This is a genomic window from uncultured Ramlibacter sp. (genome assembly GCF_936925435.1).
Classification (GTDB): domain Bacteria; phylum Pseudomonadota; class Gammaproteobacteria; order Burkholderiales; family Burkholderiaceae_C; genus Ramlibacter.
Map to the genome: position 1 here is coordinate 1 of NZ_CAKZHQ010000045.1, position 54194 is coordinate 54194.

Sequence of the window (54194 nt, forward strand, 5' to 3'; positions counted from 1 at the left end):
CCGGCTTCCCCCACGCGATGGGAGCGCCCCATGAACCAGGCCAGCCTTGCGGAAGAAACCTTTGGGCCCGCGTCGCGGCTGGCGCGCTTCTGGCAAAGCTTCTCGTCCAACCGCGGCGCCCTGGCGGGCCTGGGGCTGCTGGCGCTGGTGCTGTTGTGCGCGCTGACCGCCCCTTGGCTGGCCCCGCACGACCCCACCGAGCAGTTCCGCGAGGCCCTGCTCACCCCGCCGATGTGGGCCGAAGGCGGCAACCCGCTGTACCCGCTGGGCACCGACGACGTGGGTCGCTGCCTGCTGTCGCGCCTGCTGTTCGGCGCGCGGCTATCGCTGACCATCGGCGCTTTGGCGGTGGTGCTGGCCCTGCTGCCGGGCATCGCCCTGGGGCTGGTGGCGGCGTTCTTCCCGCGCGGCTGGGGCACCGCCATCCTGCGCCTGATGGACGTGATGCTGGCCCTGCCCAGCCTGCTGCTGGCCATCGTCATCGTCGCCATCCTGGGCCCGGGGCTGATGAACGCCATGCTGGCGGTGTCGGTGGTGGTGCTGCCGCATTACGTGCGCATCACCCGTGCCTCGGTGATCTCCGAGGTCTCCAAGGACTACGTCACGGCGGCCCGCGTCAGCGGCGCCGGCACGCTGCGCCTGATGTTCAGCGAGGTGCTGCCCAACTGCGCCGCGCCGCTGATCGTGCAGGCCTCGCTGGGCGTGTCCACCGCCATCCTCGATGCCGCCGCCCTGGGCTTCCTGGGCCTGGGCGCGCAGCCGCCCTCGCCCGAGTGGGGCACCATGCTGGCCGACGCGCGCGAGTTCGTGCTGCGCGCCTGGTGGGTCGTGACCTTCCCGGGCCTGGCCATCCTGGTGGCGGTGCTGGCTTTTAACCTGATGGGGGACGGCCTGCGCGACGCGCTGGACCCCAAGCTCAAACGTTGAGGAGCAAAAGCACCATGCCCTTGCTCGAAATCGAAGACCTGCACGTGGAGTTCCCCACGCAAGGCAGCGTCATGCATGCGGTCGAAGGCGTCAGCCTGACGCTGGAAGAAGGCGAAGTGCTGGGCATCGTCGGCGAGTCCGGCTCCGGCAAGAGCGTCACCATGATGGCCTTGATGGGCCTGATCGCCTATCCGGGCCGGGTGCGCGCCAAGACCTTGCGCTTTGCCGGCCACGACCTGCTGGGCATCTCCGACAAGGAGCGCCGGCGCCTGGTGGGCAAGGACATGGCGATGATCTTCCAGGATCCCACCACCAGCCTCAACCCCTGCTTCACCATCGGCTTCCAGCTGATGGAAACGCTGCGCCTGCATTCGCCGCTGGACAAGGCCAGCGCCAAACGCCACGCCATCGAGCTGCTCGAGCAGGTCGGCATCCCGGCCGCCCACACCCGCCTGAACGACTACCCGCACCAGATGTCGGGCGGCATGAACCAGCGGGTGATGATCGCGATGGCGATCTCCTGCAACCCGCGCCTGCTGATCGCCGACGAGCCGACCACGGCGCTGGACGTGACCATCCAGGCGCAGATCCTGGATCTGCTGCGCAACCTGCAGAAGGAGCGCGGCATGGCCCTCGTGCTGATCACCCACAACATGGGCGTGGTCAGCGAGATGGCCCAGCGTGTGGCTGTCATGTACGCCGGCCAGGTGGCCGAGCAGCAGGCCGCCGCCAGCCTGTTTGCCAATCCCCAGCATCCCTACACCGAAGCGCTGCTGGCCGCCTTGCCCGAACGCGGCCCGGCCGGCCACCGCCTGGCCACCATCCCCGGCGTGGTGCCGGGCGTCTTCGACCGACCCCATGGCTGCCTGTTTGCGCCGCGCTGCGCCTATGCCACCGCGCATTCGGCGGCCGTGCGGCCCGAGCTGCGCGACTGGCAGGGCGGCCAGGTGCGCTGCCACTATCCGCTGGGTGACCCGCAGCGCCAGGCCCGGATCGAACACGACCTGCCGCTCCAGACCGAGGTGGCGGCATGACGGTGGTGGTTGAAGCCAAAAACCTGCGCCAGGTCTACAAGATCCGGCGTGGCATGTTCCGCGAGCCGGCCCAGCTGCAGGCCGTGGGCGGCGTGTCGTTTTCCATCGAGGCGGGCAAGACCCTGGCCGTGGTCGGCGAGTCCGGCTGCGGCAAGTCGACCCTGGCACGCATGGTGGCGCTGATCGAAAAGCCCACCGAGGGCAGCCTGGTGCTCGACGGTACGGATGCGGTGCAGACGCCGGCGGCTGATCGCAGGCGCCTGCGCCAGGCGGTGCAGTTGGTGTTCCAGAATCCCTACGGATCGCTCAACCCGCGCAAGAAGATCAGCGCGGTGCTGGAAGACCCGTTGGCCATCAACACCGATCTGGCTGCGCCTGAAAGGGCGGAGCGCGCGCGCGCCATGCTCGCCCAGGTGGGCCTGCGTCCCGAGTACGCTGCCCGCTATCCCCACATGTTCTCCGGCGGCCAGCGCCAGCGCATCGCGATTGCCCGCGCGCTGATGCTCAATCCCAAGCTGCTGGTGGCCGACGAGCCGGTCTCGGCGCTGGACGTGTCGATCCAGGCCCAGGTGCTGAACCTGCTGGCCGACCTGCAGGCCCAGTTCCAGCTGGCCTTTTTGTTCATCTCGCACGACCTGGCCGTGGTGCGCCACATCGCGCACGACGTGCTGGTGATGTACCTGGGCCATGTGATGGAGCAGGGGCCCAAGGACAAGCTGTTTGCCCGGCCGCTCCATCCTTATACGAACGCCCTGCTGGCTTCCACGCCCGGCGTGGGCGCGCGCAGCGTCCAGCGCATCGTGCTCAAGGGCGAGCTGCCCTCGCCGCTGAACCCGCCCAGCGGCTGCGTCTTTTCCAGCCGCTGCCCCTACGCCCTTGCCCAGTGCAAGGCCGAGCGGCCGCTGCCCCGGCCGGTGGATGGCAGGCTTGTTGCATGCCACTTCGCCGAACAGTTCCTGGAATCGGGTTTTCCCGCATCGCCGGCTGTTGATAATGCAAGTCTTCCCGGCTGAGCCGGAAACCATTTACTTCACTCAAGGAGTGTGTCCATGAATCTGTCGACCTACAGTAAGCACTTCGCCATTGCGGCCCTGGCCCTGGCGGCCACGGCCGGCGCCGGTGCCAAGACCCTGGTGTACTGCTCCGAAGGCAGCCCGGAAAACTTCTATCCCGGCATCAACACCACCGGCACCTCGTTCGACGGCAACGAGCCGATCTACAACCGCGTCGTCGAATTCGAGCGCGGCGGCACCAAGGTCGTGCCCGGCCTGGCAGAAAAGTGGTCGATCTCGCCCGACGGCCTGGTCTACACCTTCAACCTGCGCAAGGGCGTGAAGTGGCACAGCAACAAGAATTTCAAGCCGTCGCGCGACTTCAACGCTGACGACATGATCTTCGCCTTCCACCGCCAGTGGCTGGACACCGACCCCTACTACAAGGTCACCAGCTCCAACCATGCGTACTTCAACGACATGGGCATGCCCAAGCTGCTCAAGTCGGTCGACAAGGTCGATGAGTACACGGTCAAGATCACGCTGAACAAGCCCGAAGCGCCCTTCCTGGCGAACATGGCCATGCCCTACGCGGCCATCCAGTCGCAGGAATACGCCATCGCCATGCTCAAGGCCGGCACGCCCGAGAAGCTCGACCAGGAGCCCATCGGCACCGGCCCCTTCACCCTGGTGCAGTACCAGAAAGACGCCGTCATCCGCTACAAGGCCTTCCCGCAGTACTGGGGCGGCAAGGCCAAGATCGACGATCTGGTGTACTCGATCACGCCGGACGCCTCGGTGCGCTGGGCCAAGCTGCAAAAGGGCGAGTGCCATGTCATGCCGTACCCCAATCCGGCCGACCTGGATGCCATCCGCAAGGACCCGAACATCAAGGTGATGGACCAGGCCGGCCTGAATGTCGGCTACCTGGCGTTCAACACACAGAAGAAGCCCTTCGACGACGTGCGCGTGCGCAAGGCCATCAGCATGGCCATCAACAAGAAGGCCATCATCGACGGCGTCTACCTGACCACCGGCGTGGCGGCGAAGAACCCGATCCCGCCGTCCATGTGGTCGTACAACGACGCGATCAAGGACGATGGCTACGATCCCGAAGGCGCCAAGAAGCTGCTGGCAGCCGCCGGTTTCCCCAACGGGCTTAGCACTGACCTGTGGGCCATGCCGGTGCAGCGCCCCTACAACCCGAACGCCAAGCGCATCGCCGAGCTGATGCAGGCCGACCTGGCCAAGATCGGCGTGAAGGCCGAGATCAAGACCTTCGAATGGGGTGAGTACCGCAAGCGCATGCAGGCTGGCGAGCACCAGATGGGCATGCTGGGCTGGACCGGCGACAACGGCGACCCGGACAACTTCCTGCACACCCTGCTGGGCTGCGATTCGGCCAAGACCAATGGCTCCAACGTGGCCAAGTTCTGCCACCAGCCGTATGAGGAGCTTGTGCTCAAGGCCAAGACGGTGTCCAAGCAGGCCGACCGCGACGCCCTGTACAAGAAGGCCCAGGTGATCTTCAAGGAACAGGCGCCCTGGTTCACCATCGCCCACGCCGTGCAGCTCAAGCCGATGAGCAACAAGGTCATCGACTTCAAGCTCAGCCCCTTCGGCCGCCATAACTTCTACGGCGTCGACATCAAGGAATAAGCGCACCGCGCCGATACTCAAGCCCTGGCGCTTCGCGGCGCCGGGGCTTTTTCTTTGCCCAGGACCTTCCATGACCATTGCCATCGTCTCTGCCATGCACCAGGAGCTTGCGGCTGTCCTGGACCTGATGCCGGACGAGCACAAGCAGGTGGTGGCCGGCCGCGAGTTCTGGCGCGGCCACCTGCACGGGCAGGAGGTGGTGTGCGTGCTGTCGCGCATCGGCAAGGTGGCGGCTGCGACCACGGCCACCGCCTTGATCGAGCGCTTCGGCGTGACGCGCATCGTCTTCACCGGCGTGGCCGGCGGCCTGGGTCCGGGCGTCCAGGTGGGCGACGTGGTGGTGGCTGGCAGCTTCGTGCAGCACGACATGGATGCCTCGCCGATTTTCCCGCGCTACGAGGTGCCGCTGTATGGCGCCAGCCGCTTCGCCACCGACGCGGCGCTGACGGCGGCGCTGGCTCAGGCGGTGCGGCGCGCCCTGCCAGGGACAAGCCTGCACCAGGGCCTGGTGGCCAGCGGCGACCGCTTTGTGGCGTCCAGTGCCGAAAGCCGGGCCCTGCAGGTGGCCTTGCCGGATGCGCTGGCGGTGGAGATGGAGGGCGCGGCCTTCGCCCAGGTCTGCCACGACTACGGCCTGCCCTTCGCCGCGGTGCGCACCATCTCCGACCGCGCCGACGACGCGGCGCACGGCGACTTCACGCGCTTCATCGAGGAGGTGGCCAGCCGCCACAGTGCCGCCATCATCGCCGCGTTGCTGCAGATGCTCTCGAATTCATAGCGCCCCAGGTCCATCTCTCGGGGGTTACAGCCCGATTTCCTTCGAAAATCGGGCTATTTCAGCCAGCCGCGCTTGCGGAAGTACCACATGGGCACCAGGGCAGAGGCCACCATCAGGCCCAGCGCGAAGGGGTAGCCGGCCTGCCAGTCCAGCTCGGGCATGAACTTGAAGTTCATGCCGTAGATGCTGGCGATCAGCGTGGGCGGCAGCAGCGCCACGCTGGCCACCGAGAAGATCTTGATGATCTTGTTCTGGTTGATGTTGATGAAACCGACGGTCGCATCCATCAGGAAGTTGATCTTGTCGAACAGGAAGGCCGTGTGGTTGTCCAGTGACTCGATGTCGCGCAGGATCTGCCGGGCTTCCTCGAACTGGTCGGCGTTGAGCATGCGGCTGCGCATCATGAAGCTGACGGCGCGGCGCGTGTCCATCATGTTGCGGCGGATGCGGCCGTTCAAGTCCTCATGGCGGGCGATGGCGCCCAGCACCTCGCCGGCCAGGGCGTCGGTCACGTCGCCGGCCAGCACCTGCTTGCTGACTTTCTCCAGCTCGTCGTAGATGCCTTCGAGCGTGTCGGCCGAGTACTCGGCGTCGGCGTCGAACAGCTTGAGCAGCACTTCCTTGGCGTCTTCGATCAGTCCGGGGGCGCGGCGCGCCCGCATGCGCAGCAGCCGGAACACCGGCACGTCCTCGTCGTGGATGGAGAACAGCACGCCCTTGCTGCGCAGCGACTCGTTCATCAGGTTCAGGATGAAGGCGACCCGCACTGTGCGCGGCTCGTCCTCGTCGGCGATCAGGAAGTCGCTGCGGATGTGCAGCTCGCCGTTGTCTTCCTCGTAGAAGCGCGCGGACTCCTCGATGTCCTCGTCCATCGCGTCTTCCGGGATCGACAGGCCGTAGTACTGCTTGATCCAGCGCTTTTCTTCCAGCGTGGGCGACTCCAGGTCGACCCAGATCGGCTGGAATTTCGAGAGCTCTTCCAGCGACTCGATCTCTTCCTGGAAGAGCCGGCCGTTGGCGAGCGAGAAAATGTTGAGCATGGGCCCGTCCCGTGTTGTTGTATTCGGTGTTGTGGCGAGGTGCGCTTTCAACCCCGTTCACGGGCGTTGAAAGCTACCGACTAGGGTAGGTTTCCAAGGAGGGTCTCCAGTGATTGCGACCGCGCGATTATGCCGCGCTGGTATTGAAGAAGACCAGCAGCTCGACGCTGCGGAGCCGGCCCGGCGCAGGACAAGTCCTACAAATTTGGCGCGAGCTGTCCGACACGGCTGCTCAGGCTGGGGCCGTAAATTGGAATCCTGTCGTCCAGCCATCCCGCAAGACTGCCCACAGGAGCCCCGCCATGATCCAGCTCGCCAGCCAAGCGAATGCCGCCCGCATGGGTGTGCACGCGGCAGCCAACGACGGCAAATCGCGCAATTTCGAGTTTCAGCGCGGCCGCAGCGGCCACGCTTGGCCCTTCATCAGCCGCCATGCGCAGCAGCCGGCAGCGCAAGACAGCCCCAAGGCCGCCGGCAGCAGCGCCGGCAGCTGAGCCCAGGAGAAACTATGTCCCTTGAATCCACCCGCCCTGACCGCCCATCCGAAGCCCCACGTGACAAGCCGCAGGTGGACCGGGGCGAGCATGCCAACCTGGAGCGCCCCGGCGCCCAGTTCCACCCCCGCGCCGCCGGCTGGCAAGCGCGCCACCCCATCTCGGCCTGGCCCTCGGCCCGGCCCTGAGCCCGCCCAAGGCGGTGAAGGCGGCCCCGGAGGGCCGCCTTTTTTCATTGGGGCGCCGAAAAGTCAGCCTGTGGTCAGTGGCCGGGACATAGGGGTACAGGGCTTGCCTTTTCACACGCTGCACTGGGGTGAAAGCGGTTGCTTTTCCCTGCCCAGCGGCGCATAGTGATTCGACCCTTTCGTTTCCCCGTTCGCCGTCCGCCTCGCCTTCCGGGAGGCGGCTTTCAACCCGAGCAACAGGAGGCTCTTTCATGAACTTGACGATCAGCGGTCACCATCTCGAAGTCACCCCGGCGCTGCGTAATTACGTAACAACAAAGCTGGACCGCATCACCAGGCATTTCGACCAGGTCGTTGACATCAAGGTGCTCCTCACCGTCGAGAATCAGAAGGAAAAGGAACGACGACAACGCGCCGAGTGCATGATCCACGTCAAGGGCAGCGACATGTTCGCCGAAAGTTCTCACGCGGATCTGTACGCGGCCCTGGACGAGTTGGTCGACAAGCTCGACCGCCAGGTTGGCAAGCACAAGGCCCGCCTGCAGGACCACCACCACGATGCCCCCAAAAGGTTGATGTGAAAACGTGAACAAAGGCGCCCTCGGGCGCTTTTTGCTTTCCGGGTGTCCACGGGCACGGTCTGTGACACGTTTGTTGCAGTGCACTGTCCGAAGTGCATAATCCATCCGCCCGACCATGAACCGCCTCGCGTCCATCCTGCCTGCCGCTCAAGTGCTCGTGAGCGTCGATGCCACAAGCAAGAAACGTGCTTTCGAAGAGGCGGGCTTGCTGTTCGAAAACCTGCATGGCCTGTCGCGGGCGCTGATCACCGACAGCCTGTTTGCCCGCGAACGGCTGGGCTCGACCGGCCTGGGCCACGGCGTGGCCATTCCGCACGGCCGGATCAAGGGCCTGAAGGCGCCGATGGCTGCGCTGTTCCAGCTGGTCCAGCCGATCGGGTTCGACGCGCCGGACGAGCAGCCGGTCAACCTGCTGATCTTCCTGCTGGTGCCCGAAGCGGCTACCCAGAAGCACCTGGAAATCCTGTCCGAAATCGCCGAGTTGCTCAGCGACGCGCCCTTGCGCGAAAAAATCAAGGCCAGCCCGGACGCGGCCGGGCTGCACAGCCTGATTGCCACCTGGCAGTCTGCCCAACCCGCGTGAAACCCACCGTCGTCAGCGCCGACGTCCTGTTCGAAGACCATCGGGCCCAGCTCAAGTGGGAGTGGGTGGCCGGACTGGGTGCTTCGGAGCGCCGTTTCGACGAAGAGGTGGTCAAGGCGGCCCGGTCGGGCGCCGACCTGGTGGGCTACCTCAACTACATCCATCCCTACCGGGTCCAGATCCTGGGCCAGCGCGAGATCGCCTACCTGACCAACGCCACGGCCGAGGATTGCGCCCGGCGCATCTCACGCATCGTGACGCTGGAACCGCCGGTGCTCATCCTGACAGACGGCCAAGCCGCGCCCGACGCCCTGCTGTCGATGTGCGAGCGGGCCCAGATCCCGATGTTTGCCACGACCGAGCCCTCGGCCTTTGTCATCGACGTGCTGCGCGCCTACCTGTCCAAGCACTTCGCCGAGCGCACCTCGATGCACGGCGTCTTCATGGACATCCTGGGCGTGGGCGTGATGATCACCGGCGAGTCGGGGCTGGGCAAGAGCGAGCTGGGGCTGGAGCTGATCTCGCGCGGCCACGGCCTGGTGGCCGATGACGCGGTCGACCTGTACCGCATCAACCAGACCACCATCGAGGGGCGCTGCCCGGAGCTGCTGCAGAACCTGCTGGAGGTGCGCGGCATCGGCCTGCTCGACATCAAGGCCATCTTTGGCGAGACCGCGGTGCGCCGCAAGATGCGCCTGAAGCTGATCGTCCACCTGGTGCGCCGCGAGACGCTGGAGCGCGAATACGAGCGCCTGCCGTATGAACCGTTGACCCAGGACGTGCTGGGTGTGCCGGTGCGCAAGGCCGTCATCCAGGTGGTGGCCGGCCGCAACATCGCCGTGCTGGTGGAGGCGGCGGTGCGCAACACCATCTTGCAGCTGCGCGGGGTGGACACCTACCAGGAATTCGTCGAGCGCCACCGCAAGGCGATGGAAAAGGGCTCCGGCTAGCGCGCCGGCGCTCTAGCGGCGCATCAGCGGCTTTGGGCGCAGTTGCCGCACAGGCCGTACAGCGACATCGCGTGGTCCTGCAGGACCCAGCCCTTGTCCTGCGACACCATCTGCTGGCGTTTCTCGATCTCGGCGTCGTAGAACTCCTCGACCCGGCCGCAGGAGGTGCAGATCAGGTGGTCGTGGTGCGTGCCTTCGTTGAGCTCGTAGACGGCCTTGCCGCTCTCGAAATGGCTGCGGCTGAGGATGCCGGCCTGCTCGAACTGGGTCAGCACGCGGTACACCGTGGCCAGGCCAATGTCCGAATGGTCCTGCAGCAAGACACGAAACACGTCTTCGGCCGTCATGTGGCGCTGCGCGCCCTTCTGGAAAACGTCCAGGATCTTCAGCCGCGGCAGGGTGGCCTTCAGGCCGGTGCTCTTGAGTTCGTCGATGTTGGCCATGGTCTTCCTGGCAGCGGGCGCCAGGGGGGCTGCCGCTACAATGGTTTGATCATATCGCCACCGGTAGACCCATGCCCGCTTTTCCTTCCAGCATGACCCGCTTGGGCCTGGCGTTGGCCTGTGCCGCAGCCGCCGGCTGCAGCTCGATCGACAGCGCGACGCAAAGCTTCGCCAGCTCCCTGGCGCCATACAAGATCCAGGTGGTGCAGGGCAACTTCGTGTCCAAGGAGCAGGTCGATGCCCTGCAGCCGGGCATGAGTCGCCAGCAGGTGCGTGACGTGCTGGGCACGCCACTGGTGGCCAGCGTGTTCCACAGCAACCGTTGGGACTACATCTTCACCCTGCGCCGCCAGGGCGTGGAGCCGCAGTCGCGCAAGCTCACCGTGTTCTTCAAGGGTGACCAGCTCGAGCGCTTCGAGGGTGACACCATGCCCAGCGAGGCGGACTTCGTGGCGACGCTGGACGTCAAGCGCCGCACCGGCAAGGTGCCGCCGCTCGAGGCCAGCGAAGAGAGCCTGGCCAAGTTCGGTGGCAAGCCGGCCGCGCAGCCCGTGGCCGCGCCCGAGCCCCCGCCGGCGGTGAGCTACCCGCCGCTGGAGCCGCGCTGAGATGGCCGCGCAGGAAGCAGAGCAACACAAGGTCGCCGTCGCCGTCGCCGGCGCCTCGGGCCGCATGGGCCAGATGCTGATCGAGGCCATCCGCGCCTCGGGCGACTGCCAGCTGGCCGGCGCCCTGGACATTGCCGCCAGCCCGGCCATCGGTAATGACGCTGCCGCCTTCCTGGGCGTGGCCAGCGGCGTGCCGGTATCGGCCGACCTGCGCTCGGGTCTGCAGGCGGCCAAGGTCCTGATCGATTTCACCCGGCCCGAGGGCACGCTGGCCCATCTCAAGGCCTGCCGCGAGCTGGGCGTCAACGCCGTCATCGGCACCACCGGTTTGAGCGATGCGGACAAGCGCCAGGTGGCGGACGCCGCGCGCGACATCGCCATCGTCATGGCGCCCAATATGAGCGTGGGCGTCAACGTCACGCTCAAGCTGCTGGAGATGGCCGCCAGATCGCTGTCCACCGGCTACGACATCGAGATCATCGAGGCCCACCACCGCCACAAGGTCGATGCGCCCTCGGGCACGGCCCTGAAGATGGGCGAAGTGATCGCCCAGGCCCTGGGCCGCGATCTGAAGGATTGCGCCGTCTACGCCCGCGAAGGTGTGACCGGCGAGCGCGATCCGTCGACCATCGGCTTTTCCGCCATCCGCGGCGGCGACATCATCGGCGACCACACCGTGCTGTTTGCCGGCACCGGCGAGCGCATCGAGATCAGCCACAAGGCGTCCAGCCGCGCTTCCTACGCCCAGGGCAGCTTGCACGCCGTGCGCTTCCTGGCCGGCAAGAAGACTGGCCTGTTCGACATGTTCGACGTGCTTGGGCTCAGATGAGCCTGCAGCAGCTGTTGAGCCAGGGTGACGCGCTCACCCAGGCCGTGGCAGCTGCGCTGCTGGCCATGTCGGTGGCCAGCTGGGTGCTGATTCTGTGGAAAGCCTGGCTGCTACGCCGCGCCGGCGCTGACCTGCCCCGCGCCACAGCGGCCTTCTGGCAATCCGACTCGATCGCCCAGGCGCTGCAAACAGTCGGCGCCTTCGACCGTGAGCGTCTCTTGTTGCCCTTGATCGCCGCCACCCAGGGGCCGGTCCCGGCCGGCCTGGCCGCCGCAGGCGACCGCTCGCAGCAGCTGACCCGGGTGCTGCGCGACGCCTTGCACCGGGTGCTCGACAAGCTGCAGTTTGGCCAGGTCCTGCTGGCCACGGTGGGTTCGACAGCGCCCTTTGTCGGCCTGCTGGGCACGGTCTGGGGCATTTACCACGCGCTCACCGCCATCGCCGCCAGCGGCCAGATCAGCGTCGACAAGATCGCCGGGCCGGTCGGCGAGGCCCTGGTCATGACGGCCGCCGGCCTGGCCGTGGCCATTCCTGCCGTGCTGGGCTACAACATCTTCGGCCGCTGGATCGGCCGCATCGAGGCCGACCTGGAAGGCTTCGCCCGCGACTTGCGCGAAATATTGACGCCCCCCCGAAGCGCCTTCGGCGAATCCGGAACCTGATATGGCGTTTGGCCGGCTGGAGCGCACCCAGGGGCCGCAGCCCATGAGCGAGATCAACGTCACGCCCCTGGTGGACGTGATGCTGGTGCTGGTGGTGATCTTCATCCTGACCGCCCCGCTGCTGGCCAGCTCGCTGCGCCTGGAGCTGCCGCGCACCGATGCGGCCAGCCCCGGCGACGCCCCGAAGTTCGTGAGCATCGCCCTGGACAAGGCCGGTCAGGCCTTCTTCAACGACCAGCCGGTCGGGCCGGCGCAACTGGCCGAGCGGCTGGCCGGCGCGGCCCGGGCCGACCCGCAGACCGAAGTCCAGCTGCGCGCCGATGCCGCCGTGCCCTATGGCCGGGTGGTCGAGGTCATGGGCGCCGCCCAGAAGGCCGGGCTCAACCGCATCGGCTTCGTCGCCGAGCCGCGCAATCCCTGAGTCCGGGCGGGTGCCCCGCACAGGGTGGGCATCTACAATTTGCCCATGCAAGACAAGTACAACCACATCGAGGTCGAAAAGGCCGCCCAGGCGCATTGGACCGCCCGCGACGCCTACCGCGTGACCGAGGACGCCAACAAGAAGAAGTTCTACGCCTGTTCCATGCTGCCTTATCCCAGCGGCAAGCTGCACATGGGTCACGTGCGCAACTACACCATCAACGACATGCTCACGCGCTACCTGCGCATGAACGGCTACAACGTGCTGATGCCGATGGGATGGGACGCCTTCGGCCTGCCGGCCGAGAACGCCGCGCTCAAGAACGGCGTGCCGCCGGCCAAGTGGACGTACGAGAACATCGCCTACATGAAGAAGCAGATGCAGGCGATGGGGCTGGCCGTCGACTGGTCGCGCGAGATCGCCACCTGCGACCCCAGCTACTACAAATGGAACCAGTGGCTGTTCCTGAAGATGCTGGAAAAAGGCATCGCCTACCGCAAGACCCAGGTCGTCAACTGGGACCCGGTCGACCAGACCGTGCTGGCCAACGAGCAGGTCATCGACGGCAAGGGCTGGCGCACCGGCGCGGTGGTGGAAAAGCGCGAGATCCCCGGCTACTACCTGAAGATCACCGACTACGCCGAAGAACTGCTGGACCATGTGCAGCACAAGCTGCCCGGCTGGCCCGAGCGGGTCAAGCTGATGCAGGAGAACTGGATCGGCAAGAGCGAGGGCCTGCGCTTTGCGTTCCCCCACGCCATCCGCGGCGCTGACGGTGCACTGATCGGCGACGGCCGCATGTATGTCTTCACCACCCGTGCTGACACCATCATGGGCGTGACCTTCTGCGCGGTGGCGCCCGAGCATCCGCTTGCCAGCCACGCGGCGGCAGGCAATCCGGCGCTGGCGGCCTTCATCGAAGAGTGCAAGAGCGGCGGCACGACCGAGGCCGAACTGGCGCTCAAGGACAAGGTCGGCATGGACACCGGCCTGGTGGTGACGCACCCGCTGACCGGCGATGATGTGCCGGTCTGGGTCGGCAACTACGTGCTCATGAGCTACGGCGACGGCGCGGTGATGGGCGTGCCCGGTCACGATGAGCGCGATTTCGCCTTCGCCATGAAGTACAAGCTGCCCATCATGCAGGTGGTGCACGTGGACGGCGAGCATTACGACTACACGCAGTGGCACGACTGGTACGGCGACAAGGTCAACGGCGTGACCATCAACTCCGACATCTACAGCGGCTTTGGCTACCAGGAGGCGGTCAACGCCGTGGCGCACACGCTGGAGCAAAAGGGCCTGGGTGGCAAGAAGACCACCTGGCGGCTGCGCGACTGGGGCGTCAGCCGCCAGCGCTACTGGGGCACGCCCATCCCCATCATCCACTGCGCCGAGCACGGCGCAGTGCCGGTGCCCGAAAAAGACCTGCCGGTGGTGCTGCCGCTGGACTGCGTGCCCGATGGCTCGGGCAACCCGCTGAACAAGCGCGAGGACTTCCTGGCTTGCCAGTGCCCGGTTTGCGGCAAGCCGGCCCGGCGCGAGACCGACACCATGGACACCTTTGTCGACTCGTCCTGGTATTTCATGCGCTACTGCGACCCGCAGAACAGCCAGGCCATGGTGGACCAGGGCGCGCACTACTGGGCGCCGATGGACCAGTACATCGGCGGCATCGAGCACGCCATCCTGCACCTGCTGTACGCGCGCTTCTGGACCAAGGTGATGCGCGACATGGGCCTGGTCAAGGTCGACGAGCCCTTCACCAAGCTGCTCACGCAGGGCATGGTGCTCAACGAGGCCTTCTCGCGCACCACCACCGGCAAGCAGTACTTCTGGGCCCATGAGCTGGACATCGTGCGCGACGAGCACGCCAAGGTGCTGTCGGCCACCGCCAAGGCGGACGGCCAGGCCGTCACCTACGAGGGCTGGACGACGATGTCCAAGTCCAAGAACAACGGTGTCGACCCGCAGGACCTGATCGAGAAGTACGGCGCCGACACCTCGCGCCTGTACACCATGTTCACCGCGCCGCCCGAGGCCACGCTGGAGTGGAACGACGCCGCGCTGGAGGGCTCGTACCGTTTCCTGCGCCGCGTCTGGAACTTCGGTCACAAGCTGTCTGCTATGGATTCGATAGCTACCCGCGGACAATCTGCGGGCTCTGGCACTGCATTTGGCAAACAGGCCAAGGCCTTGCGGCTGGAGATCCACAGCGTGTTCAAGCAGGTCGACTACGACTACCAGCGCATGCAGTACAACACCGTCGTCTCCGGCGCGATGAAGCTGCTCAATGCGTTGGAGGACTTCAAGGGCGCGGCCGACGCCGGCGGCCAGGAGGCGATGGCCGAGGGCTTTGCCATCCTGCTGCGCGTGCTCTACCCGGCCACGCCGCACATCGCACAGGCGCTTTGGCAGGACCTGGGCTGGGCCGCGGCGCGCGGCGAGCTGATCGACGCGCCCTGGCCGCAAGTGGATGCCGAAGCCCTCAAGCAGGACGAGATCGAGCTGATGCTCCAGGTCAACGGCAAGCTGCGCGGCGCGGTCACCGTGCCGGCCGGCGCCAGCAAGGAAGAGATCGAGAAGCTGGCCCTGGCCAGCGAGGCCTTTGCCCTGCATGCCGGCGGCGCCGCGCCCAAGAAGGTGATCGTGGTGCCTGGCCGCCTGGTCAACGTGGTGGTCTAGAAAGATGGCACCCACCAGCTTCCTGTCGCGCCGCCGCCTGCTGCTGCTGGCCGCACCCGCCGCCCTGGCGGCCTGCGGCTTCGAGCTGCGCAAAGCGCCCAACTTCGCTTTCAGCACCGTCTACGTCGGCGGCGCCGAGTCGCCCCTGCTGACCGAACTGCGGCGCAGCATTGCCGCCAGCGGCGCCGTGCAGGTGGTGCCGGTCGAACGGGCCCAGGTCATCCTGGACGTGCCGCTGGACCAGCGCGAGAAGGTGGTGGTGGCCCTGAACTCCACCGGCCAGGTGCGCGAGTTCCAACTGCGCACGCGCGTCAAGTTCCGCCTGCGCACGGCGCAGGGCAAGGAGCTCATCCCCGAAACCGAGCTGCTGCAGCAGCGCGACATCAGCTTCAACGAGTCGGCGGTGCTGGCCAAGGAAGGCGAAGAGAACCTGCTGTACCGCGACATGCAGACCGACATCGTGCAGCAGCTGATGCGCCGGCTGGCGGCGATCAAGGCCTTGTAGCCGCACCATGCAGCTTGCCGCCGGCCAACTCGCAGCGCACCTGCAAAAGGGGCTCAAATCCCTGTACACCCTGCACGGCGACGAGCCGCTGCTGGTGCAGGAGGCGGCCGACGCCATCCGGGCCGCGGCGCGCACCCAGGGCTACACCGAGCGCACAGTGCACACGGTCGCAGGTGCCCACTTCGACTGGAGCGAGGTGCTGGCCGCCGGCGGCTCGCTCAGCCTGTTTGCCGACAAGCAGATTGTCGAGATCCGCGTCCCCTCGGGCAAGCCCGGCAAGGAAGGCAGCCCGGCCCTGCAGCAGCTGGCCGAGGCCGCGCAGGGCAACGACACGACCCTGACCCTGGTGCTGCTGCCGCGCCTGGACAAGATGACGCGCAGCGGCGCCTGGTTCGGCGCGCTCGAGAGCTTCGGCGTGACGCTGCAGTTCGACCCGGTGGACCGCGCGGCGCTGCCGCAATGGATTGCCCAGCGGCTGGCGCGTCAGGGCCAGCGCGTGGCCTCCGGCGAGGAGGGGCAGCGCACGCTGCAGTTTTTTGCCGACCGGGTCGAGGGCAACCTGCTGGCGGCCCACCAGGAGATCCAGAAGCTGGCCCTGCTGCACCCTGAGGGCGAGCTGGGTTTCGACCAGGTCGAAGGCGCGGTGCTCAACGTGGCGCGCTACGACGTCTTCAAGCTGTCCGAGGCGGTGCTGGGCGGCCAGGCCGCGCGGGTGCAGCGCATGCTCGACGGCCTGCAGGCCGAGGGCGAGGCCGAGGTGCTGGTGCACTACACGCTGGCCGAGGACATTCGCGCGCTCAAGCGCGTCAAGGACGCCATGGCGGCCGGCCGGCCGCTGCCCATGGCGCTGCGCGAGCAGCGCGTCTGGGGCATCAAGGAGCGGCTGTTCGAGCGGGTGCTGCCGCGCCTGACGGCCACCGGCCTGGACAATCTGCTGCACTCGGCCCACCTGGTCGACGGCATCGTCAAGGGCCTGAAGGCGCCGGGCTGGCCCAGCGACGGCTGGCAGGCCCTGCACCGCCTGGCCCAGGGGCTTTGCCAGGAGTGCGCGCCGCAAAGCGCCCCCGTGCGAAAATAGGGCCATGAACGCTCTCAACGTCGCAGAGTACATCCAGACCCTGGGTTTGCAGGCAAAACAAGCCTCGGCCCCCATGGCGGCTGCCTCGAGCGCTACGAAAAATGTAGCGCTGAAGGCGCTGGCGCGGCTCCTGCGCGAGAACGCCCAGGCCTTGCAGGCCGACAACGGCAGGGACATCGAGCGGGCCACGGCCGCCGGCCTGAGCGCGCCCATGGTCGACCGGCTCAAGCTCACGCCCAAGGTGCTAGAGACCGTGGCCCAGGGCTGCGAGCAGCTGGCCGCGATGCCGGACATCATCGGCGAGATCATCGGCATGAAGCAGCAGCCCAGCGGCATCCGCGTGGGGCAAATGAGGGTGCCGATCGGCGTCTTCGGCATGGTCTTCGAGAGCCGGCCCAATGTCACCATCGAGGCGGCCAGCCTGTCGATCAAGAGCGGCAATGCCTGCATCCTGCGCGGCGGCTCCGAGGCCATCGAGTCCAACAAGGCCCTGGCCCGGCTGGTGCAGCAGGCGCTGGCCGAGGCCGGCCTGCCGGTCGAGGCGGTGCAGCTGGTGCAGACCACCGACCGTGAAGCTGTCGGCCAGCTGATCGCCATGCCGCAGTATGTGGACGTGATCATCCCGCGCGGCGGCAAGAGCCTGATCGAGCGCATCAGCCGCGAGGCCAAGGTGCCGGTGATCAAGCACCTGGACGGCAACTGCCACGTCTACGTCGACGATCCCTGCGACATCGCCATGGCGGTGGCCATCGCCGACAACGCCAAGACCCAGAAGTACAGCCCCTGCAACGCCAGCGAAGGCCTGCTGGTGGCGCGCGGCGCGGCGGCGCAGTTCCTGCCGCTGATCGGCGCCATCTATGCCGCCAAGGGCGTGGAGATGCGCTGCGACGCCCAGGCCCAGGCCATCCTGCAGGCTGTGCGCGGCGCCAATCTGAAAGAAGCGACCGAGCAGGACTGGTCCGAGGAATACCTGGCGCCCATCATCAGCGTCAAAGTGGTGGAGGGCGTCGACGAGGCCATCGCCCACATCAACCGCTATTCCAGCCACCACACGGATGCCATCGTCACGCGCGACCACGTCCATGCCCAGCGCTTCCTGCGCGAGGTGGATTCGGCCAGCGTGATGGTCAACGCCAGCACCCGCTTCGCCGATGGCTTCGAGTTCGGCCTGGGTGCCGAAATCGGCATCAGCACCGACAAATTCCATGCCCGCGGCCCGGTGGGCATCGAAGGCCTGACCTCCCTGAAGTGGGTGGTGCTGGGCCAGGGCGAAGTGCGCGGCTGAAAGCGCGGCTTCCCCAATTTCTTCCATGCACGATTACTGGCCCGGCTGCGGCTACAGCCTCCTGCAAGCCGGTGCCGACGGCCAGCTGCGTGTCACCGACGATTTCCTGCGCAGCCTGCTGCAGCGCCCGGAACTGGCGCCGGCGCCCGAGTCCTGCCCGGCCGAACTGGGCTTGCACGAGCAGCTGCTGCGCGATCCGCGCCAGCCCATCGACGCCGTGGCGCTGGCCGGCTTGCGCGACGAGGACGCCCGCGCCAACTACGCCGTCTGGCTGCGCTTTCGCGCCCGCCTGCTGGCCCAGCCCACGCTGGAGGGCAGCTACCTGGCGCTGTTCCACGGCGATGTCGACGTGCCGCCGGTCCTGGTGCACCAGCTGACCCAGATCCTGCTGCGCCATGTGCTGGGCGCGGAAGCGGCGCCATTGCAGGCGCGCGTGGCCGAGATGCTGTTCCGCCCGCAGAAGATCTCCATCCTGGAGCAGGGCCAGGTGATGGCGGCCGACGACGAGACGGTGGAGCGCCACGCCATCGCCGGCAGCTTCGGCACGTTGGGCGAGCTGCTGGCGCAAGGTGGGGCCGTGCTGCGCACCGCCGAACTCGACGTCCTCAACGAGGACAACGCCGACCAGTACTGGGAGCGCAGCGAGGCCCATGACCTGGTGGTCAGCCTGAACCACGGCCAGAGCGCCCTGGAGGCGCTGTGCCGGGTGCTGGAGCGCTGGGTCCGGCACTTCCTGGGGGCCGAGGTGGCCATCACGGTGGAGCGCGAGATCGACGACGAACACTGGGTCTGGCATGTCGGCCTGGACGCGCAGGCCAGCGCCGTGCTCAATGCGCTCTACCAGGGCCAGGACGTGGACGAGGCCCAGATGGCGCGCATGCTGTGCCTGTTCCGGCTGGAGTTCACCCACAGCGGCGTCATGCGACCGGAGATCGCCGGCAAGCCGGTCTACCTGGCGATGGCCATGGATGCCGACAAACGCCTCAAGCTCAAGCCGCAGAACCTGCTGCTGAATCTGCCGCTGGCGCAGCAGTCCTGAGGGCGGCGTCAGGCCTGGCGGGCTTGCAAGCGGGGGCCGCGGCCCCAGATTCCCTACAATTCCAGTCGAATATTCCAAGTCAGAAGGCAGAGGGCCCATGGTTCCCCATCTCGTCACCGCCCTGAACGGCCCCATCAACGAACTCGAGCAGCGCATCCTCGAGTCCATGCCGGCGATCGAGCGCTGGTTCCGGCTGGAATGGATGGAGCACACGCCGCCCTTCTACAGCTCGGTCGACATCCGCAACGCCGGCTTCAAGCTGGCGCCGGTGGACACCAATCTGTTTCCCGGCGGCTGGAACAACCTCACGCCCGAGATGCTGCCGCTGGCCGTGCAGTCGGCGATGGCGGCGATCGAGAAGATCTGCCCCGAGGCGCGCAACCTGCTGGTGATCCCCGAGAACCACACGCGCAACACCTTCTATCTGAGCAACATCGACCAGTTGCGGCGCATCTTTCACATGGCCGGCCTTAACGTGCGCATCGGCTCCATCAGCCCCGATATCAAGGAGCCCACCGAGGTCCAGCTGCCCGGCGGCGGCTCGGTGCTGCTCGAGCCGGTGGTGCGCAGCAAGCGCCGCCTGGGCCTGAAGGACTTCGACCCCTGCACCATCCTGCTCAATAACGACCTGTCGGCCGGCGCCCCCGGCATCCTGGAAGACCTGCACGAGCAGTACCTGCTGCCGCCGCTGCACGCCGGCTGGTCGGTGCGGCGCAAGAGCCGCCACTTCAAGAGCTACGAAGAGGTCTCCAAGCGCTTCGGCAAGCTGCTGGGCATCGATCCCTGGCTGATCAACCCCATGTTCAACCAGTGCGGCGAGGTCAACTTCGCCGAGGGCACGGGCATGGAATGCCTGACCAGCAATGTCGACGCGCTGCTGACCAAGGTGCGCAAGAAGTACAAGGAATACGGCATCAACGAGAAGCCCTTCGTCGTGGTCAAGGCCGACAACGGCACCTACGGCATGGGCATCATGACGGTGCGCGACGTCAAGGACCTGGACCAGCTCAATCGCAAGACGCGCAACAAGATGTCGGTCATCAAGGACGGCCAGGAGGTGCACGACGTCATCATCCAGGAAGGCGTGCTGACCAACGAGCGGGTCAACGACGCTGTCGCCGAGCCGGTGGTCTACATGATGGACCGCTACGTGGTGGGCGGCTTCTACCGGGTCCATGCCGAGCGCGGCGTGGACGAGAACCTCAACGCCCCCGGCGCCAGTTTTGCCCCCCTAGCCTTTGCCGAGAGTACGCGCTTACCCCAGCCGGGCGAGAGGCCGGGCGCCAGTGCGCCCAACCGCTTCTACATGTATGGCGTGATCGGCCGGCTGGCCATGCTGGCCGCCAGCTACGAGTTGGAAGCGACCGACCCCGACGCCGAGGTCTACGAATAGAGGGGCTTGGCGGCGCCACGTTGTTGCGTCGCAACATAGGGTCTTTCCCATCGGGCACAGGCGCACAATAGCGGTCCCAAAGGTTACACAACCCCGCTGGCCGATTGAAGAGGCACAAGACGGGGATCTCCAGTGCAAAGCTCGAAATCCTCGCTCGCGGCGCTGACGCTCGGCGCCATCGGTGTCGTCTACGGTGACATCGGCACCAGCGTCCTGTACGCCGTCAAGGAAGTCTTCGGCTCCGGCCACGTTCCTTTCACCACCGACAACATCTACGGCATCCTGTCGATCTTCTTCTGGACGCTGACCACCATCGTCTCGATCAAGTACGTGGTGCTGGTGCTGCGGGCCGACAACAACGGCGAGGGTGGCCTGATCGCCATGCTGGCCCTGGCCTCGCAGGCGGTCAAAGACAAGCCCAAGCTGCGCAACATCCTGCTCACGGTGGGCATCTTCGGCACCTCGCTGTTCTACGGCGACGGCGTCATCACGCCGGCGATCTCGGTGCTGTCGGCGATCGAGGGCCTGGAAGTCGTCTCGCCCGCCTTCAAGGACTGGGTCATCCCGCTGACCCTGGTCGTGCTGTTCGGCCTGTTCGCGGTGCAGAAGAACGGCACCACGGGCATAGGCCGCTTCTTCGGCCCGGTCACGCTGGCCTGGTTCGCCATCCTGGCCGTGCTGGGCGTCGCCAACATCGTGCGGCATCCGGAAATCCTCACCGCCATCAGCCCGCACCATGCGCTGGGCTTCATGTTCCGCAACCCCGGCACCACCTTCATCATCCTGGGCGCCGTCGTCCTGTGCGTGACCGGCGCCGAGGCGCTGTACGCCGACCTGGGCCACTTCGGCAAGCGGCCGATCCGCCTGGCCTGGTTCAGCGTGGTCATGCCGGCCCTGACGCTCAACTATTTCGGCCAGGGTGCCCTGCTGCTGGAGCGCCCCGAAGCGGTGAAGAACCCCTTCTTCCTGATGGCGCCCGAATGGGCGACCCTGCCGCTGGTGGTGATGGCCACGGCGGCGACGGTGATCGCCTCGCAGGCCCTGATCACCGGTGCCTTCAGCGTCACCAAGCAGGCCATCCAGATGGGTTACCTGCCGCGCCTGCAAGTCCAGCACACCAGCGTGCGCGAGACCGGCCAGATCTACATTCCCTTCGTCAACTGGAGCCTGTTCGCTGCCATCGTGCTGGCGGTGGTGATGTTCCGCTCGTCGAGCAACCTGGCGGCGGCCTACGGCATCGCGGTGACGCTGGACATGCTGATCACCACCATCCTGACCTTCTTCGTCATCCGCTTCGGCTGGAAGTACCCGCTGTGGCTGTGCATCGCCGCCACCGTCTGGTTCTTCGTGGTTGACCTCGTCTTTTTCGCCTCCAACATGCTCAAGCTGTTTGCCGGCGGCTGGTTCCCGCTGATGATCGGCGGCGTGGTGTTCACGCTGATGATGACCTGGAAGGAAGGCCGGCAGCTGCTCAACGACAAGCTCAAGGCCGATGCGATCGACCTGAACAGCTTCCTGGAGGCGGTCTTCGTGAGCCCGCCGACGCGGGTCGAAGGCACGGCGGTCTTCCTCACGGCCGAGCCCGGCACCGTGCCCAACGCCATGCTGCACAACCTCAAGCACAACAAGGTCCTGCACGAGCACAACCTGTTCGTCACCGTGCGCAGCCACGAGGTGCCGTGGATCGGCATGAACAAGCGGGTGGAGATCGAGTCGCTGGGCCACGATTGCTGGCAGGTGGTGTTGCACTACGGCTTCAAGAACGACCCTGACGTGCCGCGCGCGCTCGAGCAGATCCGGGCCCGCGGCTGCGAGCTCGAGCGCATGAGCACCAGCTACTTTCTGTCGCGCGACAGCGTCATCCCGACCATCGGCAGCGGCATGGCGGGCTGGCGCGAAAAACTGTTCGCCCAGATGCACCACAACGCCAGCGCCGCGGCCGACTTCCTCAACCTGCCCAATAACTCGGTGGTGGAGCTGGGCAGCAAGATCGAGATCTGAGGCCGGCGCCCCGGCGGGCCTTCAGCCCAGACCCAGCATCCGCGCCAGGCTGCGCTCGGGCGTCTCCTGCTGCAGCCGCACGTTGCGCTCGAGCACCTGCAGGTGTTCCTCCATCAGGCGCACCGCGCCCTCGGCGTCGCGCCGCTCGATGCAGCCGACCAGGGCCTCGTGTTCGTCGTGCTCGCAGGAAGCGTTGCCAGGCGGCTCGTACAGCGCCACGATGAGCGAGCAGCGCGAGACCAGCTCGGTCAGGTAGCGTTGCAGCATCTCGTTGCCTGCCACCTCGGCCAACCGCAGGTGGAAGGAGCTGGCCAGCCGGGCCCAGGCCGGCTGGTCGAAGCGGTGCATGGCCTCGTGCTCCTTGCCCATACGCTGGCGCAGGTCGGCGATGTCCTGGGGCGTGGCGTTGCGCACGGCCAGCCGCATGATGGCCGCCTCCAGGGCGCGCCGCGCCTCAAAGATCTGGCGGGTTTCTTCCGGCGTGGGGGAGGCGACGACGGCGCCCTTGTTAGGGCGCAGGTCGACGATGCGGTCGTGCGCCAGCCGCTGCAGCACCTTGCGCACCACCGAGCGGCTGACCTGGAACAGCTCGCACAGGGCCGCTTCCGGCAGCTTGGTGCCGGGCGCCAGGCGCTGGTTCATGACGCCATCGAAGACCGAGCGGTAGATGCGCTCCTCGACGTCGTCGACGCCTTCGTCCACTGGTGGCACGGCAGCTACGCTCATGCGAAGTCCTGCGGCCGTTCGGCGGCCAGCTGGTCCATCTGGCTGGCAATGGCGCCCGGCGTGCACAGCCAGACGCTGCCGGCGTCGCGGGCGCTGGCCAGGGCTTGCAGCGCGCGGCGCAGATGGCGCAGCCGGTAGGGCTGGCCGACGATGTAGGGATGCAGGGCCAGGCCCATCACCAGGGGTTGAACGCGCGCTTGCAGGAGCATTTCCTCCAGATTGTCCACCACCATGTCGGCGAAATCCTTGGCGTCCATCAGCCGGCCCATGACCATGGGGATGTCGTTGAGCTCCTGCGGATAGGGCACGGACCACAGGCGCGCGCCACTGCGCGTGCGCATGGCCACGGGTTGGTCGTCATGGCACCAGTTCAGGGTGTAGCCGTAGCCGGTTTCGGCCAGCAGGTCGGGCGTGACGGCGCTCTCGGAGATCCAGGGCGAGAGCCAGCCGGACGGCGCCGCGCCGCTTTCGGCAGCGATGCGCTTGCGGCAGGCCAGCAGAAGGCCGCGCTCGGCCTCTTCGCTGTACACGCCCTGGCGCTCGGCATTGGTGTGGCCGTGGCCGACGATCTCGTCGCCGCGCGCCACACAGGCCGCCACCAGCTCGGGGCAGTGGTCGTACAGGGCGGTGTTGATGATGGCCGACGAGGGCAGGCCCAGGCTGTCGAACAACTCCAGGCAGCGCCAGGCGCCGACACGGTTGCCGTATTCGCGCCAGCTGAAGTTCAGCACGTCGGGCTGGGGCGAGGGCGGGCCCAGGCAGGCGCCCAGGCCCTCACCAAACGCGAAGTGCTCGATGTTGAAGCCCAGATAGACGGCCAGCCGTGCGCCATTGGGCCAGACCCAGTCGGGGCGGCGGTTGATGGGGCTGTAGCCGAAGCGCCCGTGCTCGGGCAGGGCGCCGGGCCAGACGGGCAGGGTGCTCACAGCGTGGCCAGGCCGGCGCGCACCAGCAGCCATTCGGCGCTGTCGTTCCAGACGTCCATCTCGCAGATCAGGCCATGGCGCACCACATAGCGGTCCACATAGCGGTTGCCCTCGAAGGGCGTGCCGTCCGGCCAGGCGCCGTACAGGGTGCCCAGGCTGTAGACCACGGTTTCTTCGGGCGTGCCGCCGCTCACCACTTCGGTGCGCTCGATCTTCTTCTTGACCCAGGCGTAGCGGCCGCGGTTGAAGGCTGTGGCCTCGGCAGGGTGGCGCATGGCGCGGTTCCCTGTGAAGCGGATCTGCATGCCGGGCGCGACAAGTTCGGCTGCAGCCTCCGGGTCGGGAATCATGTGGCGGCGCAGGTATTCGTCGACCAGGGGGCCGGGCGCGAGGCCGGGTGGGGCGGCAGTTTCTGAAGCGTGGGACATGGATCCTCCGAAGAATCACTGAAATGGTGCACAAGCTGCGATGGTCAGACTGCAGCAAAAGCCATGCCGTTTGTTTACATGGCAGCCAATCAAGTGTCGACAATGATTGTCATGAATTGTAGACATGGCACGGCCCTTGCATTCCCGCAGGCAGTCCGTGGCAGCGCGCCACATTTTTGTGCAGCCTCATTTTTCCGGAGATCGCCATGTCCTTTGCCTTCCGCCCCAATGCCCGCCGCAGCTTCCTGTGCGCCGCCCTTGCCGCCGCCGGCCTGGCCACTTCCGGCACGGCCTTCGCCGCCGACCCGATCAAGATCGGCCTGGTCACCGCCTTGTCGGGCCAGTCGGCCCTGGCCGGCGAGGCCATCACCCGCGGCCTGACCGTGGCCATCGACGAGATCAATGCCAAGGGCGGCCTGCTGGGCGGCCGCAAGCTGGAACTGGTGCGCCGTGACGACGAGGCCAACCCGGCCAAGGGCGTGGTTGCCGCGCGAGAACTGATCTTCAAGGAAAAGGTCGCCGTGCTGTTTGGCGGCCTGGACACGCCGGTGTCCATGGCCATCGTGCCGGTGATCAACCAGGAAAAGACGCCCTTCATGGGCCCCTGGGCCGCGGGCACGCCCATCACCAAGAACGGCGCCAATCCCAACTTCGCCTTCCGCGTCTCGGCCGTCGACGAGATCGTCAATGTGGGCATGCTCGACTACGCGCAGAAGAACTTCAAGAGCAGCAAGTTCGGCATGATCCTGGTCAACAACCCCTGGGGTGAGTCCAACGAAAAGGGCTTGATCGCCGCCCTGGCTGCCAAGAACATGAAGGCCGTGGGCATCGAGAAGTTCGAAGGCAGCGACGTCGACGTCGTGCCCCAGCTGACGCGCCTGAAGGCCGCCGGCGCCGACACCCTGTTCCTGGTCGGCAACGTCGGCCCCTCGGCCCAGGTCGTCAAGTCGCTGGACCGCATGGGCTGGCAGGTGCCCATCGTCTCGCATTGGGGGCCGGCCGGCGGCCGCTTCACCGAGCTGGCCGGCCCGAACGGCAAGAACGTGCACTTCGTCCAGACCTACAGCTTCTTCGGCAAGCAGTCGCCGGTGGGCGAGAAGGTGGTCGCCGCGCTCAAGGCCAAGTACCCCGCCATCAAGGGCCCGGACGACATCACGCCCGCGGTCGGTGTGGCCAACGCCTACGACGGCATGATGCTGGCCGGCCTGGCGATCGCCGCCGCAGGCTCCACCGATGGCGACGCCGTGCGCCAGGGCTTCTACAAGATCGACAAGTACGAAGGCCTGATCAAGACCTACGTCAAGCCGTTCACGCCCGCGGTGCACGACGCGGTGACGGCCAGCGACTACGTCTGGGCCCAGTTCATCGACAACCGCATCCTGCCCGTTGCGTTGGCCAAGTAAGCAGCGCCGATGTTGTTGTCTGCCTGGATCAGCGGGCTGGGGCTCGGGAGCATGTACGGGCTGATGGCCCTGGGCTTCTATGTCACATATGCCGTCTCGGGAACGGTCAACTTCGCCCAGGGCAGCGCAATGATGCTCGGGGCGGTGCTGACCTTCGCTTTTGCCCAGACCCTGGGCTGGCCCATGCTGGCGTCGGCGCTTCTGGCCCTGTGCCTGTGCGCGCTGTACGGCCTGCTGGTCGAGTTGCTGGCGGTGCGGCCTTTCGCCGGGCGCGGCTCCGAGTCCTGGCTGATGGCCACCGTGGCCCTGGGCATCGTGGTGGACAACCTGGTGATGTTCAGCTTCGGCAAGGAGCCGCGCAGCCTGCCCTCCCCACTGGCCGTCACGCCGCTGAAGTTCGGCGAGATGGGGCTGGGCATCTACCCGCTGCAACTGCTGATCCCAGTCGTCGGCCTGGCGCTGGCCGGTGTGCTGCACGCCGTCTCGCGCCGCACCCGCTGGGGCGTGGCCCTGCTGGCCGTGGTGCAAAACCGTGAGGCAGCGCGCCTGATGGGCATCCCCATCAAGCGCGCCGTCGCCGCCTCGTTCGCGCTGTCAGCGCTGTTTGCCGGCATCGCCGGCGTGCTGATCGCGCCGCTGTACAACGTGCATGCCGACATGGGCACGCTGTTCGGCCTGAAAGCCTTTGCGGTCGCCATCCTGGGCGGCATCACCAGCGCCTGGGGCGTGATGCTGGCCGGCTTGCTGTTCGGCACGGCCGAGGCCCTGATCACCGCCACCCTGGGCTCGGGCTACACCCAGATCCTGACCTTCACCCTGGTGATCGTTGCCCTGGCCTTGCGGCCCAATGGCCTGTTCGGCCGCGCCACGCTTCGCAAAGTATGAGCCGTTCCCTGTTGTCCCGCGCGCCGGCTCTGGCGCTGGCTGTCCTCGTCCTGGCGGCCCTGGCGCTGCTGACCAAAGTCAATGGCTACTACGTCTTCGTCATCGCCAACGTCGCCCTGCTGGTCGCGGTCGGCGTCGGCCTGAACGTGCTGCTGGGTCTGAGCGGCCAGGTCTCGTTCGGCCATGTCGGCTTCTACGCCGTCGGCGCCTACACCGTGGCCATCCTGACCAGCAAGTACGGCTGGAGTTTCTGGGCGGCCTGGCCGCTGGCGGCCCTGATTGCTTCGGCCCTGGGTGCGTTGCTGGCGCTGCCGGCGCTGCGCGCGCGCGGGCCTTACCTGGCGATGATCACCATCGCCTTTGGTTTCATCATCGAGCACGCCATCGTCGAGGCGCGCGGCCTGACCGGCGGCCAGAACGGCATCATGGGCGTGGCCGCGCCCTCGCTGTTCGGCCTGGCCAGCGGTGAGCGCGCTGCCGCCATGCTGGCCGTGCTGCTGGCTGCGGCGCTGCTGGTGGCGTTTGCCCTGCTCTCTCGCGGCACCTGGGGCGCGGCCCTGCGCGCGGTGCGCGACAGCGAAACGGCGGCCGAGTCGGTGGGCCTGCGCCCGCTGGTGGTCAAGACCGTGGCCTTTGCCGTCTCGGCCGCCTGTGCCGGCGCGGCCGGCGGCTTGTTTGCTCCGCTGTCGGGCTTTGTGACGCCGCAGGCCTTTGGCTTTCTGCAGTCCATCCTGTTCGTGCTGGTGGTGATGATCGGCGGCGCTGGTTCGGTGGCCGGTCCGCTGGTGGGCGCGCTCATCGTCGGCCTCTTGCCCGAGGTCCTGGCCAGCCTGGAGGAATACCGGCTGCTGTTGTTCGGTGCCTTGCTGCTGGTCGTGCTGTGGGTGGCGCCCAATGGCGCGGCCGGCCTGTGGCGGCCCAAGCCCCAGGCCGAAGCACTGCCCGCCGCGGCAGGCGATGTGCCCCTGCTGCGGCCCGAAGCCGGCCCCGCCCTGGTGGCGCAGGACCTGGGCATGCAGTTTGGCGGCGTGCGCGCCGTCCAGGGCCTGGCCTTCGAGGCCCAGCCCGGGCGCATCACCAGCTTGATCGGCCCCAACGGCGCCGGAAAGACCACGGCGCTGAACATGCTCAGCGGCTTTTACACGCCGACCTCGGGCGGCTTCGCGCTGGGCGCCCAGGCCTTGCAAGGCCTGCCGGCCTTTCGCATTGCGCGTGCCGGCATCGCGCGCAGCTACCAGACCTCGCAGCTGTTCGGCAGCCTGAGCGTGCTGGACAACGTGTCGCTGGCCCTGGGCCGCGGCACGCTGGGCCCGCTGCTGGGCGCGGCCCGGCTGCGCGCCGGCGCCACGCGCGCGCGGGCCGCCCAGCTGCTGGCCTTTTGCGGCTACGCGGGGGCGCTGGAAACGCCGGCGGCCGATCTGGCGCACGTGGACCGGCGCCTGGTGGAGATCGCCCGTGCGCTGGCCACCTCGCCGCGCATGCTGCTGCTGGACGAGCCGGCCGCCGGCCTCTCGCGCGAGGACAAGGACGCTCTTGCAGCGCTGCTCCAACGCATCGCCGCGCAGGACATCGGCGTGCTGCTGGTGGAGCACGACATGGAGCTGGTGATGGGCGTGTCCCATCACGTGGTGGTGATCGACGCCGGCCAGCGCCTGGCGGTGGGTGATGTCGCCGCAGTGCAGGCCAACCCCGCCGTGCGCGCCGCCTACCTGGGCGAGTCGCTGGAGCTGTCGGGCAATGCGCAGGCCCGTGCGCCCCTGGCCGAGGACGCGACCGAGCTGCTGGGCGTCGGCGAGCTGCGCACCGGCTATGGCGCCGGGCCGGTATTGCATGGCATCTCGCTGAGCGTGCGGCCCGGCGAGATGGTGGCCCTGCTGGGCGCCAACGGTGCGGGCAAGTCCACGCTGATGCGTGCGCTGGCCGGCTTGCACCGGCCGGTGCAGGGCGGCATCCACCTGGCAGGGGTGGAGCTCGCTGCGCTGCCGGCCGAACGCATCGTGGCCCAGGGCCTGGCCCTGGTGCCCGAGGGCCGCCAGGTCTTCCCCGAGCTGAGTGTGCTGGACAACCTGCGCCTGGGCGCCTTCCTCGACGGCCGCGGCATCGAGGCGCGCACCGAGCAGATGTTGGTGCGCTTTCCGCGCCTGCGCGAGCGCCTGCAGCAGCGCGCCGGCCTGCTGTCCGGCGGCGAGCAGCAGATGCTGGCAGTGGCGCGCGGCCTGATGTCGCAGCCGCGCCTGCTGCTGCTGGACGAGCCTTCGCTGGGCCTGGCGCCCAAGGTCATCGCCGACCTGTTTGCCGCGCTCGATGGCCTGCGCCAGGAGGGCATCACCGTGCTGCTGGTCGACCAGATGGCGGCGCTGGCGCTGGCGCTGGCCGACCGCGCCTATGTCATCGAGGGTGGCCGCATCGTCGCGCAGGGCACGGCCGCTGAAATCGCCGCCGATGGCACGCTGGCGCGGGCTTACCTCGGAGCGGGCTGACTTTCATCGGGGCGCCGCCACGCTGGGATACCATGGTCGCAAGGAGGAGAGATGGCATTTCGTCTCAACATCACGCGTTCGCCCAGGATGGCGGCGGCCCAGGTCACGGCCCTGGCCTCGCACGAGGAGGCGCAGGAGATCGTGATGGCCATCGCCGAGCAGACCCGTGAGCACGGAGACAAGCGCTTGCTGATCGACCTGACCGATTTCGTCGGCACGCTCGACATCGACAGCCACCGCTGGGCGGGAGAGCTGGTCTTTCGCCACCTGTCGCACCTGGAGCGCATCGCCTCCCTGGTGCCCGAGGACAAGATCACCCGCGTCAGCGAGCAGACCGCCCAGGCCCATGGCGTGCAGCTGCGCGTCTTCGCCGAAATCACTTCCGCGGTGGAGTGGCTGATCGCGCCGCTGTAGGGGCTTTTGCAGGCCGTGTTGCTACAGTGCGGCCGATGCATAGCCTTCTGGCCGCCCTGCTGTTCTCCGTCGCCTTGGCGGGGCCTGCAGGCGCACAAACGCAGGACCGGCCGCCTCTGCCGGAACTGCTGCAACGGGCGGGTGCCGCCAACAGCCGCGGCGCCCCCGACCTGGTGGCCCTGGACGTCTCCCCGACACGCGGCCAGCAGCAGCCGTTCTTTCGCGCCGTGATGGCCGCGCCGCTGGTTGCGCCCTACCGCGCCGGCGTGTTGGGAGATTCCTTCCGGGGCGCGGTGGGATCGCCGCGGGAACTGATCGGCCGGGCGGGAGCGCTCTCTGGCGCGCGGCTGCAGCGCCCGGCCGACTTCGGGATGGCCGCCATCGAAGCCCGGCTGGGCGCCGCGCCCGACCCGCTGGCGGCAGGCCTTGCGTGGATGGCTTCGACGCCGGCGGGCGCTGGATGGGTGCCGGTGTTGCCCGACGAGGCACAACTGCGTGGCCCCTTGCGCTACGAACTCGCACGCGTTCTCGCCGCCATGGCGCAGCCGCATGCGTTCCTGCAGCGCGCTTTCGCACGCTTTCCCCCGGGCGTGACGCCGCAACTGTTGCGCCGGCAGGCGCTGGACGGCCAGCTCACCCAGTTCGAGATGCCGGACTACCGGCAATTGCTGCCGCTCATCGAGCATGAAGCCGTCCTGGCCGGCATGCTCGATCTGGTGGGCGCCGTCGAACGCCTGCAGCGTTTCGTGAAGAGCGAGGCGGCGCTGCCTTCGCTTGCCTGGTCGCTGCAGACACCGTTAGGCCGGATCGTCGTCGACACGAGCGGCCAGAACAATCGCCACCTGCTCAAAGATGCGCTGTTGGTGCTGGACGTGGGCGGCGACGACGAGTACGAATTCCTGGCCCCGGGCGACACCCATGCCATCAGCGTGCTCCTGGACCACCGCGGCAACGACCGGTATGCGACGGCGGCTGCCGGCGCAGACCCGTCGAGCGCCACGCTCGGCTACGGCATCCTGTGGGACACGGAAGGCGACGACCGTTACCAGGGAACCGGGCAAGCGCAGGCGTCCGCGCTCTTCGGCGCGGCCTTGCTGGTCGACGGCGGCGGCAGCAACCGCTTCGCGGCAAGCAGCCATTCGCAGGCGCACGCGATTGGCGGTGTGGCGGTGCTGGTCAGCGGCAGCGGCGACGACGCGTTCACCGCGCAAACCTACTCGCAGGCCACGGGCGGCCCGGGGGGCGCCGCGGTGCTGGTTGATACCGGCGGCGATGACCGTTACACGCTGGGCAACGTGCCGCTGGTCCGGCCCTCTCCTCAGTTGCCGGACCACAACGTCTCGATGGGGCAGGGTGCCGGTTACGGAATGCGCGGGGTCTTCTTCGACGGGCGCTCCACCGCCGGAGGGATCGGCATGCTGCTGGACCTGGCGGGCAACGACCGCTATGAGGCGCAGGTCTTCGCGCAAGGCGTCGGCTACCACGAGGGCCTGGGCATGCTGCTGGACGACGGCGGCAACGACCACTTCGAAGCGGCCTGGTACGCGATGGGCGCCGGCGTGCACCACGCCGCAGGGATCCTCCTCAAGCGCGGCACCGGCAACGACGTCTACCGCGCGAGCCACGAGATGGCGCTGGGCGCCGCGAACGACCTGTCGGTTGGCGTGTTTGTGGACGAGGACGGACACGATGAGTACGCCGTCGGCCAGTTGGGCCTGGGGACCTCGCACGCGAACGGCACCGGCATCTTTGTCGACGCCGCAGGGAACGATCGCTACACCGTCATGTCGGCCACATGCCGTGCGCTGGGCGCCGCTTACATGCACGAGTGGGGCAACGCGCGGGAGACTTTGCCGGCCCTGGGCCTGTTCATCGATCTCGGCGGCGCCGACAGCTACCCGGCGCATTGCGCTCGCGTGGCGAACAACAGCCTTTGGGCCGGCCCGCGCGCCTGGCCCCAGCTGGATCTGCGCAGCGAGGCCGCAGCCGGCGCGGACGGGCAATGGCCGCTGCCGTTTGCGCTGCGCCTGCTGACCCAGCCAGCGACACCTGCGGCAGCGCGCTGACAAAATCCCCCCATGGGTTTTTTCCGCGACGTCAATCTTTCCGCCCTGACCGCCGGCTTTGTTGCCGTGCTGGTGGGTTTCACCAGTTCGGTCGCCATCGTCTTCCAGGCGGCACAGGCCTTCAACGCCACGCCGGAGCTGATCTCCTCCTGGATGTGGGCGCTCGGTCTGGGCATGGGCCTGTGTTCGGCCATTCCCTCGCTGGTGCTCAAGAAGCCGGTGATGGTGGCCTGGTCGACGCCGGGCGCGGCGGTGCTGGCCACGGCCGGCCTGGCCGGCGGCTTTTCCATGGCCGAAGCCGTGGGCGCCTTCCTGGTCTGCGGTGCCTTGATCGTGCTGTTCGGCGCCACCGGCTGGTTCGAGAAGTTGATGAATCGCATCCCGATGGCGATTGCGTCTGCCCTGCTGGCCGGCGTGCTGGCGCGCTTTGGCCTGCAGGCCTTTGCTGCCGCCCAGACCGCCTTGCCCCTGGTGCTGCTGATGCTGGCCACCTACTTGGTGGCACGCCGCGCCGCACCGCGCTATGCCGTGGTGCTGACCCTGGTGGTGGCCATCGCGTTCGTGGCGGCGCGCGGCGAGATGGCATGGTCGCGCGTCACGTTCGCACCGGCCATGCCGGTGTTCACCATGCCGCAGTTCAGCTTTGCCGCCCTCACCAGCCTGGCGCTGCCGCTGTTCGTCGTGACCATGGCCTCGCAGAACCTGCCGGGTGTGGCGGCCATCCAGGCCGCCGGCTACCAGATGCCGATTTCGAAGCTGATCACCGTCACTGGGCTGGCCATGCTGCTGCTGGCGCCCTTTGGCGCCTTTGCCCTGTGCCTGTCAGCCATCACCGCCGCCATCTGCATGGGCCGCGAGGCCCACGAAGATCCGGCCAGGCGCTACACCGCGGCCGTCTGCTGCGGCGCTCTCTATGTGCTGATCGGCGTTTTCGGCACGGCCGTCACCGGCGTGCTCACCGCCTTCCCCAAGGAGCTGGTGGTGGCCATCGCCGGCCTGGCCCTGCTGGGCACCATCGGTGGTGGCCTGGCCACGGCGCTGCGCGAGGAGGCGCACCGCGAGGCCGCGCTCATCACCTTCCTGGTCACGCTCAGCGGCGTGGCAATAGCCGGAGTCGGTTCGGCGTTTTGGGGCGTGGTCGCGGGCGCGCTCGCTCTTTTTGTGCAACAGTACCGGCGTCCCAGAGAAGCATCCTGATGAACATCCTCTTTATTGCCGACCCGCTCGCATCCTTCAAGACCTACAAGGACACGACCTTCTCGATGATGCGCGAGGCGCAGCGGCGCGGCCACCGCATTGCCGCCTGCGGCCCGCAGGACATCGCCTGGCGCTCCGGCGGCCTGGTGCAGGCCGCGGTGCGCGAGATCACGCTCACCGGCGAAGCCGACGACTGGTTCCGTGAGACCGGCACGCCGGTCAAGGCGCTCAAGGACTACGACGCCGTGCTGATGCGCAAGGACCCGCCGTTCGACAGCGAGTACTTTTACGCCACCCACCTGCTGGAACAGGCTGAGCGCGAGGGCGCGCGCGTCTTCAACAAACCGGCGGCGCTGCGCGACCATCCGGAAAAGCTGGCCATCATGGAGTTCGCGCAGTACATCGGCCCGACCCTGGTCACGCGCAGCGCCGATGAAGTGCGGCGCTTTCACGCCGAGCATGGCGACATCATCCTCAAGCCCCTGGACGGCATGGGCGGCATGGGCATCTACCGGGTCAAGGCCGACGGCCTGAACCTGGGCTCAATCACCGAGACGCTCAACCGCGACGGCGCCACCAGCCTGATGGTGCAGAAATTCCTGCCAGAGATCGCCGCCGGCGACAAGCGCATCCTCATCATCGGCGGCAAGCCTGTGCCGTTTTCGCTGGCGCGCATCCCGCAGGGCAGCGAGGTGCGCGGCAATCTGGCAGCCGGTGGCAAGGGCGTGGCCCAGCCGCTGTCGGCGCGCGACCTGGAGCTGGCGAACGCCGTGGGCCCGGTGCTGGCGGCGCGCGGCCTGCTGCTGGTGGGGCTGGACGTGATCGGCAGCAGCATCACCGAGATCAACGTCACCAGCCCGACCTGCTTCCAGGAAATCCACGACCAGGCGGGCTTCGACGTGCCGGCCATGTTCGTCGATGCGCTGGAAGCGGCGATTTCGGCAAAATAGGCCTGTAGCCAGCGTCCAGTGGACCTGGGATGCTCCTGAAACAGGAGCGTTTCAGGCGTTGACGCCGTCCACGAAGACCCGCAGCTCACCCGGCGAAAACTGGGTCCAGGTCTCGTCCGTGGTCAGCGGCGCCGTCACCACCACGGCCACCCTGTCCTGCGGCGTGGTGTTGCGGGCGAAGTCGATCGACAGGTCTTCGTCGGCCAGATGCGCGTGGGCGAAAGGGTGCTTGCGCTCGACGAAGAACAGGCTGGTCGAGCAGTGCGCCCACAGGGCCTGGCCATTGGACAGCATGAAGTTGAAGGTGCCGTGCCTGGCGATCTGCGGCGCCAGCTCGCGCAGGGTCAGGGTCAGCTCGTGCACGCTGGGCACGGAAGCATGCGACTTGGCCATCTCCTGCATGATCCAGCAGAAGGCGCGCTCGCTGTCGGTCGTGCCCACCGGCCGGAAGCCCGCGTGCAGGCGCGGCTGGAAGTCCTTCAGGTCGCCGTTGTGGGCGAACACCCAGTAGCGGCCCCACAGCTCGCGCACGAAGGGGTGGCAGTTCTCCAGCGCCACCTGGCCCTGGGTGGCCTTGCGGATGTGGGCGATGACGTTGCGGCTCTTGATCGGGTAGCGGCGGATCAGCTCGGCCACCGGCGAGTCGAAGGCCGCCGCCGGATCGACGAAGTGGCGCAGCCCGTGGCCCTCGAAGAAGGCGATGCCCCAGCCGTCGGCATGGTGGTCGGTGCGGCCGCCGCGCTGGGCAAAGCCGGTGAAGCTGAAGGTCACGTCGGTCGGCGTGTTGCAATTCATTCCAAGAAGCTGGCACATGGCGTCATTGTCCCGCGGCCGGGCGCTGCGGTCGCAGCTGCCAGGCCGCCACGATCGCCAGGCAGCACAGCGCGGCGAGGAAGAAAAAGGATTCGTTGAAGGCCGCCAGCCGCGCCGGACTGGTGTCCGGGTTGGCCAGCGAGTCGCCGTGCACCGCGAGTCGCCACTCCAGCACGATGCCGCACAGGCTGACGCCGGCCGCGCCGCCGAGCATGCGCAGGAAGCTGATGGCGCTGGCGCCGAAGGGCACCAGGTCCTTGTCCAGCGAGCGCAGCGCGCCCAGGTTGAGCGAGGGCAGGATGAAGCCCAGGCCGATGCGGCCCAGCACGGCCCAGGCCACCAGCAGGCCCAGCGACGCCGACAGCCCCACGGTCGGCATCAGCGCAAACGAAGCTGCCAGAAGCACCAGGCCGGTGGTCACCAGCACATAGGTCGGTACGCGGTTCGTCATCCGCGCCACGCCGGGGATGGTGAAAGCCAGCACCAGGCCGGCCGGCAGCAAGATGGTGCCCACGTGCGAGGCCGACAGCTTGAGGCCCAGCAGCATGTAGACCGGCAGCAGATAGGTCGAGCCGAACAGCGCCGTGCCATAGATGAAGGAGACGATGCTGCCCATGGCAAAGGTGCGGTGGCCGAACAGCTGCAGGTTCATCAGCGGTTCGCGGCCGCTGGAGAGCATGCGCTTTTGCCACCAGATGAAGGTCACCAGGGCGCCGGCCGCCGCCACTAGCAGGGCCGTGGCCTGCAGCATTGAGTCGCCGTGCAGTTCGACCAGGCCATTGAGCAGGCACAGCGTGCCACCGGCGCCCAGCAGCGCGCCGCGCCAGTCCAGCGCGGCGCCGCGCTCGGCCGCCTCACCGCCAGGCGCGCTGCTGGGCACGAACTTCAGCGCCAGCCAGATCGCAGTCAGGCAGAAGGGCACGACCATGAAGAAGATCGAGCGCCAGCCGAACAAGTCCACCAGCACGCCGCCTATGCTCGGGCCAATGGCCGGCGCCAGCACCACGCCCATGCCGAACAGGCCGCCGGCCTTGCCCTGCTCGCTGGGTTCGAAGGCCCGCATCATGATGATGGCCGGGATGGGTTGCACCGCGCCGGCCGCCAGGCCCTCGGCCACGCGCGCCGCCAGCACCAGGCTGAAGTTGTCGGCCAGGCCGCCGGCGATGCCGCCCGCCATCAGCAGCACCATGGTGCCCAGGTAGGTCTTGCGGTAGCCGAAACGCGCCAGCAGCCAGGGCGTGGTCAGCATGGCCACCGTCATCGCCACCATGAAGCCGGAGCTGACCCACTGCACTCGCTCCTGGCCCAGCACGAAATGCTGGCTCAGTCCCGGGATGGCGACGTTGATGATGGTCGAGGACATGATGGAGGCCATGGTGCCGACCATCACCGACAGCATCAGCAGCCAGCGGTAGCGCGGGCCGTAGCGCGCGCTCAGGGCCTGCAGGCTGGAGGAGGGGTCGCTCACGCGGCCGCCGTCCCGGCCGTGGCGCAGGCCCGGCAGATGCAGGCCAGGCCGCGCGCGGCGCTCGGGATCTGCAGCAGAACCGCACGCTGAAAATCCACCTGCATGCACCAGCAGGGCGGCTGCTCCTGACCTGTCACGCGCGCCGCCTCCATGGCGCAGCCATTGGCCTGGCCGCACAGCGGGCAATGGCGCGGGTCGGTGACCGGGGCTGGGGCAGTCATGCGGCCAGTTTAGCCGCGCGTCCAGCGCGCCGGGGTGGCGCGACGGTGCCGCAGGCCATCCAGGCAGAATGCGGGCGGAACAGCGCAATCCGACAACAGGAGGAGGTCCGCATGGGCAACAACAGCCACCCGAACCAGTTCGCGCTGCTGCGCCAGCGCCGGTTCGCGCCGTTTTTCTGGACGCAGTTTGCCGGCGCGGCCAACGACAACCTGTTCAAGTTCGCCTTCACCGTGATGGTGACCTACCAGCTGCAGGTGGCCTGGCTGCCGCCGGCGCTGGCCGGCCTGGTGATCGGCGCGCTGTTCATCCTGCCCTTTCTGCTGTTTTCGGCGACCAGCGGCCAGCTCACGGACAAGCACGACAAGACGGCGGTGATCCGCTTCGTCAAGAACCTGGAGATCGCCATCATGCTGTTCGCGGCGGCGGGCTTCTGGCTGGACAACGTGGCCGTGCTGCTGGCCTGCACCTTTCTGATGGGCCTGCACTCCACCCTGTTCGGGCCGGTGAAATTCGCCTACCTGCCGCAGGTGCTGGACGAGCGCGAGCTCACGGGCGGCAACGGCATGGTGGAAATGGGCACCTTCGTGGCCATCCTGCTGGGCAGCGTGGCCGGCGGCCTGATCGTGGCCATCCCCGAGGTCGGCCGCCGGGACGTGGGAATCGCCTGCGTGCTGCTGGCGCTGCTCGGACGGGTGGCCGCGCAGGCCATTCCGCCGGCACCGGCCACCGACCCGGGCCTGAAGATCAACTGGAACCCCTTCACCGAGACCTGGCGCAACCTCAAGCTGGCGCACGGCAACCTGGTGGTGTTCCGCTCGCTGCTGGGCATCAGCTGGATGTGGTTCTTCGGCTCGGTCTTCCTCAGCCAGTTCCCCAGCTTCGCCAAGGAGGTGCTGCACGGCGACGAACATGTTGCTTCCCTGCTGCTGGTGGTGTTTTCCGTCGGCATCGGCACGGGTTCGTTGCTGTGCGAGGTGCTGTCGCGCCGCCACGTGGAGATCGGCCTGGTGCCGTTGGGCGCGATCGGCATGAGCGTGTTCGCGATCGATCTGTGCTTTGCCTCGCGCGGCCTGGCCTTGCCGGCGGACGCGGCCTTCAGCCTGGCGCAGTTTCTGGCGGTGCCGGCCCACTGGCGGGTGATGGCCGACCTGGCCCTGCTCAGCCTGTTCGCCGGCCTGTACAGCGTGCCCATGTACGCGCTGATCCAGCTGCGCGCCCAGCCCACGCACCGGGCCCGCATCATCGCCGCCAACAACATCCTCAACGCCTTGTTCATGATCGCCAGCGCGGTCATCGCCGGCGCGCTGCTGCACGCCGGCCTGAGCATCGCGCAGATTTTCCTGCTGGTCGGCCTGGCCAATGCGCTGGTGGCCGTCTACATCTTCGCCCTGGTGCCCGAATACCTGCTGCGTTTCGTGGCCTGGGTGCTGTCGCGCCTGGTCTACCGCTTCAAGGTGCAGGGCGACGAGCACATCCCGGTGGCGGGTGCGGCCATCCTGGTGTGCAACCACGTGAGCTTTGTCGATGCCGTTCTGCTGATGGCGGCCAGCCCGCGGCCCATCTGTTTTGTCATGGACCACCGCATTTTCCGCACGCCGGTGCTGGGCTGGTTCTTTCGCCTGGCCAAGGCCATCCCGATCGCGCCGCAAAAGGAGGATCCTGCCGTGTACGAGGCGGCCATCCAGCGCGCCGCCCAGGTGCTGCGGGACGGCGACCTGCTGGCGATCTTTCCGGAGGGCTCGATCACGCGCGACGGGCAGCTGCAGGAGTTCAAGGGCGGCATCATGAAGATCCTGGAGCACCAGGGCGCGCCCGTCGTGCCCATGGCCCTGACCAACCTGTGGGGCTCATTCTTCAGCCGGATCGAGAAGGGCGGCGCCATGGTGCGGCCGTTTCGCCGAGGCCTGTTCAACCGGGTCGGTCTGAACGTCGGCGAGCCCCTGAGCGCGCAGGACGTGCAGCCGCAGGGCCTGCATTCGCAGGTGGCGCGGCTGCTGGCAGCCTGATGCCTCAGACGCCGCGGGCGCGGTCCTGCTTGAACTGCTGGACAAAGGCCGCGAAGGCGCCGGCGTCCAGCGCGGCGCGCACTTCGCGCATCAGGTTCAGGTAGTAGTGCAGGTTGTGGATGCTGGCCAGCATGGGCGCCAGCATCTCGCCGCAGCGCTCCAGATGGTGCAGGTAGGCCCGACTGAATCCACCGGATACCGTGCCGTCGGGCGCTGTCGTGCCCTTGCAGGTGTAGCAAGTGCAGGTGGTGTCCAGCGGCTGCTCGTCGCTGCGGTGCCGCGCGTTGCGCAGCTTGAGGTCACCGAAACGGGTGAACAGGTGGCCGTTGCGCGCGTTGCGCGTGGGCATGACGCAGTCGAACATGTCCACGCCCTGGGCCACGCCCTCGACCAGATCTTCCGGCGTGCCCACGCCCATCAGGTAGCGCGGCTTGTGGGCCGGCAGGCGCTGCGGCGTGTGGGCCATGATGCGAAGCATCTCCGGCTTGGGCTCGCCGACGCTGACGCCGCCCACGGCGTAGCCGGGAAAATCCATCTCCACCAGCGCGTCCAGGGACTCCTGGCGCAGGTGTTCGAACATGCCGCCCTGGACGATGCCGAACAGGGCGTTGGGGTTTTCCAGCCGGGCGAACTCCGTCTTGCAACGTTCGGCCCAACGCCGGCTCAACTCCATCGAGACGCGGGCCTCGGACTCGGTCGTCAGGTGGCCCTTGGTGTCGTAGGGCGTGCACTCGTCAAACTGCATGACGATGTCGCTGTTGAGCGTCGTCTGGATCTGCATCGAGATCTCGGGCGTGAGGAACAGGCGGTCGCCGTTGACCGGTGAGGCGAACTTCACGCCTTCCTCGCTGATCTTGCGCATCTCGCCCAGGCTCCAGACCTGGAAGCCGCCTGAGTCGGTCAGGATGGGCTTGTTCCAGCCCTCGAAGCGGTGCAGGCCGCCGAACTGCTGGACCACGTCCAGGCCCGGCCGCATCCACAGGTGGAAGGTGTTGCCCAGGATGATCTGGGCGCCCATGTCGTGCAGGGACTGGGGCGTGACGCCCTTGACCGTGCCATAGGTGCCCACCGGCATGAAGATGGGGGTCTCCACCACACCGTGGTTCAGGGTCAGCCGGCCGCGCCGGGCCAGGCCTTCGGTGCCCAACAAATCAAACTTCAGCATGGGGTCAATTGTCGCGCATGCGCCTTGCGTCGGCGCGGTCCAGCAGCATGGCGTCGCCGTAGCTGAAGAAGCGGTAACGCTGGTCAATGGCGTGGCGGTACAGGTCCATCACCCGGTCGTAGCCGGCAAAGGCGCTGACCAGCATCATCAGGGTGGACTTGGGCAGGTGGAAGTTGGTGAGCAGCCGATCCACCACCTGGAACTGGAAACCCGGCGTGATGAAGATGGCGGTGTCGCCCTGGGCCTGGCCCGACTGCGCCCACGACTCCAGCGTGCGCACCGTGGTCGTGCCCACGGCCACCACCCGGCCGCCGCGCGCGCGCACCTGCGCCAGCGCGGCCTGCGTCGCCTCAGGCACCTGGTAGCGCTCGCTGTGCATGCGGTGCTCGGCGATGTTCTCGGTCTTGACCGGCTGGAAGGTGCCGGCGCCCACATGCAGGGTGACGCTGGCACGCTGCACGCCGCGCGCCTCCAGCGCATCGAGCAGGGCCTGGTCGAAGTGCAGGGCGGCCGTTGGTGCCGCCACCGCGCCGGGATGGCGCGCGAACACGGTCTGGTAACGCTGCGCATCGTCTGCCGAATCTGTGTGCGTGATGTACGGGGGCAGCGGCACGTGCCCGTGCTGCTCCATCAAGGCGTAGGGGTCGGCACTCAGCTCGAAGCGAAACAGCGGGCCGTCATCCTGCGGCCAGCGGCCCACCAGGGTTGCGGTGAAGCCCCCCACCATCTGCAGCACCGTGCCCAGCGGCGGCTTCTTGCTCACCTTCATGTGGGCCACGACTTCCCGGCCCTGCACCACCCGCTCGACCAGCAGTTCCAGCTTGCCGCCGGTGGGCTTCTCACCGAACAGGCGGGCATTGACCACCCGCGTGTCGTTGAACACCAGCAGGTCGCCCGGCGCCAGCAGGCCGGGCAGCTCGCGGAAGATGCGGTCGATGGGCGTGGCGCCCCGGCCATCGAGCAGGCGCGAGCCGCTGCGTTCGGTTGCGGGGTGCTGGGCGATCAGCTCGGGGGGGAGGGCGAAGTCGAAGTCGCCGAGAGTGAAGTTGCGCATGCTTGAGGGCTGGACGAGCCCGTTCCAAGTGGAAAAGAAAGAGCGGGCAGAATTGTCCCATGCCCGTTGCCAAGGAGATGTCCGCCCCGCAGAAAGCCTTGCTCAAGATGGGCCTGGCGCGCGACATCGACCTGGCCCTGCACCTGCCGCTGCGCTACGAGGACGAGACCCGCATCGTGCAACTGCGCGATGCGCGCGAGGGCGAGACGGTGCAGATCGAGGCCATGGTCACCCACAGCGAGATCGCTTTCCGGCCGCGCCGCCAGCTGCTGGTGACGGTCGACGATGGCAGCGACACCTGCCAGCTGCGCTTCCTGAACTTCTATCCCTCGCAGCAAAAGGCGCTGGCGGTGGGCGCGCGCCTGCGCATCCGCGGTGAGCTCAAGGGCGGCTTCCTGGGCTGGCAGATGGTCCATCCCACCTGCCGCAGCGCCAGCGGCGAGCTGCCTGGCGCGCTGACGCCGGTCTATCCAACCGTGGCGAGCCTGCCCCAGGCTTACCTGCGCAAGGCGGTGTTGGGTGGCTTGGGGCGGGCCGACCTCTCGGATAGCTTTCCGGCCGATGTTCCCTATTCAATCGGCCGTGAGCCCCCGTGGAATCTGCCAAAGGCGCTATCATTTTTGCATCAACCCGCGCCTGACGTGTCACTCGCCGCGCTGGAAGACCGCAGCCACCCGGCCTGGCAGCGCCTGAAGGCCGAGGAGTTGCTGGCGCAGCAGCTGTCGCAGCTGCAAAGCAAGCGCGAGCGTGCCATGCTGCGCGCCCCGGCCCTGTTGGCCGAGCAGGGCGGCCTGCAGGAGCAACTGCTGGCGGCCCTGCCTTTCCAGCTCACGCCGGCGCAGCGGCGCGTCTGCGAGGAGATCGCGCGCGACCTGGGGCGCGAGGTGCCCATGCACCGCCTGCTGCAAGGCGACGTGGGCTCGGGCAAGACCGTGGTGGCTGCGCTGGCCGCAGCGGTGTCCATCGATGCCGGCTGGCAGTGCGCCCTGATGGCGCCCACCGAGATCCTGGCGGAACAGCATTTCCGCAAGCTCATTGGCTGGCTGGAGCCGCTGCTGGCGCCGCGCGGCCTGCGCGTGGCTTGGCTGACCGGCAGCCAGAAGAAAAAGGAGCGGACGCAGATGCTGGAGCTGGTCGCCAGTGGCGAGGCCGCCCTGGTGGTGGGCACCCATGCCGTGATCCAGGAGCAGGTGCGGTTCAAGGCCCTGGCCCTGGCCGTGATCGACGAGCAGCACCGTTTCGGTGTCGCCCAGCGGCTGGCGCTGCGTTCCAAGATGCAGCCGGTGGCCGGTGCGCAGCGCGAGCCCCACCTTCTCATGATGTCGGCCACGCCCATCCCGCGCACCCTGGCCATGAGCTACTACGCCGACCTCGATGTCTCGACCCTCGACGAACTGCCGCCGGGCCGCACGCCGGTGGTGACCAAGCTGGTGGCCGACAGCCGGCGCGACGAGGTGACCGAGCGCATCCGCGCCCAGCTGGCGCAAGGCCGCCAGGTCTATTGGGTCTGCCCGCTGATCGAGGAGAGCGAGGCGCTGGACCTGACCAATGCCACGGCCACCCATGAGGCCTTGAGCGCCGCCTTGCCCGGCGTCATGGTGGGCCTGCTGCACTCGCGCATGCCGGTGGCGGAAAAGAAGACGGTGATGGCGCTGTTCAACGGTGGCCAGATGGGCGTGCTGGTGTCCACCACCGTGATCGAAGTCGGCGTCGACGTGCCCAACGCCTCGCTGATGGTGATCGAGCACGCCGAGCGCTTCGGCCTGTCGCAGCTGCACCAGCTGCGCGGCCGCGTCGGCCGGGGCGCAGCGGCCTCGGCCTGCGTGCTGCTGTACGCCGCCGGCGACAACGGCCGCCTGGGCGAGACGGCGCGTGCGCGCCTGAAGGCCATGGCGGAAACCGCCGACGGCTTCGAGATCGCCCGGCGCGACCTGGACATCCGCGGTCCCGGCGAGTTCCTGGGCGCGCGCCAGTCGGGCGCCCCCCTGCTGCGCTTTGCCGACCTGGCCACCGACGGCCATCTGCTGGAATGGGCGCGCGCGCTGGCGCCTGCCATGCTCGACGAGCACCCCGAATTGGCCCGCAAGCACACGGCACGCTGGTTGGGAGGAAAATCCGAGTTCCTGAAAGCCTAGAGCCATGACCCTGACCGAACTCAAATACATCGTCGCCGTCGCGCGCGAGAAGCATTTCGGCAAGGCGGCCGAGGCCTGCTACGTCTCGCAGCCCACGCTGTCGGTGGCGATCAAGAAGCTGGAAGAGGAACTGGAGGTCAAGCTGTTCGAGCGCAGCGCCAACGAGGTGACGGTCACTCCGCTGGGCGAGGACATCGTGCGCCAGGCCCAGAGCGTGCTGGAGCAGGCGGCCAGCATCAAGGAGATCGCCAAGCGCGGCAAGGACCCGCTGGCCGGACCGCTCAAGCTGGGCGTGATCTACACCATCGGTCCCTACCTGCTGCCCGACCTGGTGCGCCAGGCGATCGACCGCAACCCGCAGATGCCGCTGATGCTGCAGGAGAACTTCACCGTGCGCCTGCTGGAGATGCTGCGCACCGGCGAGATCGACTGCGCCATCATGGCCGAGCCCTTTCCCGACACCGGCCTGGCGATGGCGCCGCTGTACGACGAGCCCTTCCTGGCGGCCGTGCCGGCCAGCCATGCTTTCGCGGCGCGCAAGACCATCACCTCGCAGGAGCTCAAGAGCGAGACCATGCTGCTGCTGGGCACGGGCCACTGCTTTCGCGACCACGTGCTCGAGGTCTGCCCCGAGTTCGCGCGCTTTTCCAGCAACGCCGAGGGCATCCGCAAGAGCTTCGAGGGCTCATCGCTGGAGACCATCAAACACATGGTGGCCGCCGGCATGGGCGTGACCCTGGTGCCGCGGCTGTCGGTGCCCAAGGGCGCGATGGACGCCAAGCCCAAGCGCCGCAGCGACGACGAGGCCTATGTGCGCTATGTGCCCTTCGACGGCGACCCGCCGACCCGCCGCGTGGTGCTGGCCTGGCGCCGCAGCTTCACCCGCTATGAGGCCATTGCGGCCCTGCGCAACTCGATCTACGCCTGCGAGCTGCCCGGCGTGATCCGCCTGTCCTGAGGCGGTCTTTACCGTAGCCTTGCGTTACGCCGTCAACCCGCGGCGCAGGCCGCGCGCTAACATGGTTTGACACTCCCCTGGAGACCGCCATGCCACGCACCGTCCCCCGCCTTGCCGCTTCGTTGCTGTTCCTGCTGTCCGCAGCCGCGTCGGTCCAGCCGGCGGCTGCCCAGGGTTTCTGGGACCGGCTGTTGGGCCGCAACCCCCAGACGGCGCCCGGCGGCGTCGTCATCCTGCCGGGGGGCGTGGTCAACACCGGCGCCTACATCCTGGACCGCCGCGACAACCTGCCGCTGGGGCGCAATAACGTCGTGGTTTTTGTCGGCAGCGGCTGCCCGCTGTGCCTGGGCGCGGTGGAGGATGTGCGCGCAGGGGCCGTTGCCGGCATGGAGGTGATGGACGTTTCAGCCGGCGGTATGGCGCGCGACGCCTTCAACATGCTGGGCTTGCCCGCCGTGCCGGCAACGGTCGCGGGCAGCCAGATGCTGGTCGGGCGTGATCCCCTCCAGCTGCACGGCGTGCTGGGCCGCGCCGGTCTGTGGGCGCCCAAGTCCAACGGCCCTTAACATCGGGGGCATGTCTCTCGCCCAACCCGGAATCCTGGAGTCCGTGCCCGCCGTGGCACGCTATGTCCTGTTTGCCCTGAATGACCAGGCCGGCGGTGTCCCCGCCATCAGGGAGGCGCTGTGCCGGCTCTCGCCGCTGGCCAACGGCAGCGACGTCGTCGTCGGCCTCGGGCCCTCGCTGGTGGCGGCCCTGGGCGCCAGCGTCCCCGGTCTGCACGAGTTTCCCGCGCTGTCCGGCCACGGCGTCAAGGTGCCGTCCACCCCGGGCGTGCTGTGGTGCTGGGTGCGTGGTGATGACCTGGGCGACCTGCTGCACCTGACGCGCAAGGTGCAAAAGGCGCTGGCGCCGGCTTTTGGCGTGCGCCACGTGGTCGACGCTTTCCGCCATGCGCTGAGCGACAGCGGCCATGGCAAGGACCTGACCGGCTACGAGGACGGCACCGAGAACCCCAGCGGCGAAGCCGCAGAGGAAGCCGCTCTGGCCCACGGCCAGGGCGAGGGCATCGACGGCTCCAGCTATGTCGCCGTCCAGCAGTGGCTGCACGACCTGGACGCCTTCGACGCCCTGGCCAGCGAGGACCAGGACAACCACTTCGGACGGCGCCGCAGCGACAACTTCGAGCTGGAGGATTCGCCCACCTCGTCGCACGTCAAGCGCACGGCGCAGGAGAGCTTCGATCCCGAGGCCTTCCTGCTGCGCCGCTCCATGCCCTGGATGATGAGCATGCAGGCCGGCCTGATGTTCGTGGCCTTCGGCAAGTCCTTCTACGCCTTCGAGGCGCAGATCAAGCGCATGGCCGGCCAGGAAGACGGCATCACCGATGCCATGTTCGCGATCTCCAAGCCCGTGACCGGCGCCTACTTCTGGTGCCCGCCGATGCGGGACGGCAAGCTCGACCTGCGCCAGATCGGCGTCTGAGGGCGATGCGCGCAAGGCTTGCGCTCTACCTGGACCTCGTCCGCTGGAACCGGCCGGCCGGCTGGTTGCTGTTGCTGTGGCCCACGCTCAGCGCCTTGTGGATCGCCACCCACGGCTTTCCGGGCTGGAAGCTGATCGCGGTCTTCACCCTGGGCACCATCCTCATGCGCAGCGCCGGCTGCTGCGTCAACGACGTGGCCGACCGCGACTTCGACCGCCACGTCAAGCGCACGGCGAACCGGCCTGTGACCAGCGGCGCGGTGTCGGTGAAAGAAGCCTTGCTGCTGGGCGCCGTGCTGGCCCTGCTGGCCTTCGCGCTGGTGCTGACCACCAACAGCGTGACCATCATTTGGTCGTTCGCCGCCCTGGCCATCGCCCTGGCCTATCCCTATGCCAAGCGCTTCGTCTCCATGCCGCAGGCGGTGCTGGGCGTGGCCTTCAGCTTCGGCATCCCCATGGCCTTTGCCGCCGTGCAGTCGCGCGTGCCGCCGCTGGCCTGGCTGCTGCTGCTGGGCAACCTGTTCTGGGTGCTGGCCTACGACACCGAGTACGCCATGGTGGACCGCGACGACGACCTGCGCATTGGCATGAAGACCTCGGCCATCACGCTGGGCCGGGCCGATCTGGCCGTGGTCATGCTCAGTTATGCCATTTACCTGGCGATCTGGGCTCTGGCCCCTGGCGATCTTCGCTCCTCAGCCCTCTTTTTGATAGCAATCGGCCTGGCTGCGGCGCAGGCCCTGTGGCACTACACACTGATCCGCGGGCGCAGCCGCGAAGGCTGCTTCCAGGCCTTCCGCCTGAACCACTGGCTGGGGTTCACCGTGTTCGCCGGCGTGGTGGCCGGCTACACGCAACTTTAGGTTCCGAACTCGTCGCCCAGTTCCTTGGCGCGCTGTTGCGCCGCATGCACAGCCTTGACGAAGGCCTGCTGCACGCCGTCGGCCTCCAGCGAGGTGATGGCCGCATAGGTGGTGCCGCCCTTGGAGGTGACGCGCTGGCGCATCTCCTGCAGCGGGTCGTCCGACGCGGCGGCCAGGGCGGTGGCGCCGGCGAAAGTGGCCACGGCCAGCTGGCGTGCCTGGTCCGGCGTCAGGCCCATCTCGACGCCGCCTTGCACCATGGCCTCCAGGAAGTAGAAGACATAGGCCGGGCCCGAGCCGGACAGCGCGGTCACCGCGTCGAGCTGGCGCTCCTGGTCGAACCACAGGCGCTGGCCGGTGGACGACAGCAGGACATCGACGTGGCTGCGGTCGGCCTCGGAGACGCCGGCGCCGGCGTACAGGCCGGTCATGCCCGCGCCGACCAGGGCCGGCGTGTTGGGCATGCCGCGCACCACGCGTTGCGTGCCCAGCCAGCCGCTGATGCTGTCGCTGCGGATGCCGGCGGCCACGCTCAGGTGCAGGGCCGAACCGGTGAAGGGCGCCACGGTCTGGGCGGCTTCGCGAAAGCTCTGCGGCTTGACCGCCCAGACCACCGTGTGGCAGGCGCGAAGGTCCTCGCCGGCGGCCGCCTTGGCCGTCACGCCCAGCTTGCTTTGCAATTGCGCACGGGCGGCGTCGAAGGGCTCGACCACGTGGATGCGCTCCAGCGGCATGCCTTGGGCGGCCAGGCCGCCGATGATGGCGCTGGCCATGTTGCCGCCGCCGATGAAGGCGACCGGCGGCAGATCGGCCGCGGCCCGGCTGGAAGTAGCGGATGTCCGTAGAGTGTTCATGCTGCCATTGTCCCCGAGGCGCCGGCAATCGGACCGACAATAGGCAGGGCAGCATTCCACACTGATTTGATGACACAACAACAAGAAATTCCAGGGGCTGGCCGGCAGGATCTGCTGGAGCGGCTGGCACGGCCCGTCACGTATGACGTGGCCATCATTGGCGGCGGCGCCACCGGCCTGGGCGTGGCGCTGGATGCGGCAGCCCGCGGCTTCTCGGTGGTGCTGGTCGAGTCGCACGACTTTGCCAGCGGCACATCGTCCCGGGCCACCAAGCTGGTTCACGGTGGCGTGCGCTACCTGGCCCAGGGCAATGTGGCCCTGGTGCGCGAAGCGCTGCACGAGCGCACCACGCTGCTGCACAACGCGCCGCACCTGGCCCAGCCGCTGCCCTTCGTCATGCCTTCCTACAAATTTTGGGAGACGCCGTTCTACGGCATCGGCCTGAAGCTGTACGACGCGCTGGCAGGCAAGGCCGGCCTGGGCGCCACCGAATTCCTGGGCCGCGAGCGGACTCTGGAATGCCTGCCGACGGCGCGGCCCGAGGGGCTCAAGGGCGGGGTGAAGTACTGGGACGGCCAGTTCGACGACGCCAGGCTGGCCCTGGCCCTGGCCCGCACGGCAGCGGCCCGCGGCGCGCTGCTGGTCAATTACTGCCCGGCCACTGGCCTGGTGCACGAAGGCGGCAAGGTGGCCGGCCTGCGCTGCCAGGACAGTGAGAGCGGCCGGACCTTTGAATTGAAGGCCCGCTGCGTGATCAACGCTGCCGGCGTCTGGGTGGATGAATTCCGCCAGAAGGACGGCGAGGCCATCGCCCGTCCCGTGCGGCCCATGGTGGCGCCCAGCCAGGGCGTGCACATCGTGGTCGACCGCGAGTTCCTGCCCGGTGACCACGCCCTGATGGTGCCCAAGACGGCGGACGGCCGCGTGCTGTTCGGCGTCCCCTGGCTGGGCAAAATCATCCTGGGCACCACGGACACGCCGCGCGGCGATCTGGCGCGCGAACCCCGGCCCTTCAAGGAAGAACTGGACTTCATCCTGGGCGAGTCGGCCCGCTACCTGAGTCGGGCGCCGCGTCCCGAGGACATCCGCAGCATCTGGGTGGGCCTGCGCCCCCTGGTCAAGCCGCCTGACGACGACGGCGAGAACACCAAGGGCCTGAGCCGCGAGCACACCGTCCTGGTCAGCCGTTCCGGCATGGTCACCGTCACCGGCGGCAAATGGACCACCTACCGGGCCATGGCCGAGGATGTTCTGGAGAAATGCTTCACCAGTCGTCTTCTGGAACGGCATGCTGCGGGAGTGACCACCAACTTGAAGCTGATCGGCAGCGAACATTTGAGTGGCCAGCCTGGCCCCCTCAGCGCGGCGCAGGGCCTGCATTCCTATGGCAGCGAGGCGGCTGTCGTGGCTGGCCTGCCGGGGGCCGACCGCCATCTGGGTGGGGGCCTGACCGAGGCCATGGTCCGGTTTGCTGCCCGTAGCGAGTACGCCCGGACGGTGGAAGACGTCCTGGCCCGGCGCTGCCGGATGCTGTTTCTGGACGCCCGGCTGGCCGGCTCGCTGGCAGATGCGGTGGGCGCCATCCTGCGCAAAGAGACTGGCGCCGACCCGCGCGCAGAGGCTTTTGGCGAGTTGGTCAAGCTGTATTTGGCTTTGCCCGAACAAGGCGCTTGACGACCGCCAGCCAAGCTGCCATAATTGCGGGCTGCGCTAATCAAAGGTGCAGGAAACTCGAAAGAGCTTCCAACTTCTGCCCAGCGGAAGCGTCATGAGTGGTTCATGGCGTGGACGGCGGGCCCAAGACTGACCTGAAGCTGTGGACTGTCCGCGGCATTGGGTACAAGTTGGGAATATTGAAAAATGATCCAAACTGAATCTCGACTCGAAGTCGCCGATAACACCGGCGCGAAGTCCGTCCTTTGCATCAAGGTGCTGGGCGGCTCCAAGCGTCGCTACGCCAGCGTCGGCGATGTCATCAAGGTGAGCATCAAAGAAGCTGCTCCGCGCGGTCGCGTCAAGAAGGGCGAGATCTACAGCGCTGTGGTTGTCCGCACCGCCAAGGGCATCCGCCGCAGCGACGGCTCGCTGGTCAAGTTCGACGGCAATGCCGCCGTGCTGCTCAATAACAAGCTGGAGCCCATTGGCACCCGCATCTTCGGACCGGTCACGCGCGAGCTGCGCACCGAGAAGTTCATGAAGATCGTGTCTCTGGCTCCTGAAGTTCTGTAAGAGGACGCGTCATGAACAAGATTCGCAAAGGCGACGAGGTCATCGTGCTCGCAGGCCGTGACAAAGGCAAGCGTGGCAAGGTCACGTTGCGCAAGGATGACTCTCACCTGCTGGTCGAGGGCATCAACCTGGTGAAGAAGCACACCAAGCCGAACCCCCTCAAGGGCGCCACCGGTGGCATCGTCGAGAAGACCATGCCGATTCACCAGTCCAACGTGGCGATCTTCAACGCCGCCACCGGCAAGGCTGACCGCGTGGGTATCAAGACCGATGGCGACAAGCGCGTTCGCGTGTTCAAGTCCAGCGGCGAAGAAATCAAGGTGGCATGACCATGGCACGTCTTCAACAACATTACCGCGAAAAGATCGTTCCCGAACTGACCGAGAAGTTCGGCTACAAGTCGCCGATGCAGGTTCCGCGCCTGACCAAGATCACCCTGAATATGGGTGTCTCGGAGGCCGTCGCCGACAAGAAGGTCATGGACAACGCCGTGGGCGACCTGACCAAGATCGCCGGCCAGAAGCCCGTCGTGACCAAGGCCAAGAAGGCTATCGCCGGTTTCAAGATCCGCGAAGGCCAGGCCATCGGCACGATGGTGACGCTGCGCGGCATCAAGATGTATGAGTTCCTGGACCGTTTCGTCACCGTGGCCCTGCCCCGTGTGCGTGACTTCCGCGGCATCTCCGGTCGCGCTTTCGACGGCCGTGGCAACTACAACATCGGCGTGAAAGAGCAGATCATTTTCCCTGAGATCGAGTACGACAAGGTCGACGCCCTGCGCGGTCTCAATATCAGCATCACCACAACGGCCCAGACCGACGAAGAGTGCAAGGCACTGCTCGCTGGCTTCCGTTTCCCGTTCAAGAACTGAGGTGTCGTGTGGCTAAAGTAGCTTTGATCGAGCGCGAGCTCAAGCGAGACAAACTGGTCGCCAAGTACGCGAAGAAACACGCGGAACTCAAGGCGATTGCCAGCGACCTCAAGAAGAGCGAGGAAGAGCGTGCTGCCGCCCGTCTGGGCCTGCAGAAGCTCCCGCGCAACGCCAATCCGACGCGTCAGCGTAACCGCTGCGCAATCACCGGCCGCGGCCGCGGCACCTTCCGCCAATTCGGCCTGGTGCGCCACAAGGTCCGTGAGCTTGCATTTGCAGGCGACATCCCGGGCGTCATCAAGGCCAGCTGGTAAGCCAGGCAGGAGAGACAGAACATGAGCATGAGTGATCCCATTGCCGACCTGCTGACCCGCATCCGCAACGCGCAGATGGTGGCCAAGCCGACGGTTTCGGTGCCTTCCTCCAAAGTGAAGGTTGCCATCGCCCAGGTGCTGAAGGATGAGGGCTACATCGACGGCTTCCAGGTCAAGACCGAAGCCGGCAAGTCCGAACTCGAAATCGCCCTGAAGTACTACGCTGGCCGTCCGGTCATCGAGCGCATTGAGCGCGTCAGCCGTCCTGGTCTGCGCGTCTACAAGGGCCGCGATGCCATTCCGCAGGTCATGAACGGCCTGGGTGTGGCGATTGTCACCACGCCCCAGGGCGTGATGACGGACCGCAAGGCTCGCGCTACCGGTGTCGGTGGCGAAGTCCTGTGCTACGTGGCCTAAAGGGAGGAGCAGAAAAATGTCCCGAGTAGGAAAAATGCCTGTCGCCGTCCCGCAAGGCGTGGACGTGGCGATCAAGGACGATCAGATCAGCATCAAGGGCGCCGGCGGCACGCTGCTGCTGACCCAGAACGCGCTGGTCAAGATCGTCAACAAGGATGGCAAGCTCAGTTTTGAGCCGGCCAACGATTCGCGCGAAGCCAATGCCATGAGTGGCACCATGCGTCAGCTGGTGAACAACATGGTGGTTGGTGTGACCAAGGGCTTCGAGAAGAAGCTCAGCCTGGTCGGTGTGGGCTACAAGGCCCAGGCCCAGGGCGCGAAGCTGAATCTGACGGTGGGCTACTCGCACCCCGTCAACAAGGACATGCCCGCGGGCATCACGGTTGCAACCCCGACCCCGACGGAAGTCGTGATCAAGGGTGCTGACCGCCAGCGCGTGGGCCAGGTGGCCGCTGAGATTCGTGCGATCCGTCCGCCCGAGCCCTACAAGGGCAAAGGCATCCGCTACGCGGACGAGAAGATCACGATCAAAGAGACCAAGAAGAAGTAAGGGGCAGCATCATGTTGACCAAAAAAGAGCAACGTCTGCGTCGTTCGCGCCAGACCCGCATCCGGATCGCCACACAGGGCGTCGCGCGCCTGACGGTGAACCGCACCAATCTGCACATCTACGCCACCGTGATCTCCGGCGACGGCGCCAAGGTGCTGGCCACTGTGTCGACGGCCCAGGCCGATCTTCGCAAGTCGCTCGGCGGCTCGGGCAAGGGGGGCAACACCGCCGCTGCCCAGCAGGTCGGCAAGCTGATCGCCGAGAAGGCCAAGGCTGCCGGCGTCGAGAAGGTGGCATTCGACCGTGCAGGTTTTGCGTACCACGGCCGCGTCAAGGCTTTGGCCGACGCAGCGCGCGAAGCCGGCTTGCAGTTCTAACGGACACGGGGATTTAACATGGCTAAATTTCAAGCGAAGACGCAAGGCGACGGTCCGGAAGACGGCCTGCGCGAGAAGATGATCGCGATCAATCGCGTCACCAAAGTGGTTAAAGGCGGCCGGATTCTCGGTTTTGCCGCACTGACCGTGGTGGGCGACGGCGAAGGCCGCGTGGGCATGGGCAAGGGCAAGTCCAAGGAAGTGCCGGCTGCGGTGCAGAAGGCCATGGAAGAGGCCCGCCGCAACATGACCAAGGTGACCCTGAAGAACGGTGCCCTCCAGCACAACGTGTTCGGCCAGCATGGCGCTGCACGTGTTCAGATGGGCCCGGCGCCCAAGGGTACCGGCATCATCGCCGGCGGCCCGATGCGTGCCGTTTTCGAAGTCATGGGCATCACCGACATCGTGGCCAAGAGCCACGGTTCGAGCAACCCGTACAACATGGTTCGCGCCACCTTCGATGCGCTGAAGAATTCCACCACCCCGGCGGAAGTTGCAGCCAAGCGCGGCAAGTCGGTCGAAGACATCTTCGCCTGACAGGAGCACAGACATGGCCACCCAAGAACAAACCGTCAAGGTCCAGCTGGTTCGCAGCCCCATCGGCACCAAGGAGTCGCATCGCGCGACGGTCCGTGGTCTGGGTCTGCGCAAGCTCAACAGCGTGAGCGAACTGCAGGACACCCCCGCAGTGCGCGGCATGATCAACAAGATCAGTTACCTGGTCAAGGTCCTCTGAGGCATTTATGCAATTGAATGGCATCAAGCCCGCAGCGGGCGCAAAGCACGCCAAGCGTCGCGTCGGTCGCGGCATTGGTTCTGGCCTGGGCAAGACCGCAGGTCGTGGCCACAAAGGTCAGAAGTCGCGTTCGGGCGGCTACCACAAGGTTGGCTTCGAAGGCGGCCAGATGCCGCTGCAGCGCCGTCTGCCCAAGCGTGGCTTCAAGTCGCACTTGCTCCAGTTCAACGCCGAAGTCTCTCTGACCTCGTTGGAACTCCTGGGCGCGGCGGAAGTCGATCTGCTGTCGCTGAAGCAGGCTGGCCTCGTGGGCCAGATGATCAAGGTCGTCAAGGTCATCAAGACCGGCGAGATCAAGATCGCTGTCAAGCTCAATGGCATCGGCGCAACCGCCGGCGCCAAGGCTGCCATCGAGGCAGCCGGCGGCAGTGTTGCCTGATTTGTCTGGATTGAAGGACGACTCGCGTGGCCACTAGCGCAGCCCAAATTGCAAAGACCGGCAAGTTCGGCGACCTGCGTCGCCGGCTGGTCTTCTTGCTGCTCGCGCTGGTGGTTTACCGCGTGGGCGCGCACATTCCTGTGCCGGGCATCGATCCGAACCAGCTGCAATCCCTGTTCAAGGGTCAGCAGGGCGGGATCCTGAGCCTGTTCAACATGTTCTCCGGCGGTGCGCTGTCGCGCTTCACGGTGTTCGCGCTGGGCATCATGCCGTACATCTCGGCCTCGATCATCATGCAGCTGCTGACGTACGTCGTTCCGACGTTCGAGCAACTGAAGAAAGAGGGCGAGTCCGGCCGTCGCAAGATCACGCAGTACACCCGCTATGGCACGCTGGGCCTGGCCCTCTTCCAGTCGCTGGGGATTGCCATGGCGCTGGAAGGCTCGGCTGGCTTGGTGCTCAACCCCGGCTTTGGCTTTCGAATGACGGCGGTTGTCAGCCTGACGGCAGGCACCATGTTCCTGATGTGGCTGGGCGAGCAGATCACCGAGCGCGGCCTGGGCAACGGTATCTCCATCCTGATCTTTGCGGGCATCGCCGCTGGCTTGCCCAGCGCTGTGGGTGGTCTGCTGGAGCTGGTGCGTACCGGTGCGATGAGCATCCTGGCTGCCGTGTTCATCGTCGCCTTGGTGGGGCTCGTGACCTACTTCGTGGTATTCGTCGAGCGTGGTCAGCGCAAGATCCTGGTGAACTACGCCAGGCGCCAGGTCGGCAACAAGGTTTACGGCGGCCAGTCGTCGCATCTGCCGCTGAAGCTGAACATGGCTGGTGTGATCCCGCCGATCTTCGCCTCGTCGATCATCCTGCTGCCCGCCACCGTGGTGAGTTGGTTCAGCACAGGTGATGCCATGCGCTGGCTCAAGGACATCGCGGGCATGCTGACGCCGGGCCAGCCGATTTACGTCATGCTGTATGCCAGCGCGATCGTGTTCTTCTGCTTCTTCTATACGGCTTTGGTGTTCAACAGCCGGGAGACGGCGGACAACCTGAAAAAGAGCGGTGCATTCATTCCAGGCATCCGCCCGGGTGACCAGACGGCGCGGTACATCGACAAGATCCTTATCCGGCTGACGCTGGCCGGTGCGGTGTACATCACTTTTGTCTGCCTGCTGCCCGAGTTTCTGATCCTGAAGTACAACGTGCCGTTCTATTTCGGTGGAACGTCCTTGCTGATCATCGTGGTCGTGACGATGGACTTCATGGCCCAGGTGCAGAATTATTTGATGTCGCAGCAATACGAATCGCTGCTTAAAAAGGCTAACTTCAAGACATCACTCGGCGGCTGAGAGACATGGCGAAAGACGATGTCATCCAGATGCAGGGTGAAGTTGTGGAAAACCTGCCGAACGCGACTTTCCGCGTGAAGCTGGAAAACGGGCACGTAGTGCTCGGGCATATTTCGGGAAAGATGCGGATGCATTACATCCGCATCCTCCCTGGTGACAAGGTCACGGTTGAATTGACGCCCTACGACTTGTCGCGGGCACGAATTGTGTTCCGCGCCAAGTAAGCGCAAAGAGTTTTAGGA

58 protein-coding genes are annotated in these 54194 nt (G+C 67.1%); 47 read left to right on the top strand and 11 right to left on the bottom strand.

Annotated elements, in window-relative coordinates:
• From Q0632_RS17140 to Q0632_RS17160, 5 genes are all read left to right on the top strand, one after another.
• On the top strand, positions 1–927 hold a 927-nt coding region (locus Q0632_RS17140; RefSeq protein ID WP_367181214.1), incomplete at its 5' end, for an ABC transporter permease subunit.
• A 14-nt stretch (positions 928–941) separates the two neighbouring features.
• Positions 942–1961 (top strand): ABC transporter ATP-binding protein, encoded by a 1020-nt coding sequence (locus Q0632_RS17145; RefSeq protein WP_298932440.1) that lies wholly within the window; start codon positions 942–944, stop codon positions 1959–1961.
• Positions 1958–2974 carry a dipeptide ABC transporter ATP-binding protein gene (locus Q0632_RS17150; RefSeq protein ID WP_298932443.1) on the top strand — a complete coding sequence of 339 codons (1017 nt, stop codon included), beginning with the start codon at positions 1958–1960 and terminating at the stop codon, positions 2972–2974. Before Q0632_RS17145 ends, Q0632_RS17150 begins: the two co-directional genes overlap by 4 nt.
• A 36-nt stretch (positions 2975–3010) precedes the next feature.
• Positions 3011–4612: an ABC transporter substrate-binding protein gene (locus tag Q0632_RS17155; protein WP_298932445.1), complete on the top strand. Its 1602-nt coding sequence runs from the start codon at positions 3011–3013 to the stop codon at positions 4610–4612.
• 70 nt (positions 4613–4682) lie between these two features.
• A complete protein-coding gene (locus tag Q0632_RS17160) occupies positions 4683–5390 on the top strand; it encodes a 5'-methylthioadenosine/adenosylhomocysteine nucleosidase (protein WP_298932447.1) in 708 nt (235 codons plus the stop codon).
• Positions 5391–5443: 53 nt separating this feature from the next.
• On the opposite strand, the gene corA is transcribed toward Q0632_RS17160, so the two are convergent.
• Positions 5444–6430, bottom strand: coding sequence for a magnesium/cobalt transporter CorA (corA, locus tag Q0632_RS17165; RefSeq protein ID WP_298932449.1), 987 nt, complete (start codon positions 6428–6430; stop codon positions 5444–5446).
• A 302-nt stretch (positions 6431–6732) separates the two neighbouring features.
• Here corA and Q0632_RS17170 point away from each other — a divergent pair, with 302 nt between their 5' ends.
• From Q0632_RS17170 to hprK, 5 genes are all read left to right on the top strand, one after another.
• A complete protein-coding gene (locus tag Q0632_RS17170) occupies positions 6733–6924 on the top strand; it encodes a hypothetical protein (protein WP_298932451.1) in 192 nt (63 codons plus the stop codon).
• Positions 6925–6938: 14 nt separating this feature from the next.
• Positions 6939–7112: a hypothetical protein gene (locus tag Q0632_RS17175; protein WP_298932453.1), complete on the top strand. Its 174-nt coding sequence runs from the start codon at positions 6939–6941 to the stop codon at positions 7110–7112.
• 251 nt (positions 7113–7363) lie between these two features.
• Positions 7364–7693, top strand: coding sequence for a ribosome-associated translation inhibitor RaiA (gene raiA, locus Q0632_RS17180; RefSeq protein ID WP_298932455.1), 330 nt, complete (start codon positions 7364–7366; stop codon positions 7691–7693).
• Between the two features lie 115 nt (positions 7694–7808).
• Entirely contained in the window at positions 7809–8276 is a 468-nt protein-coding gene (locus Q0632_RS17185; protein ID WP_298932457.1) for a PTS sugar transporter subunit IIA, read from the top strand.
• Positions 8273–9226, top strand: a complete 954-nt coding sequence (gene hprK, locus Q0632_RS17190; RefSeq protein WP_298932459.1) for an HPr(Ser) kinase/phosphatase — start codon at positions 8273–8275, stop codon at positions 9224–9226. Before Q0632_RS17185 ends, hprK begins: the two co-directional genes overlap by 4 nt.
• A 23-nt stretch (positions 9227–9249) precedes the next feature.
• Here hprK and fur read toward each other — a convergent pair whose 3' ends face one another.
• Positions 9250–9669, bottom strand: a complete 420-nt coding sequence (gene fur / locus Q0632_RS17195) for a ferric iron uptake transcriptional regulator (RefSeq protein ID WP_298932462.1) — start codon at positions 9667–9669, stop codon at positions 9250–9252.
• A gap of 92 nt (positions 9670–9761) precedes the next feature.
• Here fur and Q0632_RS17200 point away from each other — a divergent pair, with 92 nt between their 5' ends.
• From Q0632_RS17200 to Q0632_RS17250, 11 genes are all read left to right on the top strand, one after another.
• On the top strand, positions 9762–10277 hold the full coding sequence (locus Q0632_RS17200; RefSeq protein ID WP_298932464.1) for an outer membrane protein assembly factor BamE: 516 nt from the start codon (positions 9762–9764) through the stop codon (positions 10275–10277).
• A 1-nt stretch (position 10278) separates the two neighbouring features.
• On the top strand, positions 10279–11106 hold the full coding sequence (dapB, locus tag Q0632_RS17205) for a 4-hydroxy-tetrahydrodipicolinate reductase (protein WP_298932466.1): 828 nt from the start codon (positions 10279–10281) through the stop codon (positions 11104–11106).
• Positions 11103–11768, top strand: coding sequence for a MotA/TolQ/ExbB proton channel family protein (locus tag Q0632_RS17210; RefSeq protein ID WP_298932468.1), 666 nt, complete (start codon positions 11103–11105; stop codon positions 11766–11768). Before dapB ends, Q0632_RS17210 begins: the two co-directional genes overlap by 4 nt.
• A 1-nt stretch (position 11769) precedes the next feature.
• Entirely contained in the window at positions 11770–12189 is a 420-nt protein-coding gene (locus Q0632_RS17215) for a biopolymer transporter ExbD (protein ID WP_298932470.1), read from the top strand.
• 45 nt (positions 12190–12234) lie between these two features.
• On the top strand, positions 12235–14874 hold the full coding sequence (gene leuS, locus Q0632_RS17220) for a leucine--tRNA ligase (RefSeq protein WP_298932473.1): 2640 nt from the start codon (positions 12235–12237) through the stop codon (positions 14872–14874).
• A gap of 4 nt (positions 14875–14878) precedes the next feature.
• Positions 14879–15379, top strand: a complete 501-nt coding sequence (lptE, locus tag Q0632_RS17225) for an LPS assembly lipoprotein LptE (RefSeq protein WP_298932475.1) — start codon at positions 14879–14881, stop codon at positions 15377–15379.
• 7 nt (positions 15380–15386) lie between these two features.
• Positions 15387–16457, top strand: a complete 1071-nt coding sequence (gene holA, locus Q0632_RS17230; protein ID WP_298932477.1) for a DNA polymerase III subunit delta — start codon at positions 15387–15389, stop codon at positions 16455–16457.
• Positions 16458–16461: 4 nt separating this feature from the next.
• Positions 16462–17742, top strand: coding sequence for a glutamate-5-semialdehyde dehydrogenase (locus Q0632_RS17235; protein ID WP_298932479.1), 1281 nt, complete (start codon positions 16462–16464; stop codon positions 17740–17742).
• 25 nt (positions 17743–17767) lie between these two features.
• Entirely contained in the window at positions 17768–18781 is a 1014-nt protein-coding gene (locus Q0632_RS17240) for a DUF6352 family protein (protein WP_298932481.1), read from the top strand.
• Positions 18782–18878: 97 nt separating this feature from the next.
• Entirely contained in the window at positions 18879–20174 is a 1296-nt protein-coding gene (gene gshA / locus Q0632_RS17245; RefSeq protein ID WP_298932483.1) for a glutamate--cysteine ligase, read from the top strand.
• Positions 20175–20306: 132 nt separating this feature from the next.
• The gene (locus Q0632_RS17250; RefSeq protein WP_298932485.1) at positions 20307–22175 is read left to right on the top strand and encodes a potassium transporter Kup; all 1869 of its coding nucleotides are present in this window, start codon (positions 20307–20309) and stop codon (positions 22173–22175) included.
• Between the two features lie 21 nt (positions 22176–22196).
• Here the strand turns inward: Q0632_RS17250 and Q0632_RS17255 are convergent, their stop codons facing one another.
• Genes Q0632_RS17255 through Q0632_RS17265 form a run of 3 tightly spaced genes read right to left on the bottom strand, consistent with a single transcriptional unit; the run spans position 22197 to position 24255 of the window.
• A complete protein-coding gene (locus Q0632_RS17255) occupies positions 22197–22901 on the bottom strand; it encodes a GntR family transcriptional regulator (RefSeq protein ID WP_298932486.1) in 705 nt (234 codons plus the stop codon).
• Positions 22898–23827, bottom strand: coding sequence for a polysaccharide deacetylase family protein (locus tag Q0632_RS17260; RefSeq protein WP_298932487.1), 930 nt, complete (start codon positions 23825–23827; stop codon positions 22898–22900). The genes Q0632_RS17255 and Q0632_RS17260 overlap by 4 nt, the downstream gene beginning before the upstream one ends.
• The gene (locus Q0632_RS17265) at positions 23824–24255 is read right to left on the bottom strand and encodes a nuclear transport factor 2 family protein (protein WP_298932488.1); all 432 of its coding nucleotides are present in this window, start codon (positions 24253–24255) and stop codon (positions 23824–23826) included. The genes Q0632_RS17260 and Q0632_RS17265 overlap by 4 nt, the downstream gene beginning before the upstream one ends.
• Positions 24256–24461: 206 nt before the next feature.
• Between Q0632_RS17265 and Q0632_RS17270 the strand changes: the two genes are divergently transcribed.
• From Q0632_RS17270 to gshB, 7 genes are read left to right on the top strand one after another with little or no spacing between them, the layout of a single operon-like run.
• Entirely contained in the window at positions 24462–25658 is a 1197-nt protein-coding gene (locus Q0632_RS17270; protein ID WP_298932489.1) for an ABC transporter substrate-binding protein, read from the top strand.
• 9 nt (positions 25659–25667) lie between these two features.
• Positions 25668–26543, top strand: a complete 876-nt coding sequence (locus Q0632_RS17275; RefSeq protein WP_298932490.1) for a branched-chain amino acid ABC transporter permease — start codon at positions 25668–25670, stop codon at positions 26541–26543.
• Positions 26540–29023, top strand: a complete 2484-nt coding sequence (locus tag Q0632_RS17280) for a branched-chain amino acid ABC transporter ATP-binding protein/permease (RefSeq protein WP_298932493.1) — start codon at positions 26540–26542, stop codon at positions 29021–29023. The genes Q0632_RS17275 and Q0632_RS17280 overlap by 4 nt, the downstream gene beginning before the upstream one ends.
• A gap of 51 nt (positions 29024–29074) precedes the next feature.
• A complete protein-coding gene (locus Q0632_RS17285; RefSeq protein WP_298932495.1) occupies positions 29075–29437 on the top strand; it encodes an STAS/SEC14 domain-containing protein in 363 nt (120 codons plus the stop codon).
• Between the two features lie 35 nt (positions 29438–29472).
• The gene (locus tag Q0632_RS17290) at positions 29473–31503 is read left to right on the top strand and encodes a hypothetical protein (RefSeq protein WP_298932497.1); all 2031 of its coding nucleotides are present in this window, start codon (positions 29473–29475) and stop codon (positions 31501–31503) included.
• A gap of 12 nt (positions 31504–31515) precedes the next feature.
• Positions 31516–32700 (top strand): benzoate/H(+) symporter BenE family transporter, encoded by a 1185-nt coding sequence (locus Q0632_RS17295; protein ID WP_298932499.1) that lies wholly within the window; start codon positions 31516–31518, stop codon positions 32698–32700.
• Entirely contained in the window at positions 32700–33650 is a 951-nt protein-coding gene (gene gshB, locus Q0632_RS17300) for a glutathione synthase (RefSeq protein WP_298932501.1), read from the top strand. The genes Q0632_RS17295 and gshB overlap by 1 nt, the downstream gene beginning before the upstream one ends.
• A 51-nt stretch (positions 33651–33701) precedes the next feature.
• Here the strand turns inward: gshB and Q0632_RS17305 are convergent, their stop codons facing one another.
• The 3 genes from Q0632_RS17305 to Q0632_RS17315 form a co-directional block, all read right to left on the bottom strand.
• Positions 33702–34463 (bottom strand): class II glutamine amidotransferase, encoded by a 762-nt coding sequence (locus Q0632_RS17305; RefSeq protein WP_298932503.1) that lies wholly within the window; start codon positions 34461–34463, stop codon positions 33702–33704.
• A 4-nt stretch (positions 34464–34467) separates the two neighbouring features.
• Complete coding sequence (locus Q0632_RS17310; protein ID WP_298932625.1) at positions 34468–35862, bottom strand: MFS transporter; 1395 nt, start codon at positions 35860–35862, stop codon at positions 34468–34470.
• A 65-nt stretch (positions 35863–35927) separates the two neighbouring features.
• Positions 35928–36152, bottom strand: a complete 225-nt coding sequence (locus tag Q0632_RS17315) for a cysteine-rich CWC family protein (protein WP_298932505.1) — start codon at positions 36150–36152, stop codon at positions 35928–35930.
• 111 nt (positions 36153–36263) lie between these two features.
• Here Q0632_RS17315 and Q0632_RS17320 point away from each other — a divergent pair, with 111 nt between their 5' ends.
• Entirely contained in the window at positions 36264–38159 is a 1896-nt protein-coding gene (locus tag Q0632_RS17320; protein ID WP_298932507.1) for an MFS transporter, read from the top strand.
• Between the two features lie 4 nt (positions 38160–38163).
• Here the strand turns inward: Q0632_RS17320 and tgt are convergent, their stop codons facing one another.
• Both tgt and queA read right to left on the bottom strand, forming a co-directional pair.
• On the bottom strand, positions 38164–39324 hold the full coding sequence (gene tgt, locus Q0632_RS17325; RefSeq protein WP_298932509.1) for a tRNA guanosine(34) transglycosylase Tgt: 1161 nt from the start codon (positions 39322–39324) through the stop codon (positions 38164–38166).
• A 4-nt stretch (positions 39325–39328) separates the two neighbouring features.
• On the bottom strand, positions 39329–40378 hold the full coding sequence (queA, locus tag Q0632_RS17330; RefSeq protein ID WP_298932511.1) for a tRNA preQ1(34) S-adenosylmethionine ribosyltransferase-isomerase QueA: 1050 nt from the start codon (positions 40376–40378) through the stop codon (positions 39329–39331).
• 59 nt (positions 40379–40437) lie between these two features.
• On the opposite strand from queA, the gene recG reads away from it, so the two are divergent.
• From recG to ubiA, 5 genes are all read left to right on the top strand, one after another.
• Positions 40438–42513: an ATP-dependent DNA helicase RecG gene (gene recG, locus Q0632_RS17335; RefSeq protein WP_298932514.1), complete on the top strand. Its 2076-nt coding sequence runs from the start codon at positions 40438–40440 to the stop codon at positions 42511–42513.
• Between the two features lie 4 nt (positions 42514–42517).
• Positions 42518–43471 (top strand): LysR substrate-binding domain-containing protein, encoded by a 954-nt coding sequence (locus Q0632_RS17340; protein ID WP_298932516.1) that lies wholly within the window; start codon positions 42518–42520, stop codon positions 43469–43471.
• A gap of 89 nt (positions 43472–43560) precedes the next feature.
• Complete coding sequence (locus tag Q0632_RS17345) at positions 43561–44037, top strand: hypothetical protein (RefSeq protein WP_298932518.1); 477 nt, start codon at positions 43561–43563, stop codon at positions 44035–44037.
• A gap of 10 nt (positions 44038–44047) precedes the next feature.
• Positions 44048–44956, top strand: coding sequence for a Dyp-type peroxidase (locus Q0632_RS17350; protein ID WP_298932520.1), 909 nt, complete (start codon positions 44048–44050; stop codon positions 44954–44956).
• Between the two features lie 5 nt (positions 44957–44961).
• Positions 44962–45819 carry a 4-hydroxybenzoate octaprenyltransferase gene (gene ubiA / locus Q0632_RS17355; protein ID WP_298932522.1) on the top strand — a complete coding sequence of 286 codons (858 nt, stop codon included), beginning with the start codon at positions 44962–44964 and terminating at the stop codon, positions 45817–45819.
• On the opposite strand, the gene proC is transcribed toward ubiA, so the two are convergent.
• Entirely contained in the window at positions 45816–46673 is an 858-nt protein-coding gene (proC, locus tag Q0632_RS17360; RefSeq protein WP_298932524.1) for a pyrroline-5-carboxylate reductase, read from the bottom strand. The two genes, ubiA and proC, sit on opposite strands and share 4 nt — an antisense overlap.
• A 69-nt stretch (positions 46674–46742) precedes the next feature.
• Here proC and Q0632_RS17365 point away from each other — a divergent pair, with 69 nt between their 5' ends.
• The 13 genes from Q0632_RS17365 (at position 46743) to infA (ending at position 54176) form a co-directional block, all read left to right on the top strand.
• The gene (locus tag Q0632_RS17365; protein ID WP_298932526.1) at positions 46743–48347 is read left to right on the top strand and encodes a glycerol-3-phosphate dehydrogenase/oxidase; all 1605 of its coding nucleotides are present in this window, start codon (positions 46743–46745) and stop codon (positions 48345–48347) included.
• A gap of 186 nt (positions 48348–48533) precedes the next feature.
• Positions 48534–48902, top strand: a complete 369-nt coding sequence (rplN, locus tag Q0632_RS17370) for a 50S ribosomal protein L14 (protein ID WP_298932530.1) — start codon at positions 48534–48536, stop codon at positions 48900–48902.
• Between the two features lie 11 nt (positions 48903–48913).
• Positions 48914–49231: a 50S ribosomal protein L24 gene (rplX, locus tag Q0632_RS17375; protein WP_298932532.1), complete on the top strand. Its 318-nt coding sequence runs from the start codon at positions 48914–48916 to the stop codon at positions 49229–49231.
• A 2-nt stretch (positions 49232–49233) separates the two neighbouring features.
• The gene (gene rplE / locus Q0632_RS17380) at positions 49234–49773 is read left to right on the top strand and encodes a 50S ribosomal protein L5 (protein WP_298932535.1); all 540 of its coding nucleotides are present in this window, start codon (positions 49234–49236) and stop codon (positions 49771–49773) included.
• A gap of 8 nt (positions 49774–49781) precedes the next feature.
• Positions 49782–50087 (top strand): 30S ribosomal protein S14, encoded by a 306-nt coding sequence (rpsN, locus tag Q0632_RS17385; protein WP_298932537.1) that lies wholly within the window; start codon positions 49782–49784, stop codon positions 50085–50087.
• Between the two features lie 21 nt (positions 50088–50108).
• Positions 50109–50504, top strand: coding sequence for a 30S ribosomal protein S8 (gene rpsH, locus Q0632_RS17390; RefSeq protein ID WP_298932539.1), 396 nt, complete (start codon positions 50109–50111; stop codon positions 50502–50504).
• Between the two features lie 16 nt (positions 50505–50520).
• On the top strand, positions 50521–51054 hold the full coding sequence (gene rplF / locus Q0632_RS17395; RefSeq protein WP_298932542.1) for a 50S ribosomal protein L6: 534 nt from the start codon (positions 50521–50523) through the stop codon (positions 51052–51054).
• A gap of 11 nt (positions 51055–51065) precedes the next feature.
• Complete coding sequence (gene rplR, locus Q0632_RS17400) at positions 51066–51431, top strand: 50S ribosomal protein L18 (RefSeq protein ID WP_298932544.1); 366 nt, start codon at positions 51066–51068, stop codon at positions 51429–51431.
• 18 nt (positions 51432–51449) lie between these two features.
• On the top strand, positions 51450–51968 hold the full coding sequence (gene rpsE / locus Q0632_RS17405) for a 30S ribosomal protein S5 (protein ID WP_298932546.1): 519 nt from the start codon (positions 51450–51452) through the stop codon (positions 51966–51968).
• Between the two features lie 13 nt (positions 51969–51981).
• Positions 51982–52167, top strand: a complete 186-nt coding sequence (gene rpmD / locus Q0632_RS17410; protein WP_298932548.1) for a 50S ribosomal protein L30 — start codon at positions 51982–51984, stop codon at positions 52165–52167.
• Between the two features lie 7 nt (positions 52168–52174).
• Positions 52175–52606: a 50S ribosomal protein L15 gene (gene rplO, locus Q0632_RS17415; protein WP_298932550.1), complete on the top strand. Its 432-nt coding sequence runs from the start codon at positions 52175–52177 to the stop codon at positions 52604–52606.
• A gap of 26 nt (positions 52607–52632) precedes the next feature.
• On the top strand, positions 52633–53952 hold the full coding sequence (gene secY / locus Q0632_RS17420; RefSeq protein ID WP_298932552.1) for a preprotein translocase subunit SecY: 1320 nt from the start codon (positions 52633–52635) through the stop codon (positions 53950–53952).
• Between the two features lie 5 nt (positions 53953–53957).
• Positions 53958–54176, top strand: coding sequence for a translation initiation factor IF-1 (gene infA / locus Q0632_RS17425; RefSeq protein WP_012734373.1), 219 nt, complete (start codon positions 53958–53960; stop codon positions 54174–54176).
• Positions 54177–54194: the final 18 nt, after the last annotated feature.

Excerpts from the sequence above, each read along its gene's own strand:
- rplX (WP_298932532.1), top strand. The coding sequence starts at position 48,914 with ATGAACAAGATTCGCAAAGGCGACGAGGTCATCGTGCTCGCAGGCCGT.
- rpsE (WP_298932546.1), top strand. The coding sequence starts at position 51,450 with ATGGCTAAATTTCAAGCGAAGACGCAAGGCGACGGTCCGGAAGACGGC.
- Q0632_RS17200 (WP_298932464.1), top strand. The coding sequence starts at position 9,762 with ATGACCCGCTTGGGCCTGGCGTTGGCCTGTGCCGCAGCCGCCGGCTGC.
- Q0632_RS17235 (WP_298932479.1), top strand. The coding sequence starts at position 16,462 with ATGAACGCTCTCAACGTCGCAGAGTACATCCAGACCCTGGGTTTGCAG.
- Q0632_RS17185 (WP_298932457.1), top strand. The coding sequence starts at position 7,809 with ATGAACCGCCTCGCGTCCATCCTGCCTGCCGCTCAAGTGCTCGTGAGC.
- Q0632_RS17210 (WP_298932468.1), top strand. The coding sequence starts at position 11,103 with ATGAGCCTGCAGCAGCTGTTGAGCCAGGGTGACGCGCTCACCCAGGCC.
- Q0632_RS17265 (WP_298932488.1), bottom strand. The coding sequence starts at position 24,255 with ATGTCCCACGCTTCAGAAACTGCCGCCCCACCCGGCCTCGCGCCCGGC.
- raiA (WP_298932455.1), top strand. The coding sequence starts at position 7,364 with ATGAACTTGACGATCAGCGGTCACCATCTCGAAGTCACCCCGGCGCTG.
- Q0632_RS17340 (WP_298932516.1), top strand. The coding sequence starts at position 42,518 with ATGACCCTGACCGAACTCAAATACATCGTCGCCGTCGCGCGCGAGAAG.
- infA (WP_012734373.1), top strand. The coding sequence starts at position 53,958 with ATGGCGAAAGACGATGTCATCCAGATGCAGGGTGAAGTTGTGGAAAAC.
- rplN (WP_298932530.1), top strand. The coding sequence starts at position 48,534 with ATGATCCAAACTGAATCTCGACTCGAAGTCGCCGATAACACCGGCGCG.
- Q0632_RS17320 (WP_298932507.1), top strand. The coding sequence starts at position 36,264 with ATGGGCAACAACAGCCACCCGAACCAGTTCGCGCTGCTGCGCCAGCGC.
- dapB (WP_298932466.1), top strand. The coding sequence starts at position 10,279 with ATGGCCGCGCAGGAAGCAGAGCAACACAAGGTCGCCGTCGCCGTCGCC.
- Q0632_RS17155 (WP_298932445.1), top strand. The coding sequence starts at position 3,011 with ATGAATCTGTCGACCTACAGTAAGCACTTCGCCATTGCGGCCCTGGCC.
- rpsH (WP_298932539.1), top strand. The coding sequence starts at position 50,109 with ATGAGCATGAGTGATCCCATTGCCGACCTGCTGACCCGCATCCGCAAC.
- rplO (WP_298932550.1), top strand. The coding sequence starts at position 52,175 with ATGCAATTGAATGGCATCAAGCCCGCAGCGGGCGCAAAGCACGCCAAG.
- rplE (WP_298932535.1), top strand. The coding sequence starts at position 49,234 with ATGGCACGTCTTCAACAACATTACCGCGAAAAGATCGTTCCCGAACTG.
- proC (WP_298932524.1), bottom strand. The coding sequence starts at position 46,673 with ATGAACACTCTACGGACATCCGCTACTTCCAGCCGGGCCGCGGCCGAT.
- tgt (WP_298932509.1), bottom strand. The coding sequence starts at position 39,324 with ATGCTGAAGTTTGATTTGTTGGGCACCGAAGGCCTGGCCCGGCGCGGC.
- Q0632_RS17215 (WP_298932470.1), top strand. The coding sequence starts at position 11,770 with ATGGCGTTTGGCCGGCTGGAGCGCACCCAGGGGCCGCAGCCCATGAGC.
- fur (WP_298932462.1), bottom strand. The coding sequence starts at position 9,669 with ATGGCCAACATCGACGAACTCAAGAGCACCGGCCTGAAGGCCACCCTG.
- Q0632_RS17290 (WP_298932497.1), top strand. The coding sequence starts at position 29,473 with ATGCATAGCCTTCTGGCCGCCCTGCTGTTCTCCGTCGCCTTGGCGGGG.
- Q0632_RS17310 (WP_298932625.1), bottom strand. The coding sequence starts at position 35,862 with ATGCTGTCGGTGATGGTCGGCACCATGGCCTCCATCATGTCCTCGACC.
- gshB (WP_298932501.1), top strand. The coding sequence starts at position 32,700 with ATGAACATCCTCTTTATTGCCGACCCGCTCGCATCCTTCAAGACCTAC.
- rpmD (WP_298932548.1), top strand. The coding sequence starts at position 51,982 with ATGGCCACCCAAGAACAAACCGTCAAGGTCCAGCTGGTTCGCAGCCCC.
- Q0632_RS17315 (WP_298932505.1), bottom strand. The coding sequence starts at position 36,152 with ATGACTGCCCCAGCCCCGGTCACCGACCCGCGCCATTGCCCGCTGTGC.
- holA (WP_298932477.1), top strand. The coding sequence starts at position 15,387 with ATGCAGCTTGCCGCCGGCCAACTCGCAGCGCACCTGCAAAAGGGGCTC.
- Q0632_RS17170 (WP_298932451.1), top strand. The coding sequence starts at position 6,733 with ATGATCCAGCTCGCCAGCCAAGCGAATGCCGCCCGCATGGGTGTGCAC.
- Q0632_RS17345 (WP_298932518.1), top strand. The coding sequence starts at position 43,561 with ATGCCACGCACCGTCCCCCGCCTTGCCGCTTCGTTGCTGTTCCTGCTG.
- Q0632_RS17255 (WP_298932486.1), bottom strand. The coding sequence starts at position 22,901 with ATGAGCGTAGCTGCCGTGCCACCAGTGGACGAAGGCGTCGACGACGTC.
- Q0632_RS17275 (WP_298932490.1), top strand. The coding sequence starts at position 25,668 with ATGTTGTTGTCTGCCTGGATCAGCGGGCTGGGGCTCGGGAGCATGTAC.
- Q0632_RS17280 (WP_298932493.1), top strand. The coding sequence starts at position 26,540 with ATGAGCCGTTCCCTGTTGTCCCGCGCGCCGGCTCTGGCGCTGGCTGTC.
- Q0632_RS17350 (WP_298932520.1), top strand. The coding sequence starts at position 44,048 with ATGTCTCTCGCCCAACCCGGAATCCTGGAGTCCGTGCCCGCCGTGGCA.
- queA (WP_298932511.1), bottom strand. The coding sequence starts at position 40,378 with ATGCGCAACTTCACTCTCGGCGACTTCGACTTCGCCCTCCCCCCCGAG.
- Q0632_RS17160 (WP_298932447.1), top strand. The coding sequence starts at position 4,683 with ATGACCATTGCCATCGTCTCTGCCATGCACCAGGAGCTTGCGGCTGTC.
- Q0632_RS17270 (WP_298932489.1), top strand. The coding sequence starts at position 24,462 with ATGTCCTTTGCCTTCCGCCCCAATGCCCGCCGCAGCTTCCTGTGCGCC.
- rplR (WP_298932544.1), top strand. The coding sequence starts at position 51,066 with ATGTTGACCAAAAAAGAGCAACGTCTGCGTCGTTCGCGCCAGACCCGC.
- recG (WP_298932514.1), top strand. The coding sequence starts at position 40,438 with ATGCCCGTTGCCAAGGAGATGTCCGCCCCGCAGAAAGCCTTGCTCAAG.
- Q0632_RS17295 (WP_298932499.1), top strand. The coding sequence starts at position 31,516 with ATGGGTTTTTTCCGCGACGTCAATCTTTCCGCCCTGACCGCCGGCTTT.
- Q0632_RS17175 (WP_298932453.1), top strand. The coding sequence starts at position 6,939 with ATGTCCCTTGAATCCACCCGCCCTGACCGCCCATCCGAAGCCCCACGT.
- Q0632_RS17285 (WP_298932495.1), top strand. The coding sequence starts at position 29,075 with ATGGCATTTCGTCTCAACATCACGCGTTCGCCCAGGATGGCGGCGGCC.
- Q0632_RS17150 (WP_298932443.1), top strand. The coding sequence starts at position 1,958 with ATGACGGTGGTGGTTGAAGCCAAAAACCTGCGCCAGGTCTACAAGATC.
- corA (WP_298932449.1), bottom strand. The coding sequence starts at position 6,430 with ATGCTCAACATTTTCTCGCTCGCCAACGGCCGGCTCTTCCAGGAAGAG.
- leuS (WP_298932473.1), top strand. The coding sequence starts at position 12,235 with ATGCAAGACAAGTACAACCACATCGAGGTCGAAAAGGCCGCCCAGGCG.
- ubiA (WP_298932522.1), top strand. The coding sequence starts at position 44,962 with ATGCGCGCAAGGCTTGCGCTCTACCTGGACCTCGTCCGCTGGAACCGG.
- rplF (WP_298932542.1), top strand. The coding sequence starts at position 50,521 with ATGTCCCGAGTAGGAAAAATGCCTGTCGCCGTCCCGCAAGGCGTGGAC.
- gshA (WP_298932483.1), top strand. The coding sequence starts at position 18,879 with ATGGTTCCCCATCTCGTCACCGCCCTGAACGGCCCCATCAACGAACTC.
- Q0632_RS17145 (WP_298932440.1), top strand. The coding sequence starts at position 942 with ATGCCCTTGCTCGAAATCGAAGACCTGCACGTGGAGTTCCCCACGCAA.
- Q0632_RS17240 (WP_298932481.1), top strand. The coding sequence starts at position 17,768 with ATGCACGATTACTGGCCCGGCTGCGGCTACAGCCTCCTGCAAGCCGGT.
- lptE (WP_298932475.1), top strand. The coding sequence starts at position 14,879 with ATGGCACCCACCAGCTTCCTGTCGCGCCGCCGCCTGCTGCTGCTGGCC.
- Q0632_RS17365 (WP_298932526.1), top strand. The coding sequence starts at position 46,743 with ATGACACAACAACAAGAAATTCCAGGGGCTGGCCGGCAGGATCTGCTG.
- Q0632_RS17305 (WP_298932503.1), bottom strand. The coding sequence starts at position 34,463 with ATGTGCCAGCTTCTTGGAATGAATTGCAACACGCCGACCGACGTGACC.